Origin of the sequence: uncultured Bradyrhizobium sp. (assembly GCF_936928535.1) — a bacterium.
Taxonomy (GTDB): Bacteria; Pseudomonadota; Alphaproteobacteria; order Rhizobiales; family Xanthobacteraceae; genus Bradyrhizobium.
In genome coordinates this window covers 1-46,613 of sequence record NZ_CAKZHY010000145.1, presented here as the reverse complement: position 1 = coordinate 46,613, position 46,613 = coordinate 1, and the positions used below count along the sequence as shown (strand labels likewise).

Genomic DNA, 46,613 nt, shown 5'->3' with positions numbered 1-46,613 from the left:
ACCCTCTCCCCGTAAGAACGGGGAGAGGGAGAGGAAACCGTCACAGCCGCGTCGCGCGCAGCCGCAGGGCGTTGCCGACCACGCTCACCGAGGACAGCGCCATCGCGGCGGCTGCGATGATCGGCGACAGCAGAACGCCGAAGGTCGGATAGAGGATGCCGGCCGCAATCGGGATACCTGCGGCATTGTAGATGAAGGCGAAGAACAGGTTCTGCCTGATATTGCTCATCGTCGCCTGCGACAGTTTTCGCGCCCGGACGATGCCTGTGAGGTCGCCTTTGAGCAGGGTGACGCCGGCACTTTCCATCGCCACATCTGTGCCGGTGCCCATGGCGATGCCAACCTCGGCTGCGGCAAGGGCCGGCGCGTCGTTGACGCCGTCGCCGGCCATCGCAACGCTGCGCCCGGCCTTTTGCAGCTTCGTCACCACTGCGCTCTTCTGGTCCGGCAGCACTTCGGCTTCGACGTCGGCGATGCCGAGCCGGCGCGCCACGGCTTCCGCCGTCGTGCGGTTGTCGCCGGTCAGCATGATGACCTTGATGCCTTCGGCCGCGAGTGCCTTCAGCGCTTCCGGCGTCGAGGCCTTGACCGGATCGGCGATCGCGAACAGGCCGGCGATCGCACCATCGACAGCCATGTTGATGACCGTGGCGCCGTCGCCGCGCAGGCGTTCGGCCTCGCCATCAAGCGATTTGGTGTCGATACCGATCGACGAGAGATATTTTGCATTGCCGAGCACGATGGTCTTGCCGTCGACCTCGCCGGTCGCGCCCTTGCCGGTCGGCGAGTCGAACGCTTCGACCGAACCGAGAGCGATCTGCTGCTCCTTTGCCGCACGTACGATCGCGTCAGCCAACGGATGCTCGCTGGCGCGCTCGACACTGGCCGCAAGCCGCAGGATGTCATCCTCGGCAAAGCCTGACGTCGGCACGATCGCAACCACCTTGGGCTTGCCCTCGGTCAGCGTTCCCGTTTTATCGACCACCAGCGTGTCGATTTTCTCCATCCGTTCCAGCGCCTCGGCGTTCTTGATCAGCACGCCTCCTTGCGCGCCGCGGCCGACGCCGACCATGATCGACATCGGGGTCGCCAGGCCCAGCGCACAGGGGCAGGCGATGATTAGCACGCTCACGGCAGCAACCAGGCCGAAGGCCAGCCGTGGCTCCGGCCCAAACCAGGCCCACGCGGCAAACGCAATGATGGCGACGAGAATCACCGTCGGCACGAACCAGCCCGCGACCTGATCGGCCAACCGCTGGATCGGCGCGCGCGAGCGCTGCGCGTCCGCGACCATCTGCACGATCTGCGACAGCAGCGTCTCGCGCCCGACCTTGTCGGCGCGCATGATGAAGCTGCCCGATTGATTGAGCGTGCCTGATATCACCTTGGCGCCAGCCTCCTTGGTCACAGGCATGGATTCGCCGGTGACGAGCGATTCATCGAGCGACGAGCGTCCTTCCAGGATGACGCCGTCGACCGGCACTTTCTCGCCGGGACGAACGCGCAGGCGGTCGCCCGCGTGGAGCGTATCAATCTCGACCTCGTGCTCGCTGCCGTCAGCATCGATGCGCCGCGCAGTCTTTGGCGCAAGCTGCAACAGCGCCTTGATCGCGCCTGAGGTCGCATCGCGGGCGCGCAGCTCCAGAACCTGGCCGAGCAGGACCAGGACGGTGATGACGGCAGCGGCTTCGAAATAGACGGCGACCGCGCCCCCATGGCCGCGGAAGGCTTCAGGGAAAACCTGCGGCGCAAGGGTGCCGATCAGGCTGTAGACATAGGCAACGCCGGTGCCCATCGCGATCAGCGTGAACATGTTCAGGTTGCGGGTCAGCAGCGACTGCCAGCCGCGCACCAGGAACGGCCAGCCGGCCCACAACACCACGGGCGTCGCGAAGACAAGCTGGATCCAGTTCGACAGCGTCGGATCGATCCAGTTGTGCGGCCCCGCGAGATGGCCGCCCATCTCCAGCACGACAGGCGGCAGTGCCAGCGCGCCGCCAATCCAGAACCGCCGCGTCATGTCGGCGAGCTCAGGATTGGGACCTGACTCCAGGCTCACCACATCAGGCTCCAGCGCCATGCCGCAGATCGGGCAGCTACCGGGTCCGATCTGGCGAATCTCCGGATGCATCGGACAGGTGTAGATGGTGCCTTCAGGCAGCTTCGGCTCGCCCGCCTTCTCATTCGCAAGATACTTGGCGGGATCGGCGACAAACTTGGTGCGGCAGCCGGCCGAGCAGAAATGGAAGGTCTCGCCGTGATGCTCGAAGCGATGTTTTGACGTCGCAGGATCGACGCTCATGCCGCAGACGGGATCGAGGACCTTTGCGACAGCGCCGTGGTCGTGCGCGTCGCCGGCATGATCGCCGTGCCCGCCGCAGCAGGACGAGGTGGCAGGTTTGGGCGCCGATGCCGCGGCTTTGGCGGAACAGCCGCAGCCGGACTGCGTGTCCTTGTGATGATGATGGCTGTGATCCGCGTCGCTCATTCCTGCACTCCGGCCTTGTAACCTATACCCGGTAGGGGTATATAGGCCGCATGCGCAAAGACATCAAGGCATCCGTCGGAAAACGTCTCGGCCGGATCGAGGGCCAGGTTCGCGGTCTCCAGAAAATGGTCGACGAGGACCGCTACTGCATCGACATCGTCACGCAGATCTCGGCGGTGCGCGCCGCGCTGCGCCGGGTCGAGGAAGAAGTGTTGAAGGACCACGTCGCGCACTGCGTCGAGCACGCAATCGCCACCGGCGACAAGGCGGACCAGCGGGAAAAGATCGCGGAGCTGATGGCAGTGATCGGGCGGGCGGAGCGGTAGGCCCGGCTCCCTCCTCAGCGTCGTTCCGGCGAAAGCCGGGAGCTATAACCACAGGGAGTGGTTTGGCGAAGACTCGTCGTTCGGTACTTTTACCGCCCGCGCTCGATAGGTCACGCGGTATGGGTTCCGGCTTTCGCCTGGACGACGGCTGCTATGCCGCCCGCTCTCTCGTCCGCCCCCGGCGCCGCGGGCGATACATCGCGAGCCTCTTCAGCAGCGGGACATGCTCGGAGTCGGTGGCGTGGTCGACTGTTGCCGCGTCTACTTGCTCAGCCTCAACCTGCGTTTCTTCGTCAATCGCTTCAGGAACGAGCGGCGGCGCACGGAGCGCTTCTGGAAACACACCGAATGAGCCCGCTACCTCCTCGAGCGGCTTTTGCTTGTCGGCCCAGTGCAAGGCTGTGTAGTCGAAGCCGTGCACGATGGTGGGTTTGACGACTTCGAAATAGGGCGAGATGTCGAAGTCGCGCGGCATATAGAGCGAGGAATCGCGGATGTGCAGGATCTCGCGGCGAGCGGCGCGGCTGCCGGCCTTGGTGATCTTCGGCAGGATCGGATAGCGCACGGCATCGAAGGCCTGCGCGATCAGCGCCGAGCAGATGATCTTGGTCGGATCGCCCGAACCCAGTGCGATCATGCGCCGCCGCCAGCGCTGCGGCACCGGCAGCGGGAACAGGAAGCGCATCAGGTCCAGGATGTTCTTGGTGTCGTAGCCGAAGCCGATGCGGTTGATCGCATAGCGGCAGACCGTGTTGCGATCCTCGTAGGACAGCCCGACCGGACGGCAGAGGCGGGTATGATAGGGGAAGTATTTCGACAGCGGCGCGGAGGTGACGCCCTCGCCGATATTGGCCTCGATCAGCACGTGCGGCTCGCCGTCGGGCTCGACCGCGCCCTCGACCGGGCCGACATAGAGCGCGGCGTGCGACCAGGTCGATTGCGTCAGATATTTGATGATGCCGGAGATGCGGTTGTTGCCCTCGACCAGCATGACGTCGCCGGGCTGGATCACGCCGCGCAGATGCTCGGGGTCGCTGGGTGTGAACGGTTCATAGCCCGGCACCTCTTTCGAGAGGTAGGCGGCTATCACCTTTCCGACTGAATCTAGGACCGTCCCCATGAACTCCCCCGGTGGCCTTTCTGGCCGTCTTTTTTTCCATCTGTATCATGGTCGAAACCTGTTGCAATTCGGTTCATGGCTCTGTGAGTTCAAGCACGATTGATTCACCATGATGGTTGCTGCGCAACATCAGATGCGGCAAGGTTCGCGGGCTGTTCCCGTTCGCCGCAAGTCTCCGGAAACCATGACATGACAATCACGCGCCGCAGCTTCCTATCGGCGTCGGCGGCCTTTATGTCCGCGCCGGTCCTGCGCGCTGCGGCCGCGCCCTTGCCGCGTGAGGCTGACATTGTCGTGATCGGCGCCGGCGCGGCCGGCATCGCTGCGGCGCGGCGCGTCATGGCGGCCAATCGCAAGGTCGTGGTGGTGGAGGCGGCCTCGCAGCTCGGTGGGCGGTGCATCACGGATGTCTCCACCTTCGACGTGCCGTTCGATCGCGGCGCACGCTGGATGCACAATCCGGACACCAACCCGATGATCCGGCTCGCGCGCAGCGCCGGGCTCGATGTCTCCCCGGCACCGTCGGGCCAGAAGATGCGCATCGGCCGCCGCAATGCGCGCGCGGGCGAGACCGAGGAGTTTCTGGCGGCGCTGGTGCGCGCCAACAGGGCCATCGACGAGGCCGCGCGCGGCAAGCTCGACACATCATGCGCATCGGTGCTGCCGAAGGATCTCGGCGACTGGGCGGGCGCGGCGGAGTTCCTGCTCGGCGCGAGCTTTGCCGGCAAGGATTTGAAGGAGCTGTCCGCGATCGACAAGGCACGCGCGCAGGACCGCAATGCCCCGATCGCCTGTCGCCAGGGTCTGGGCACTCTGATCGCCAAGCTCGGCGAGCAGGTGCCGACTGTGCTGTCGACGCCCGCCAGCCGGATCGTCTGGAGCAATCGCGATGTCAGCGTGGAGACGCAAGCCGGCAAGATCGCCGCGCGTGCCGCCATCATCACGGTGTCGACCAATGTGCTCATGTCAGGTGCGATCAAGTTCGCGCCTGATATTCCCAAGCGCACGCTGGATGCGGTGTCGAAGCTCACGCTCGGCAGCTACGATCACATCGTGGTGCAGTTACCGGGAAATCCGCTCGGGCTGTCGCGTGACGACATCCTGATCGAACAAAGCAACTCGACGCGGACCGCACTGATGTATGCCAACATCGGCGGATCCTCGCTGTGCTCGATCGATGTCGGCGGCTCGTTCGGCCGCGATCTCTCGGAGCAGGGCGAGGGCGCGATGACGGCCTTCGCGAAGGAGTGGGTCACAAAGCTGTTCGGCAGCGAGGCCGCTGCCGCCGTGAAGAAAACCGCGGTGACGCGCTGGAACGCTTCGCCCTATGTCATGGGCGCGATGTCGGCGTCGTCGCCTGGCGGCCAGCTCTCGCGAAAGGTCTTGACCGAGCCGATCGGCAATCTCTTCCTCGCCGGCGAAGCCACGCATGAGACACTGTGGGGTACCGTCGACGGCGCCTGGGACAGCGGCGAGCGCGCCGCAGACGCCGCCCTGCGCAAGATCGGCGCGATCAGGGACGAGCCGGCCGAGGTGCCGACGCAGTCGACGAAGCGGCGGCGCACTCCGCGGCCGCGCTAAATTTCCGCGTCGTCCTGGACAAGCGCAGCTCTCGGCAACGCGCAGCGTTGTCGAGAGCGGAGCGCAGATCCAGGACCCATTGCCCCGTAGGGTCGTTTGGCGAAGACCCGTGGTGACCTGTTCGCGATAGCGCTGAGCGGGGCAATGGGTCCTGGCTTTCGCCAGGACGACCTGCTGAAAGAATTATCGCCTCACGCCCGCAACGTGCCGCCGGTCTTCTTCGTGACCTCGGCCACGATCTTGGCGGCGACTGCCTCGATCTCCTGATCGGTCAGCGTCTTCTCGCGCGGCTGGATCGTCACGGCGATGCCGACCGACTTCTTGCCGTCGTCGATGCCCTTGCCCTCATAAACATCGAACACAATGAGGCCGGTAATCAGCTTCTTGTCGACACCTTGCGCCGCCCGGACGATCTCGCCGGCCTTCACGCTGCGGTCGACGATGAAGGCGAAGTCGCGCGACACAGGTTGGAAGGCCGAAAGCTCGATCAGCGGCTTGGCGCGGGTCGGCTTCTTCTTGGCTTCCGGAATACGGTCGAGGATCACCTCGAACACGATGACCGGACCGTCGGCGCCGAGGGTTTCAAGCGCACGCGGATGCATCTCGCCGAAATAGCCGAGCACGTTCTGCGGCCCGATCTGGATCGTGCCGGAGCGACCGGGATGCAGCCAGGCGGGACCACCGGCGACGATTTGAAGCGCCTGCATCGGCGCGCCGGCCGCAGCCAGCACGGCGAGCGCATCGGCCTTGGCGTCGAACACATCAGCCTGATCAGAGCCCGACCAGTGCCGGCCCAGTCCTTCCGACGAGGCAAGGCCACGGCGCACACCGCTCGCCACCATGAACTGATCCTGCGGGCGATCGCCCCTGAAGACCTGGCCGACCTCGAACAACGCGACGTCGCCATAGCCGCGATCGGTATTGGCCTGCGCGGCTGCGACCAGTCCCGGCAACAGGCTCGGCCGCATGTCGGAGAGGTCAGCGGCGATCGGGTTCGCCACTTCCAGCTCGCGCTGGCCGCCGCCGAATAGTTTCGCGGCCGTGTTGGTGATGAAGGACCACGTCACGGCCTCGGTCATGCCGCGGCTCGCCAGCGCGCGCCGGGCACGGCGGGTGCGAAGCTGAAGCGGCGTCAGCACCGGTTTGCGCGCGTCCTCGCCGCGCTCGAACGGTGTCATCGGCACCTTGTCGACGCCATAGATGCGAACGACTTCCTCGACGATGTCGGCCTTGCCGTGCACGTCGGTGCGCCACGACGGCACCGCAACTTTCACGACCGGGCCCGGCCCTGCCATCATGAAGCCGAGATGCGTGAGGATGCGCTTCATCTCCGGCATCGGCACCTCGATCCCGGAGAGCCGCTTCACCTCGGTGACGGGGAAATCGATGATGCGGTCATCGCCGAAGCTCTTGCCGACCACGACGTTTTCCGACGGCGTGCCGCCGCACAGTTCCATCACCAACCTGGTGGCGAGCTCGAGCCCCGGCACCATGAAGGCCGGATCGACGCCACGCTCGAAGCGATAGCGCGCGTCCGAGGTGATGCCGAGCTTGCGGCCGGTATGGGCGATGTTGATCTCGTTCCACAGCGCGGACTCGATCAGGACGTCAGTGGTGTTCTCATCGCAGCCCGAGGCTTCGCCGCCCATGATGCCGGCGAGCGATTCGACGCCGTGCTCATCCGCGATCACGCAGATCGAGGGATCGAGATTGTAGGTGCGGCCGTCGAGCGCGAGCAGCGTCTCGCCGTCGCGGGCGTGGCGCACGACGAGATTGCCCTTCACTTTCTTGGCGTCGAACACGTGCAGCGGGCGCGCGCGGTCGTAGGTCATGAAGTTGGTGATATCCACCAGCGCGTTGATCGGGCGCAGCCCGATCGCGGTCAGCCGTTTCTGCAGCCATTCCGGCGACGGACCGTTCTTGACGCCGCGCACGAGGCGGAGCGCAAAACCCGGGCACAGATTGGCGTCCTCGACCGTGACCTTCGCGGGACACGGGAATTCACCCTTGATCGGCTTGATGCCGGGATCCTTGAACTTGCCCATATCGGCGGCGGCGAGGTCGCGCGCGATGCCATGCACGCCGGTGCAGTCCTGCCGGTTCGGCGTCAGATTGATCTCGATCACGGGATCGCCGAGCGCGGCCCATTCGGCGTAACCGGCGCCGATCGGCGCATCCGCCGGCAATTCCATGATGCCGTCATGGTCGTTGGAGATCTGCAGCTCGGCCGCCGAGCACAGCATGCCGCGGCTCTCGACCCCGCGGATGGTGCCGACGCCGAGCGTGATGTCCTTGCCGGGAATGTAGGTGCCGGGCGGTGAGAACACGCTGACGAGCCCGGCGCGCGCATTCGGCGCGCCGCACACCACCTGCACGGGCGCACCACCGTCGCCGGTGTCGACCATGCAGACGCGCAGGCGATCGGCGTTGGGATGCTGCTCGGCCGAGATCACCTTCGCAATGGTGAAGGGCTTCAGCGCCTTCGCCTTGTCCTCGATGTTCTCGACCTCGAGCCCGATCATGGTGAGCTTGTCGGCGAGCTTTTCCAGCGGCTCGTCAGTATCTAGATGATCCTTCAGCCAGGAGAGGGTGAATTTCACGAGCTCAGCCCTCCGGCAAGTGTCGGCACTTCGAGTGGTTTGAAGCCGTAATGGCTTAGCCAGCGGACGTCGCTGTCGAACAGCTGGCGCAGGTCGGCGATGCCGTATTTGAGCATGGCGATGCGGTCGATGCCCATGCCCCAGGCGAAGCCCTGGTACTCGTCGGGATCGATGCCGCAGGCGCGCAGCACATTTGGATGCACCATGCCGCAGCCGAGAATCTCGAGCCAGTCGTCGCCCTCGCCGAAGCGGATCTCGCCCTTGTCGCGGCGGCACTGGATGTCGACTTCCAGCGACGGCTCCGTGAACGGGAAGAACGAGGGACGGAAACGCATGTTGATGTGGTCGACCTCGAAGAATGCCTTGCAGAACTCGTGCAGGATCCATTTGAGGTGGCCGAGATGCGAATGCTTGTCGATGACGAGGCCTTCGACCTGGTGGAATTGCGGCGTGTGGGTCGCGTCCGAGTCGATGCGGTAGGTGCGGCCCGGGCAGATCACGCGGATCGGCGGCTTCTGACTCAGCATGGTGCGCACCTGCACCGGCGAGGTGTGGGTGCGCAGCAGCATGCGCGAGCCGTCTTCCTTCGGATGGAAGAAGAACGTGTCGTGCATCTCGCGCGCCGGATGGCCTTCCGGGAAATTCAGCTTGGTGAAGTTGTAATCGTCGGTCTCGATGTCGGGGCCTTCGGCGACCGAGAAGCCCATGTCGGCGAAGATCGTGGTCAGCTCGTCCCAGACCTGGCTCAGAGGATGGATGCGGCCGGCCTCGGCTTGCGCATCGCGCAAGGGCAGCGTGACGTCGACCGTCTCGGATGCGAGCCGCGCATTGAGCGCTGCGGACTTCAACACGTCGCGCCGTGCGGCGAGCGCCTCGGTGACCTTGTCCTTGGCCTGGTTGATCGCGGCGCCCTGGGTCCTGCGCTCGTCGGGCGACATCTTGCCGAGCGTGGCCAGCAGCGCCGAGATCGAGCCCTTCTTGCCGAGGGCTGAGACGCGCACCGCTTCGAGCGCGGCTTCATCGCCGGCGGCGGCGATCTGATCGAGGATGGATGTTTCGAGCGTTGCGAGGTCGGACACGGTCAAATCCTTGGCTCTAAATTCGGCTGGGTTGTCGCCGCCCGAAGGGCGTAACGTCAAGCAAAAAGCCGGTCATTTTGGGCTCTGAGCGGCTGAGTTGAACCTCGCGCGGGGACCCGGCACCAAGACAGGATACGAGGAGACCTTCGCGATGCTTTCGAAATGCTGTCTTGCAGCCTGTCTTGCCGTTCTGGCCATCGTCCTGCCGGCCGTCACGACGCCGGCGCGCGCCATGGTCTGCATGGAGAAATCGATGACGCTGGACGAGGTCGTCGACACCATCAGCAGCCAGAAGGGCTGCGAAAGCGCGATGAAGGTCTTCAAGGATTGCGAGCTGACCGCGAGCGGCGACGTCCAGCTCGGCGCGGCCGTCGAAAAGAAATGCGAGGCGGACTTCAAGCCCGGCCTCAATGCGGCGCAGAACCAGGCCTACAAGCGCGAGATGCACGCGTGCGACATCAAGTACCGGAACAAGTCCGGCACCATGTACATCTCGTTCACGGCATTCTGCCGGGCGGAGGTCGCCCAGCGGTACTCGCAGCGCGCGCTGAAGGCTGCGGGCACGAAGGCCCGCTAGCGCAAGCCTCAGGCGGCGAGGGCGGCCTTGGCCTTCTCGGCGATCGCTTGGAACGCAGCGGGCTCGCTGATCGCGAGATCCGACAGCACCTTGCGGTCCACGGTGATGCCCGACTTTGCCATACCGTCGATAAATCGGCTGTAGGTCAGGCCGAACGGACGCACGGCGGCGTTGATGCGCTGGATCCAGAGCGCGCGGAAGGTGCGCTTCTTCCGCTTGCGGTCGCGGAAGGCGTATTGCTGGGCCTTTTCCACGGCCGGCTTGGCGGCGCGGATGGTGTTCTTGCGGCGGCCATAGAAACCCTTGGCGGCCTTGTAGACTTTCTTGTGCTTGGCGTGGGCGGTCACACCGCGTTTGACGCGTGCCATGACGAATATCCTTCAGAAGTGACTTGTTTTACGGATCGCCGCGCAAAACGCGGCGGAGCTGGCAATGATCTTCGACGTCCTTGGACGCGATCAGGCGTTCGGCAAGAAGTACTTCTTGACGTTGTCGCCGTCGGTCTTGAACAGCACAGCGGTGCCGCGGAGCTGACGGATTTGCTTCTTCGTCCGCTTGATCATGCCGTGACGCTTGCTGCGATGAGCGAACATCACTTTGCCGGTGGCAGTCACCTTGAAGCGCTTTTTAGCGCCCGATTTGGTCTTCAGCTTGGGCATTTGGCTCTCCTAATGGCCAACGAAATCCGCCCGCGAAAGGCGGCGTGGCCGTCAAAAATGCTCGTTAGAGCGTTGATTGTGCTCAGGTTTTTGCGAACAAGCGCGAAACCCGCACGAAACACCGCCACGGCAGCCCTTAATCAGCCGGGCGATGAAGGTCGGGCTTATGGCAGAGAACGGGCGAATTGGCAACGACGATGAACCGGCGAAACCTGCTCGCCGACTATTGGGTGTTGCCACCCCATCGTTCACGCCGTCCCGTCCGGAGCAGGACCAAAATGGCCCATTTTTCCCAATCGATTTTGTCTAACGTTACCCGTCCGCGCCACCTGGCGCTGCTCGCCGTGCTGGCTGCGGCCGCTGTCCCCTCGAGCGCCGATGCCCGCATCGGCGGTTATGACGGCGTCTGGAACGTCACCTTCGCCACCACCCGCGGCGCCTGCAGCTCGGGCTACAGCGTTCCCTTCACGGTTACGGGCAGCCGGGTTTCGTCCGCCGGCGGCGGCCGGGTCTCCGGTACCGTCAATCGTGGCGGGGCCGTCGCGGTCCAGGTATCGGTCGGCGCCTCCCACGCCAGCGGCGGCGGCCGTCTCGGCGGCGCAGCGGGGGCCGGCTCCTGGAAAGGTGTCATCTCAGGTGACCAGTGCAGCGGCACCTGGCAGGCGTCGCGGACCTGAAAACACAAACGGCCCGCCGGACATCCCGGACGGGCCGTTAAAACTTCGACTTCAGCCAATCGGCGTCAGCGCGGCGCCAGCACCATGACGACCTGACGGCCTTCGAACCGGGCGTCCTGCTCGACCTTGGCGAGCTCGGCGACGTCGGTCTTGATCTTGTCCAAGAGCTTGGTGCCGATCTCCTGGTGCGCCATTTCGCGGCCGCGATAGCGCAGGGTGATCTTGACCTTGTCGCCCTCTTCAAAGAACCGCAGCATCGCGCGCATCTTCACGTCATAATCGTGATCGTCGATCATCGGCCGGAGCTTGATCTCCTTGATCTCGACTGTCTTCTGGCGCTTGCGGGCTTCGGCGGCTTTCTTCTGCGCGGAATACTTATATTTCCCGTAGTCCATGATCTTGCAGACGGGAGGGCTGACATTTGGCGAAATCTCGACCAGATCCATGCCGGCTTCCTGGGCCATCTTGATGGCAAGCATCGTCTCGACCGTGCCTTTGTTGTCACCGGTCTGATCGATCAGCTGGATCTGCGCATTGCGAATATCATCATTGATGCGCGGCCCGTCTTTGGCGGCTGGGGCCGGGGCTCTATTGGGACGGCGAATGGGTGGTTCTCCAAAGTTGTGAAAGGAAGCGGCTATTTTGCAGGAAGATGCTGATGCCGGCAAGCAAGTCGCTGTTGCGAGCAGCGAAAACCCTCAAATGCGAGGCATTTCGGCCACGCTTTTCGGCACGGTGCACGACATAGACACCTTGCCCCTGTTCCGCAAGCGTCCCAAAGGGACAATGCCAATATAGGGTTGCGTTAAGGAACGCGGCCGAACACCTCAAACCGCACAGCCAGAGTAAACGTTCCCATGACCTCAGCAATTCCCGATGCCGTGCTCGACTTCATCGAATTGGGCGAGGGCCCGTCCGCGCGCAGGATCGCGGTGCGCCACCGCGCCGGACAAGGCCCCGGCGTCGTCTGGCTCGGTGGCTTCAAGTCGGACATGCTGGGCGGCAAGGCGGTGGCGCTCGACGCCTGGGCTGGAGAGCATGGCCGGGCCGCCGTGAGGTTCGACTATTCCGGCCATGGTGAATCCAGCGGCGATTTCGCCGATGGAACCATCGGCAGCTGGCTCGAGGACAGCGTCGCCGTGTTCGAACGCTTCTGCACCGGTCCGCAAATCCTGATCGGCTCCTCCATGGGCGGCTGGATGGCGCTGCTGCTTGCCCGCGAGATCAGGAAGCGAGCGGGAAAGGCGTCGCTGGCAGGCCTGGTGTTGATCGCGCCGGCGCCCGATTTCACGGAAGAGCTGATGTGGAAGAATTTCTCGCCCGAGGTGAAGAAGGAGATCGAGACCAAGGGTTTCTGGCTCAGGCCTTCCGAATATGGCGACGGCACGCCCTATCCGATCACGCGCAAGCTGATCGAGGAGGGACGCAACCACCTTGTGCTCGGCGGCGCCATCGATCTCGGCTGTCCCGTGCGCATCCTGCAAGGCGCTCGGGATCCCGATGTGCCGTGGCAGCACGCCTTCGCGCTGACGCATCGCCTGCCGGCCGACGACGTCGTGCTCACCCTGATCCAGGACGGCGACCATCGCCTCTCCCGCCCGCAAGACATCGCGCGCATTCTTGCCGCGGTGGCGGAGATCGGGTGAAGTAACGCAGAACTCGGTGTCATCGCCCGCGAAGGCGGGCGATCCAGTACGCCGCGGCCGTCGTGATTGAACTGAGAAGCCGCAGCGTACTGGATGCCCCGCCTTCGCGGGGCATGACGGAGAATGGGAAGGGAGAAGCGCCAATGACCACCGCCATGCTGCGCGCCTTCTGCGACGCGGTCGAGCAGCGCAACGGCCGTGCCTTTGCTGATCTCTTCACCGAGGACGGGATCTATCACGACGTGTTCTATGGCGCGTTCGAAGGCCGCGAAAAAATCGCAGGGATGATCGACGACTGGTTCTATCGCACGGCGACGGATTTCCGCTGGGACATGCACGATCCCGTCAGCAACGGCACCACGCTCTATGCGCACTACACCTTCAGCTACGCCTCAACCCTGCCGGAAGCTGCCGGCGCGCGGGCGATGTTCGAGGGCGTCGCGATCATGACCCTGCGCGACGGCAAGATCGCTGGATATCACGAGGTCGCCAACACCGCGCCCGCGTTTGTCGATCTGAAGTTCGCGCCGGAAAGGATCGCGAAGATCGCCGCCAAGCAGGGCGCCGAGTTGAAGGCGCGGCCGGAGATGAAGCGGCATCTGGCGTAGCTATCTCCCGCCGTCATTCCGGGGCGCGCCACTTGGCGCGAACCCGGAATCCATCGGGCGGCAAGGTTGGTGGAGGAATGGATTCCGGGTTCGTGCTGCGCACGCCCCGGAATGACGTAGACCGACGACTACGGCGGCGGCACCTTCGCCATCGGCTTGCGCTGCGCCAGCGCGGCGACCGTCGCGGTGCCGATCGGGCCCTGCTCGTCATAGAGCCAGCATTCGCCGATCGCCACGCCGTCGGTCGCCTGATGGTTCACCACCTCGAAGCCGATCCAGTTCGTCGCCGGCAGGCGGTGCAGATAAATCGTCACGTCGCTGTTGATGTAACCGAGCCCCTTGTCGCCGGCATTGGCAAACGGGCTCGCAAAGTCGGCGCCAACAGCGACATGGACGAATGGCGTCATCGGCACGCCGGCAACGAGCTCGCGCACCTCGCTCATCCACAGCCGGCGCGGGCCGAGCGAGCCCATGTGGCCGACGATCGGGCGCGTCGTCCATTTGCCGTGCATGCCGAGCCTGGGATCGGTCGGCTTTGGAATGTCGGAGGGCTTGGGCACATCCCAGTTCGGCGGCGACCAGACATTGCCGTCAGGATTTTGCGTCCGCCGCAGCAGCTGGCACGAGGCGCGCGCCATGCTGACGCCACCCGACACGAACTCCGCCTCCACCACGCGAATGCGCATTCCATCGCGCACCAGCCGCGTGGTCACTTCGATGGGCTTGTCGATGGTCGGCAGCCGAAACATGTCGACGGTGAGCCGCGCCGGCACGAATTCAGGGCCCGAATGGCGCTCTTCGATGGCAAAGCCGAGCAGGCCCACGATGACGCGTCCGTGCAGCGACTTCGGATCCCACGGCCCGTTGGCCACTTCCGTCGGATGGAATGTATCGCCGTCGCGAGTGAAGAAAGGCATGTTTGTTGTCATGACGCGTGAGATTGAAGGATGCTGCGAGGAAATCAAGCCCACCATTCCTCGCGCACGCTCTCATCGTGCTCGTTGCCCAAGGCAGCGCTCTTCATCGCCTCAAATTCATCTCGCGTGATCAACTGCCCCAGCGCCCACACGGCGGCGCCGCGCACCAGCGGGCTCGCATCGTCAAGCAATCGCCGCGCTTCATCCGCCAGCGTCACCTCACCCGAGTTGCCGATCGCAATCAGCACGTTCCGCAAGAAGCGATCACGACCAATCCGCTTCACCGGCGACTTCGTGAACAGCGCGCGGAACGCGGCATCATCCAGCTGAGCGAGTTCGGCAAGACCAGCTGCGCGCAATTCATCGCGCGCGGCAAGTTTCGCCTCGCGCCCTTCCTGCGCAAACTTGTTCCAGGGGCACGCCGCAAGGCAATCGTCACAGCCATAGATGCGGTTGCCGATGGCCTTGCGAAACTCCTGCGGGATCGGCCCCTTGTTCTCGATGGTCAGATACGAGATGCAGCGCCGCGCATCGAGCTGGTACGGCGCGGGAAACGCCGCGGTCGGGCAGATGTCGAGACAGGCCCGGCACGAGCCGCAATGATCGATTTCCGCGCCATCGCGCGGCAGCTCGAGCGTGGTGTAGATCGCGCCGAGGAACAGCCATGAGCCGAATTCGCGCGAAACCAGATTGGTGTGCTTGCCCTGCCAGCCGAGATGCGCGGCCTGCGCAAGCGGCTTCTCCATCACCGCGGCGGTGTCGACGAACACCTTCACTTCGCTCGGCGCGGTCGCGACCAGCCAGCGCGCCAGCGCCTTCAGCCGTTTCTTGATGAGGTCGTGATAGTCGTCGCCCTGCGCATAGACGGAGATCGCCGCGCGCGTGCGCTCTTTCAGGATCGCGAGCGGATCGGAGTCGGGACCATAATTGACACCGAGCATGATGACGCTGCGCACGTCGGCCCACAGCCCGCGCGGATCGACGCGCCGCTCCGGCTGGTTCGCGAGCCAGTCCATGTCGCCATGGCCGCCGGAAGCGATGAATGCGAGGAAATGCGCGCCGGCCTTTTCGATCGTGCCGGGCGCTGTGATGCCGATGCAGTCGAAGCCGAGCGCGCGCGCCTCGCGCGTCAGCGCCGCCTTGAGTTCAGTCGGATCGGCGGTCAGAAATCCAGGTCCACATAGGTCCGCGACGCCGGCACGCCGGCCAGCCATTCGCTCAGCAACGGGCGGAACGACGGGCGGGATTTCACCCGCGCGTACCACGCCTTTGCCGCGTCGTCCTCGCTCCATGGCACGTCGCCGAGATAGTCGATCGCCGAGAGATGCGCCGCGGCGGCGAGATCCGCGTAAGTGAGCCGGTCGCCGGCGAGGAAGTTACGCGTCTGCGCCAGCCAGCCGATATAGGCCAGATGATAGCGCACATTGGCCTTGGCGGCGCGCATCACGTCGGCGGAGGGCGCACCCCCGCCATTGTCCTCGCTCATGAAGCGCTTGTAGATGCGCTCGGTGACGAGCGGGTGCGAGACTTCCTCGAAGAACTTTTCGTTGAACCAGGCCATCAGCCGACGCACCTCGACGCGCTCGGCGATCGTCTCCGGCATCAGGCGCTTGGGTCCCATCTCGACGCCATAGGCCTCGTCGAGATACTCCGCGATGATGGCCGCGCCGGGGATCGGCGGCTGCTCGTCGTCCACCATCACAGGCGTCGTGCCGGCCGCATTGAGCAGCAGAAATGCCTCGCGCCGTTCCCAGCTGCGCTCCTCGGCGAGCTTCAGTTCGAGCCCGTATTCGCCCGCGATCAGGCGGATGAATCGCGAATGCGGGCAGAACGGATGATGAAACAGCGTAAACATGAAGCCTTTGACTATTTGATGGTGCTTAAGATTCCATCAATGTTTGTGCGGCGCCACACTAGTCCTTCAAATCAGCGAGGCAAAGGCGCGATAGCGCATTTTGCGATTGCGAGCGAGGGGCGAATAGGCGAGAAGAGCCCCGCTTTTCCAGCGGAAATGGACCGTAAATATGTCAGATACCATACGGGCAGTGATCCTTGGCATCATCGAGGGTGTGACCGAGTTCCTTCCCGTGTCCTCGACCGGCCACCTCCTGCTGGCCGAGCGCTTCTTCGGCCTCGGCGAGGGTGCGTTCTGGGATTCGTTTACGGTTCTGATCCAGCTCGGTGCGATCCTCGCGATCGTCGGGCTCTACTTCAAGAAGCTGTGGGACGTCGTGATCGGCTTCTTCTCGGGCGACTCCTATTCCCGCCGCTTCGTGATCGGCGTGCTGGTGGCGTTCCTGCCGGCGGTCGTGGTCGGTCTCATCGCCGGCAAATACATCAAGAGCGTGCTGTTCAATCCCTGGGTCGTGTGCTTCACGCTGATCGTCGGCGGCGCCATCCTGCTCTGGGTCGACAGGCTCGATCTCAAACCGCGCGAGCATGACGCCACCAAGTTTCCGCTGCTGATGTACCTCTATATCGGCATCGCGCAGTGCATCGCGATGATCCCGGGCGTGTCGCGCTCCGGCGCCAGCATCGTCGCCGCGATGCTTCTGGGCGCCGACAAGCGGGCGGCGGCGGAGTTCTCGTTCTTCCTCGCCATCCCCACCATGATCGGTGCGTTCGCCTACGATTTCTATAAGAGCCGCGCCGAGATGACGATGGACCACATGGGCATCGTCGCGATCGGTTTCGTCGTGTCGTTCATCACCGCGATCATCGTGGTGAAGAGCTTCCTGGAATACGTCACCCGCCACGGCTTCGTGGTGTTCGCCTGGTGGCGTGTCATCGTCGGTACGCTCGGCCTGATCGCGCTGGCGCTGGGCCATTAACTTTTAAAGTCGCTGACGAACCTCAACCCAATATCAGCTTTTGGCCGCTAGGCAGTCTCCGGAGCGGGGTGGCCCGCAGGCGGAGCTGAACGATGACCCTCGTCAGCGGCTGGGGACGCTTCCCGGTCGTCGATACCGAAATGCTGCGGCCGCGGTCGTTCGGGGCCGTCGGTGAGGCCGTCGCTGTGACCGGCACGATTGCGAGGGGCAATGGCCGCGCCTATGGCGACGCCGCGATCGGCGCTGCCAGAACCATCGCCATGACCGCGTTAGACCGCGTCAGGTCGTTCGATCCGGCGACCGGTCGCATCCGCCTGGAAGCCGGCGTGCTGCTGTCCGATCTGATCGACACCTTTGGCCCGCGCGGGTTCTTTCCCTTCGTGGTGCCGGGCACGCGCTTCGTCTCGGTCGGCGGCGCGATTGCGGCCGATGTGCATGGCAAGAACCATCATGGCGAGGGTGGCTTTGGCCGCTACGTCGACAGCATCCTGCTGCGCACCGGGGCCGGCGAGACCATCGAGGCCTCGCGCGAGCAGAACTCCGATGCATTCTTCGCGACAGTCGGCGGCATGGGCCTCACCGGCGTGATCCTGGAGGCGACGATGCGGCTGCGTCCGGTCGTATCTGGCTGGATCCGCGAGCGGGTGATCTCCGCGTCCGATCTCGATGCCGCCATGCGCGCGCTCGAGGCGAGCGATCCCGCGACCTATTCGGTGGCGTGGATCGATTGCGTGGCGCGCGGGCGTAACCTTGGCCGCTCGTTGATCTATCTCGGAGAGCACGCCGGCAGGGACGAGCTCGCCGAGGGGGCCGACATGTTTCCCGTCGGCAAGGCTCCCGGGCTCGGCGTGCCCCTCGACCTGCCGTCGATCACGCTCAATCGCTACAGCATCGGCACCTTCAACGAGCTCTATTATCGCATGGGGGCGCGGCGCACCGGTATAGATCATGTGGTCTCGCTCTATCCGTATTTCTTCCCGCTCGACAGTCTCAGCGACTGGAATCGCATCTACGGGCGGCGCGGCTTCCTCCAGCATCAATGCGTGATTCCAGAAGCTGGCGCGCGCGAGGTGCTGGGCGACATTCTCGATCGCGTCGCAAGGCGCGGCGATGCCTCGTTCCTCGCGGTGCTGAAGAAGCTCGGTCATGGCGACGGGCTGCTGTCGTTTCCGCTGCCCGGCTATACGCTGGCGCTGGATTTCCCTGTCAGGGGCGACATCCTGAATTTTCTCGACGAGATCGACCGCCTGGTCGTCGCCGGCGGCGGCAGGCTTTATCTGGCGAAGGACGCGCGCCAGTCGCGCGCGACGTTCGAGGCCGGCTATCCGGCGCTGGCGCGCTTCAAGGCGATCCGCAAATCGCTCGATCCGGCCCAAAACATCCGCTCAAAGCTTTCACAACGCCTGTTCGATGAGGGTTAAGCCGTGACGTCACGCATGTCAGTATTGGTGCTCGGTGGCTCCTCCGATATCGGCCGCGCCGCCGCGCGCGCCTTTGCCAAGGCCGGTTACGACGTCTCTCTCGCAGGCCGCGATGCTGCCGCGCTCGAGCCTGACGCCGCCGATCTGCGCGCGCGCTATAATATCGAAGCGAGCACGCGGAGCTTCGACGTGCTCGACACCGCGTCTTTCGACGGCTTCGTCGCCGGCCTTCCTGCTTTGCCTGACGTCGTGATCTCGATCGTCGGCCTCTTGGGTGTGCAGCAAGATGCCGAGAGCGATCTCGCCCATGCCACCACGATCATGCGTTCGAACTACGAGGGGCCGTCGCTGATCCTCGGCCTGTTCGCCGAAAAATTCTTGGCGCGTGGAAGCGGTACGCTTGTCGGCGTCTCCTCGGTCGCCGGCGATCGCGGTCGCGCCTCGAACTATATCTACGGCTCGGCGAAAGCCGGCTTCTCCGCCTTCCTCTCAGGCCTGCGCGCCCGCTGCAGCCGCAGCGCGGTGCATGTCGTCACGGTGAAGCCCGGCTTCGTCCGGACGAAGATGACTGAAGGCATGAAGCTGATCGGACCGCTCACGGTCGACGCGCCTGTTGTCGGCGACGCGATTCTCGCGGCTGTCGAGAAGAAGTCGGATGTCGTCTACGTCAGCGGAAAATGGCGCCTCGTGATGCTGATCATCAAGACGCTGCCGGAGGCGGTGTTCAAGAAGCTGAAATTTTGAGGCTTGCTGCAAGCCGCGACGGCGGTGCGCCCCCTCGCCCGCTTGCGGGAGAGGGCTGGGGAGAGGGTGTCTCCGCAGAGAGACTCCCCAAGGGGAGAAAGCCCTCACCCGCCGCTACGCGGCGACCTCTCCCGCAGGCGGGAGAGGTGAAACAACTCACACGCCCATGCGCTGGAACTGACCCTGCGGGCGGAAACGCCAGAGATATTGCGGGGCGATCGCTTCCAGCGAATCGGGCGTGATGCCGAGCCCTTCCAGCGTCAGCCCAGCCGCCTTCGCCGCATCAGACACGACATTGTCGCGCTCGAGCAGCGTCACCTGGTCCGGCGTCAGCTTGAACGCGCCGGGCGCGAATTGCAGGAAGGTAGCCTTGAGGCGGGCGAGGCCGAACGACAGCGGCACCAGCGCGCGCTCGCGATCGGTGATCTCGAGAATTGCCTCGATGATCTCGCGCATGGTCAGCACCTCGGGCCCGCCGAGCTCGTAGGTCGCACCCGCCTTGGCCTTGCCGTCGACGGCGTCCGCAATCGCGGTGGCGACATCGCCGACATAAACCGGCTGCATCTTCGTCGCGCCGCCGATCAGCGGCAGCACCGGCGACATCCGCGCCAGCGCGGCAAAGCGGTTGGTGAACTGGTCCTCGGGGCCGAACATCACGGAGGGGCGGAAGATCGTTGCCGATGGCACCGCCGCGGACACCGCGGCCTCGCCGGCTGCCTTGGCCTTGGCATAGTACGAGGGCGAATCAGCGTCGGCACCGATCGCGGAGACATGGATCAGGCTGGCGCCTGCGGCAGCCGCCGCCTTGGCGACGGTCTCGGCGCCCTTGGCCTGGACGGCGTCGAAGGTCTGAGCGCCGCCTTCCGTGAGGATGCCGACCAGGTTGATCACGACATGCGAATCACGTGCCGCCGCCTCGACCGATCCTGGGTAGCGCAGATTGGCCTGGATGGTGTGGACCTGCCCGACCTTGCCCGAGGGCTGGAGGTATCCGGCGAGCTCCGGCCGCCGCACCGCGACGCGGACCCGGTAGTCCCGCCGGCACAGCGCGCGGACGACATTTCGGCCCAAAAACCCCGATCCGCCGAAAACCGTGACGAGAGTTTCCAGATTCGATGCCATGGAGGTCCATTCCTGCGGAAGAGTGCGAGATATCAGGCTTGTATCGGGGTGGTGTGCGATGCGCAATCGGCATCCAGAACCATGAATTGACAACGGCGTCACCGAACCGTAGTAACCGCCTCCGTGCCCCAAACGGCATGCCCAGGTGGTGGAATTGGTAGACGCGCTGGCTTCAGGTGCCAGTGGCTTAACGGCCGTGAAGGTTCGAGTCCTTTCCTGGGCACCATCTTTCCCTTTGGATGCCCCTCGGGGGCGCAATCCCAAGGTTGGCGGACGGCCACCAGTCGCAGTGACCTGGTGCCTGATACGCAATAATGTTGCGGAATCGATCCAGGAAGCGATTCCCGCATCGTCAGATGCCCCTCTTTCCATTGGCCGCGGCGACAACGATATTGGCCTCGACGGATCCGTGAGGATTGTGATTTCGCTGGCGAAAGAGCCAAAGGGATTCAGGACGATGGCAACGCTGGACATCAGTCGCTTGACGCCGAAGGAACGGCTCGACCTCATCGGTGAGCTCTGGGACAGCCTCTCTGCGACCGACGTGCAGTTGACCCCGGCGCAGGAGGCCGAGCTCGACCGTCGGCTGGCGACTTTTGATGCGGACCGCCGCGAAGCGATTCCGTGGGAAGATATTGAGGCCGAGATTGATCGCCGGTCACGATAAGTGGCCAAGATCTTTTTTACGCGGGCGGCACGAGCCGACCTCGTTGATGCCTTCCGCTGGTACGACGCTCATGCACCGCACGTTGTGCCGCAATTTCGGGACGCCTTGCGTGCAGCAATGGTTCGAGTCGCCGAGAATCCCAAGCAGTTTCCGCCAGCATCCAAGAACGTGCGCCGCGCCTTGCTTCGACGTTTCCCGTACACTCTGGTGTTCCGTGAAACGCACGATGCCATCTATGTCGTTGCAGTGTTTCACACGAGCCGTGATCCCTTGATTTGGCTGCACCGCTCATAGCACGACACACTGCTAGCCGATGTCGCGCAATGTACGCGAGGTCAGACCGTAGAATTTCAGATGAACCCGATTCATCTGCTCGATTGACCCGAAACCGCATCTCGCCGCAACCGCCTTGAGCGGCAAGGTCGAGGTCCGAAGATGGTGACGTGCCGTATCGGCACGAAACCGTTTGACCGTCTCGGCGGGGGGCACGCCGATCAGCGTTCGATATTTGCGTGCGAATGTTCGCTCGCTCATGCCCGCCCGAGCCGCAAGCTCAGGGACGCGTAGGTCGCGGCTAAGATTGGCCAGGATCCAATGGTGAAGCTCCGCAAAGGCTCCCGCCCTGTCGTGGTCAATGGTCTCGATGAATTCGCTGAATTGCGACTGGCTGCCAGGTCGCTTGACGTAGAGCACCATCCACTTGGCCGTGACTGCGGCGGCTGCTTCGCCGTGGTCGTCAGCGACGAGCGCGAGGGCGAGGTCGATGCCGGCGCTTACGCCTGCGGAACTCCAGATTTTGCCGTCACGCACATAGATGGCATCGCGGTCGACCGTGACGTCGCGGAAGTTCCGTTGGAGCTTGTCGCAATCGACCCAATGCGTTGTCGCTCGCTTGCCCGCAAGCAACCCGGCCCGCGCAAGCACGAGTGCACCGTTGCACACGGAGCAGATCCGCTCTGCCTCGTCCCTGTGGCTCCGCAACCAGCCGATCAGGAGCGGATCGCGCGACGCCGCTTCGACGCCCTTTCCTCCAACCACCATCACCGTCGTTCCGGGCATCAGCGCGGACGGCAAAGGCGCGGCATCGATCGCCAGTGACAAGGAGCCCTGTACCCGATCGGGACCGGACGACACGACCGAGACCCGGTAATCGATCGGCAGCCCTGTTGCGGAATCCCGCGCATGTTCGCTCGCCGAAAGGAACACCTGCATCGGGCCGGCGAGATCGAGCACCTGGAAGCCCTCAAAGGCCAGAAAGACAATATGCCGAGGGGTTGCCGAGGGCGGTGGGAGCATTGGCAGAAAATACGACAAGTTTGGCAAATATGCCAATCGCAACCGGCGTAACTCGGGCTCGGCTTAAACCAAGCGAGGACGACAGATGATCTACGAGTTGCGCACCTACCGCACCCTGCCGGGCCGGATGCCTGCACTGCTGAAGCGCTTTGAGACGCGGACCCTGAAGATTTGGGAGCGATTGGGCATTCGCCAACTTGGCTTCTGGCGGACCACGGTCGGACCGTCACACCTGGAGCTCGTTTACATCCTTGCCTGGGACTCGCTCGCGGAGCGGGAGCGTCTTTGGGGTGCCTTCGTAGCGGACCCCGAATGGCTGGAGGTAGCCGCGGCCTCGGAGGTCGACGGGCAAATCCTCGCGAATATCTCGAACACGTTCATGAGCCCAACAAGCTTCTCGGCCCTGCAATAAGCGAGGGCTTGGCGGGCCAGGGACGTCGTCGAGGAACGTGCACGCCAGATAGAGCGCAACGCTGTGGGCTTTGTCAGCCCTCAGACCACGCTCCTCCCGGCCCGCTCCGCGACCGATTTCTGCACAAAATACATCGCCACCAGCGTGATGATGGTCGTCGTGACGACGACGTAGCCGATCCGCTCGAAATGCAGCAGCGAACCATCAGGTTGCTGCGAGATGATCGCGGCCGCCAGCACCGAGCCGAGGCCGCCGGAGAGTTGCTGCAGCGAGGCGCTGACCGCGCTGAACGAGCCGCGCTGGCTCGGATCGGGGATCGCCGACATCAGCGCCTGCGACGGGATCATGCGCGAGAATATGCCGACGAACAGCAGCACGTTGACGGTGATCGCTGTTACCAGCGAGACGTGGCCGAGATGGGTGTAGATCAGCACCATGATGATGGTCATCGCGCAACCGAACACGAAAGTCGGATATTTGCCGAAGGTGTCGGCCGCGCGGCCGACCAGCGGGCCCGTGACGATGCTGAACAGGCCGGAGACCAGATAGATCGTCGGCAGGTTTACGATGTCGATGCCGACATTGTTCACGGTGAAGGCGCTGGAATAGGGCATCAGCATGTAGCCGCCCGTCGCCAGCAAGGTCGTGACCGCGAAGGCCAGCGTGTAGCGCGGCTCGCTGACCGTCGCGACCAGATGGTGGAACGGGTTTCGGTCCTGCTTCAGCTTCAGATGCGCATCGACCGGCTCCATGGCGAAGGCGATGACGGCGATCGACAGGATCGACAGGCCGACGATGGCAAAGAAGCAGACATGCCAGTCCCAGTGATTGGCCAGAAACAGGCCGGCGGGAACGCCGAGCACCTGGCTCGCGGCAAAGGCGGTCTGGACGAAACCCATCACGCGGCCGCGCAAATGCAGCGCGAACAGATCGGTGACGATGGCGAGCACGATCGAGCCGATCACGCCGCCGAACAGGCCGGTCACGACGCGGCCGAGCAGCAGCACATGGTAATCCTGCGCCAGCGCGCACAGCAGCGTCCCGAGCGTGAAGCCGGCATAGAAGAACAGCAGCAGGCGCTTGCGGTCGAAGCGATCGGCAAAGCCGGCGGCCAGGATGCCCGAAAATCCGGCGCTGAACGCGTAGGCCGACACCGCGACGCCGAATTGCGCGGCCGTGATGTTGAGCGAGGGCATCATGATGGCGCCGAGCGGCGACATGATGATGAAGTCGAGAATGATCGTGAACTGTGCGAACGCGAGCAGCGCCACGAGAAGCGACTGGTAGCGCGAAAAGCCGCGCTGGCGTTCCTGCTGATCGTCGATCGGCGCGGCGAGCGTCTGGTCTGTCATGGCACCTGAGGGTGTGGTGGGGGGCTGGGCTCAGATGGGGTGCGCGCCGCCGATTACCACCGCCGCGGGTCCCAGGTTCCGCTGGTATATCGAGCGCGCGCCGGATTGTGGGATCCGTGCAACAGCAGGCCTCGGGACCTCTGCCCTTTCAGGATTAAGCCGCCCTTAGCGAATGCGCCCTAGGCTCGCGACCGTCCATTTTCCTTGCTCCCCGGCCTCCTCCCAGCCCCTGGGTCGGCCGTGCTGCGGTCAGTCAAAGCGTATTCGGATGGAGCAGCCAGCCTGGCAGTACGATCGGAGTGAGGCCGCCCCGGATTCCGTCCCGGCGCCGGCTTGCACGCTCGTGATCGATCTCGAAGGCGCCCTGCTGCGCTCCGAACTGCTGATGGAGGCGCTGTTCTCTGCGCCCGCCCGCATGCTGGCTCGTTTTGGCGCGCGCGGACGTCCGGGCATGGCGGCCCTCACCGACGTTCTGGCACGGGCCAGGCTCGACTACGCCCACCTTCCCTATGACGTCGATGTGCTGAACCGGGCGCTGGCCGCGCGGGCGCGGGGCGCAAAGATCTTCCTGGTCGCAGGCCGCTTTGCCGATCAGGCGTCCGGCATCTCGGCGCATCTCGGCTTCGACGGCGTCGTGACCCCAGCCGATCTTGCAGGTAGCGATAATCTGCCGTTCGATCGCACCGCGATCGAGCGCATCGACCAGGTCAATCGCGATCGCGCCGGTCTTCGAACCTGGGCGAAGGCGCTGCGGCTCTATCAATACGCCAAGAACACGCTGGTGTTCGTGCCCGTTCTCACCGCGCATCAGGTGAACATCGCAACGCTCGGCGCCGCGCTGCTGGCGTTCCTGGCGTTCTCGGCCTGCGCGTCGGGCGCCTATCTGATGAACGATCTGCTCGATCTCGCGGCCGATCGCCAGCATCCGACCAAGCGCCACCGCGCGCTGGCCGCGGGCACCTTGCCGATCTCGTCGGCGTTGCTTGCGATCCCGGCGCTGTGGACGTTCGCGCTCGTCGCCAGCCTCTGCATTTCCGTCGCCTTCCTCGGCGTGCTGGTCGCCTATCTCGTCACCACTATCGCCTATTCGCTGGTGCTCAAGCGCAAGATGCTGGTCGACGTCGTCACGCTCGCGGGCCTCTATTGCCTGCGTATCGTCGCCGGGTCGGTCGCCGCCGGCGTCGTGCTGTCGGAATGGCTGATGGTGTTCTCGCTGTTCGTGTTCACCTCGCTCGCGCTGATCAAGCGCTTCAGCGAGCTCAGCATGCGCCAGGGCGAGGGCCTTGCCGATCCCTCCAACCGCGACTACCGCATCAGCGACCTCAACATCATCGCCGCGATGGCGGCCGCGAGCGCCATGAACGCCGTGACGGTGTTCGCGCTCTACGTCTCGTCCTCGGCGGTGACGCCGCTCTACAGCCGCCCCTGGATGCTGTGGCTGCTCGCGCCGCTGCTGCTCTACTGGTTCGGCCGGGCCTTGATGATCGCACATCGCCGCGAGATGCCTGACGACCCTATCATCTACGCCTTCCGCGACGGCGCCAGCCGCACCACCGTGGCGGCGATGGTCTGCATCATGCTGGCGGCGATCTGAGCCATCGCTGCTTGCGCAGGCCTCCCCCAGGGGCTAAATCGCGGACCATCCGATGAGCTTGTGATATCGACGCGACCGATTCGATTGAGGGATTGAAACGCCATGACCGTACGCCTGCATCGCGGCGACCTGCCGGACCTCTCCCGCTACACCGGCGCGGTGGCGATCGACACCGAGACCATGGGCCTCAACCCGCATCGCGACCGGCTCTGCGTGGTGCAGCTCTCGCCGGGCGACGGCAGCGCCGACGTGGTGCAGATCCCCAAGGGGCACACCGATGCGCCGAACCTGAAGGCCCTGCTCGCCAATCCCGCGATCACCAAGATCTTCCATTTCGCCCGGTTCGACGTCGCGGTGCTCTACCAGACCTTCGGCGTCATGACCGGGCCGATCTACTGCACCAAGATCGCCTCCCGCCTGACTCGCACCTATACCGATCGCCATGGTCTCAAGGACCTGGTGCGCGAGGTGCTCAATGTCGACCTCTCCAAGCAGCAGCAATCCAGCGACTGGGGTTCCGACAGCCTGACCGAGCCGCAGCTCGCCTATGCCGCCTCCGACGTGCTGCACCTGCACGCCTTGCGCGAGCGGCTCGACGCCATGCTGGTCCGGGAAGGCCGCAGCGCGCTGGCAAAAGCCTGTTTCGAGTTCCTGCCGACCCGCGCTTTGCTGGACCTGCAGGGCTGGGAGGAAGAGGACATTTTCGCGCATTCCTGAGCGGTTTCGATGTCATTCCGGGGCGGCTCGAAGAGCCGAACCCGGAATCTCGAGATTCTCAGGTGCGCAATTGCGCACCATAGGTCGATGCTTTGCATCGTCCGGAATGACGGCACATGGGCGGACGGGCACCACCGTCGCCCCGTTTCGGACACTTTCCTGCGGCCTGTCCAAGACTAATATGCCAAGGCTGCATATTCAGGCGGCGCCGGGTACAATGGCCGCTCACGAACCGCACAAGGCGAGCGACACCCTGGAGCTCAGGTGAATTCGGCCCAGTTTTCCACCTACGACGCCGCGCTTGCGGCGAAGTTTGCCCAGGCGGCGCGCCACAGCCGACTCGTGCGGATTCTGCGCGTCGCGGTGCCTGTGACCGTGGTTCTGGCCATGGCCTCGATCGTCGCGGTCTCGACCTTCCTGAACCCCTTCTCCATGATCCCCATCAAGGTGGATTCCGGAAACCTCGTAGTGACCGGCACCAAGATCACGATGGAATCGCCGCACATGTCCGGCTTCACGCCGGATCAGCGGCCCTACGAGCTCTGGTCCAAGACTGCGACGCAGGACATCACCGATCCTGATCACGTGGATCTCGCCGACCTCAAGTCGAAAGTGTTGATGGAAGACGGGTCGACCGTGTTCCTCGACGCCCGCACCGGCCGCTTCGACAACAAGCAGCAGCAGCTCGACCTGCACAAGGACGTGTTCGTGCGCACCTCGACCGGCTATGAGGCGCGGCTGAACTCGGCCTTTGTCGACATGAACAAGGGCACGGTGTCCTCGGACGAGCATGTCGACGTCAAACTGACCAACGGCACGCTGACGGCCGACAAGCTGCGCATCACCGAAGGCGGCGATGTCATCCGTTTCGAAGGCAATGTGGTGATGCATCTGGACAAGATCAGCACGGAGGAGGCGCCCGTCGAACAGCCGCCGCCACCACCGCCGCCGACCAGGTCGAAGAACAGATCCGCGAACTCAAAGTGATTTTCATGACCGATTTTTTCCCGCGCAACGACCGCAGCCGTCGCGTCATCGCCGCAGCTTCTGCGCTCGCCGGCATCGCGCTGCTCGCGACAGGCGCGAGCCTCGCGCAGAGCACGATGCAAGGCGTGCCCAACGCGATGCAGGGCTTTTCGCAGAATCGCGACCAGCCGATCCAGATCGAGGCCGCCGCGCTCGAAATGCGTGACAAGAAGAAGGAGGCGACCTTCTCCGGCAATGTGAAGGTCGTGCAGGGCGACACCACCATGACCTCGAAGACGCTGGTAGTGTTCTACGAATCCAACAGCGACAAGCAGCCTGCGCCGCAGGCCGCGCCCGCCAAGGGCGCGAAGGCGGCGCCGCCGATGCAGGCCGCGTCGCCGGGGCCCGGCGGCGCGTCCTCGATCAAGCGGCTGGAAGCGCGCGGCAATGTCGTCGTCACCCAGAAGGACCAGGTGGTGACAGGTGAGACCGCGGTGTTCGACACCAAGACCAACCTCATCACCATGCTGGGTGGGTCCGGAGGCCAGGTGGTGCTGACCCAGTGCCAGAACGTGCTGCGCGGCGACCGCCTCAAGGTCGACATGACCACCGGCGTGTCCCGGGTGGAATCCGACAGCGGCAAGGTGCAGGGCCTGTTCATCCAGTCCCAGGGCGGCTCAGACGGCAAATGCGGAACGCCCGTGGCTCCTGGCGCGGGCTCGCCTCTGCAACTGCCGGGCGGAACTAAACAGAAGTAAATTCAATCACTTGTCTCTGATGCGCACGATCCGAGGTTGAAGCTTGCGCGGTGAGGCTGTATCTAGCGCGCAGGGCTTTCGAAGCGGGGTTCGCCGCTTTTCGGGCGTGTTTCACTGGGCATGAGACATCCCTTCACTCATGCTGTGCTGGCGAATCACTGGGCCGGTGCAGCGGATCGCGAAATCACGCACGATCGTCGTGCAAGATTGTCGTGAAAGGCTAGAAGGCGGGGATGGTCGATCTCTTCAGCATGTTCCGACGGCGCCCCGCCAAGCGCGGCCGGCCAGGATTTGCCCGTCAGGACATCACGGCGCTCGATGGCAGCATGGGGGGGCTCGTGCCGAGCCCTGTCAGGGATGCGCCGCCGATCGCCCGTGATCAGCCCGTGCAGAGCTCGGATCCCTACGGCGTCGAGGCCCCGCCGCGGCAAAGGCCGGCGGCGACCCAGCCTCCCCAGGCCAGATCCGGTGCCAAGTCCAATGGCAGGGCGGGCGGGCCGCAATTGTTGCGGCGGCCGGGTTTTCTGGCTGTGCATAGCGTGGAAAAGAGTTTCGGCAGCCGCCAGGTCGTGCGCGGCGTCAGCATCTATGTGCGCCGCGGCGAAGCGGTCGGCCTGCTCGGTCCGAACGGCGCCGGCAAGACCACCGTGTTCTACATGATCACCGGCCTGATCAAGGCCGATCGCGGTGCGATCGAGCTCGACGGCCACGACGTCACCAAGCTGCCGATGTATCAGCGCGCGCGGCTCGGCATCGGCTATCTGCCGCAGGAAGCCTCGATCTTCCGCGGCCTCACGGTCGAGCAGAACATCCGCGCGGTGCTCGAAGTCGTCGAGCCCTCGCGCAAGAAGCGCGAGCAGCAGCTCGACTCGCTGCTCGACGAATTCAACATCACGCGCTTAAGGAAATCGCCCTCGATCGCGCTGTCGGGCGGTGAGCGCCGCCGCGTCGAGATCGCGCGCGCACTGGCAACGCGCCCGAACTACATGCTGCTCGACGAGCCGTTCGCGGGCATCGATCCGATCGCGGTGGGCGACATTCAGGACCTCGTCCGCCACCTCACCAATCGCGGCATCGGCGTCTTGATCACCGACCACAATGTCCGCGAGACGCTCGGCCTGACCGATCGCGCCTATATCGTCTATGCCGGTGAAATCTTGACGGAGGGAAGCCCGGACGAGATCGTCGCGGACCCGGATGTCCGCCGCCTTTACCTTGGCGAGGAATTCCGCCTCTAGCCCTTTTTTCCATTGAGTCAAGGCGTGTACATCGGGCTGGGACTAAGATAAGCAAGAATCGGACCAATTTTCGGGAACGGTTCTTGTTAGATGGCGCTGACGCAGAGATTAGAGTTCCGGCAATCCCAGTCGCTGGTCATGACGCCGCAGCTGATGCAGGCGATCAAGCTGCTGCAGCTGTCGAATCTCGATCTCACGACCTTCGTGGAAGAGGAACTCGAGCGTAACCCCCTGCTGGAGCGGGCCAATGACGAGGCCCCCGGCGAGGCGCCGGCCGAGGCCGGCCAGTTCAGCGATCACGATGGCGAAGATTCAGGCAATCAGGGCGTCGATGACGGCTTTGGCGGCAGCGGCGACGCCTTCGAGCCCGGCCAGGAAGAATGGATGAGCAAGGATCTCGGCTCCCGCGCCGAGATCGAGCAGACCCTCGATACGGGCCTCGACAACGTCTTCTCCGAGGAACCGGCAGAGGCTGCCGCGCGCAACGCCCAGGACGCCGCGCCGACCACCTACACCGAATGGGGCGGCGGCGCCTCCGGTGACGAGGACTACAATCTCGAAGCCTTCGTCGCCGCGGAGATGACGCTCTCCGACCATCTCGCCGAGCAGCTGTCGGTGGCCTTCACCGGCGCGGCGCAGCGCATGATCGGGCAGTATCTGATCGACCTCGTCGACGAGGCCGGCTATCTGCCGCCCGATCTCGGCGGGGCAGCCGAGCGGCTTGGCGCGACGCAAGAGGACGTCGAGGACGTTCTTGCCGTGCTGCAAAAGTTCGATCCGCCCGGCGTCTGCGCGCGATCTCTCAGCGAGTGCCTGGCGATCCAGCTCCGCGAGCTCGACCGCTACGATCCGGCGATGCAGGCCCTCGTCGAGCATCTCGATCTCCTCGCCAAGCGCGACATCGTGTCCCTGCGCAAGCTCTGCGGCGTCGACGACGAGGACATCGCCGACATGATCGGCGAGATCAGGCGGCTCAATCCCAAGCCGGGCATGAAGTTCGGCTCGGCGCGGCTTCAGACCATGGTGCCCGACGTCTATGTCCGCCCGGGTCCCGATGGCGGCTGGCATGTCGAGCTCAACAGCGACACCCTGCCGCGCGTGCTGGTCAACCAGACCTATTACTCCGAGCTGTCGAAGAAGATCGGCAAGGACGGCGACAAGTCGTATTTCACCGATGCGCTGCAGAACGCGACGTGGCTGGTGCGCGCGCTCGACCAGCGCGCCCGCACCATCCTGAAGGTCGCGACCGAGATCGTGCGGCAGCAGGACGGCTTCTTCACCCATGGTGTCGCGCATCTGCGGCCGCTGAATCTGAAGGCCGTTGCCGACGCCATCCAGATGCATGAATCCACGGTGTCGCGCGTCACCGCCAACAAATATATGGCGACAAATCGCGGCACATTCGAGTTGAAATATTTCTTCACGGCCTCGATCGCCTCCGCCGACGGCGGCGAGGCGCATTCGGCCGAAGCCGTGCGTCACCACATCAAGCAGTTGATCGATTCGGAAGCGCCTGCTGCGATCCTGTCGGATGATACCATCGTGGAACGCTTGCGCGCTTCGGGCATTGATATTGCCCGTCGCACGGTCGCGAAGTACCGCGAAGCCATGCGCATTCCGTCCTCGGTGCAACGCCGTCGCGACAAGCAGAGCGCTCTTGGTAACGTCCTTTCCACCGCAATGCCCGATCGCTCCCGCAACACTGAACCGGCGTGATTGCGCTGGCGCGAAATCGCGCTACTCTCCTCCCCCCATCGCGACCGATCCAAGCTAGGCCAATTGAACCAAGCGAGGCATCACATGACTCTTCGGATCTCGGGCAAGAGCGTTAGCGTCGGTGAGGCCCTTCGCGGCCGCGTGACCGACCGGACCGAAGAGGTCCTGCGTAAATATTTCGACGGCAATTATTCCGGCCACATCACGCTCAGCAAGGACGGCCTCGGCTTCCGTACCGACTGCGCGCTGCATCTGGATTCCGGGATTACGCTGGAAGCCGATTCGAATGCGCAGGATGCCTATGCCAGTGCCGACCAGGCCCTGATCATGATCGAGAAGCGCCTCAAGCGCTACAAGAGCCGGCTCAAGGACCGTTCGGCCCGCAAGGCCCATGTCGCCTCCGCGGCGCTGGCCGCGCTCGACGCCACCGCCTACGTGCTCGAGGCCCCTGGCGAGGGCGACGACGAGGACGAGGTCACCGGCTACAGCCCTGTGATCATTGCCGAGGCCACGACCTCGCTGCGGCAGCTGTCGGTCAGCGAGGCCGTCATGGAACTCGACCTCAGCGGGGCGCCCTGCCTGGTATTCCAGCATGGTTCCTCCGGCCGGGTGAACATCATCTACCGCCGGGCCGACGGGAATGTCGGCTGGATCGACCCGCCGGGCGCCAAATCGGTGTGATTAGGGCTTGTCCGGGGTGACCCCGTATCAACCACAGGTCTTAACAATGACCGTGGCAAAGCCGCACGCAGGAGTTGGCACCGGGATTGCGTTGGAGTAGAAGCGCCCCACATCAGGACCGGGGCTAAGTCCCCCTCCTGCTTGACCTTCTTGACGCCGGTCGGGCTCGCGTCTAGCGAGACGGCCAATTCGGAACCTGACGGTTTAATTCACCTCGGAACACTTCCATGCCGATTACCGATCTGGTCGCCCCCGAGGCGATTCTCCCGGCATTGAAGGTCAACAGCAAGAAGCAGGCGCTCCAGGAGCTCGCGGCCAAGGCCGCCGAACTCACCGGCCAGAACGAGCGCTCCGTGTTCGAGGTGCTGCTCCAGCGCGAGAAGCTCGGCACCACCGCGGTCGGCTATGGCGTCGCCATCCCTCACGGCAAGCTGCCCAAGCTCGAGAAGATCTTCGGTCTGTTCGCCCGCCTGGATCGCCCGATCGATTTCGAGGCGATGGACGGTCAGCCGGTCGATCTCGTCTTCCTGCTGCTCGCGCCCGAAGGCGCCGGCGCCGATCATCTGAAGGCGCTCGCCCGCATCGCGCGCCTGCTCCGCGACCAGGACATCGCCAAGAAGCTCCGCGCCTCGCGCGATGCCCAGGCGATCTATTCGGTGCTCGCCCTGCCGCCGGCAACCGCGGCGTAACTCTTCCCGTTCGAACCCACGCCGCACCGTCTGCGACTTATTGGCAGCCGGGCGCTGGCATATTTCGCCATCATGGTCACCTGCGACCGGCACGATTTCGGCGCGGGGATTTTACGACATGAATTGCGGTTCGATCGGCCGGGTCTTCGGCCTGCTTGGCTCGGTCACCATCGCCGCCACGGCAATGGCCCATGCTGACGACGCGTCGAACGACCGGGTCATCGCCGAGAAGACCGAGATCATTGCGGCCGACCCGACCAATGCGGCGGCCTACGAGCTGCGCGGCGAGGCCTATTACCTGAAGCACGACAAGGATCGTGCCTTCGACGATTGCAACGCCGCGATCCGGATCGATCCCAATTTCGGGCGGGCCTACAATTGCCGTGGGCGCGCCTATTCCGCGAAAGGCGATCGCGATCACGCGATGGCTGATTACAACGAGGCCATACGCCTCGATCCCGGCTATGGACCTTCGTACAACTCGCGCGCCGAGGAATATTTCAACAGCCGCGATTTCGACCGTGCGATGGTGGGTTTCACCGAGGTCATCGAGCGCAGCCCCAAGCAGGCTTACCGTGCGTTCGTCATGCGCGGGCAGGTCTATGCGGCGAAGGGCGACACCGATCGCGCCGTGGACGATTACAGCGAGGCGATGCAGCGTAATCCGGCGGCAGCCTGGCCCTACGAGCTGCGCAGCACCATTCGTCTCAACAAGGGCGAGATCGATGCAGCTCTTGATGACTGCAACAGCGCCGTCCGTCTCGAGCCCGGAAGTGCCGGCGGCCACTATTGCAGGGCCATGGTGTTCCTGAAAAAGGACGATGCCGACAACACCATCCGGGAGCTGGATGACGTCACCAGGATCATGCCGTCTTTCGAAAGAGCCTATCTCGTTCGCGCCGTCGTCCTGCACAGGAAGGGCGATGACAAACGTGCTCTTGCCGATTTCGACCAAGCGATTCGGTTACAGCCGGGGAATCTGGAGGTCTACAAGGATCGCGCCGGTGTGTTTCGGGACATGGGACAGCACGACCGCGCACTCGCCGACTACAACGAGGCGCTTCGACTCGATCCCAAAAACCAGGATGTTCTGGCCAACAGGGGTCTGCTCTACATGATGATGTCCGACGCCAAGCATGCGCGCGCGGATTTCAACAGCGTGCTCGCGCTGCCACCTTCGGACAAATGGGCCATGGACACAGCCCGCGAAGGGCTTGGCTTTCTGAAGTGACGCGGGGAGCGTTGCATGGCTGCGGCCCTGCCTGGAGGCGCCGCTCGCGCGTCAGCAGACCGTCGGCAGCAGGCGCCGGACTTCGTCGAGCAATTCGGGAACCGCCGTCCTGTCGTCAGCGAGGTGCTTGAGCAGCGCACTCTGGAACAGGCCATCAAACAGCGCATAGAGCGCGGCCGGTGACGATGCCGGCCGCTTGTTGCCGAGCTCGGCATAGCGCGAGGCTATGCGCCAGATCATGGCCTCCAGGCTCTTGTCGATCTCGAGGACGTCCTTGCGAAACGCCGCCTCGAACATCGCCTGCGAGCGCAAATCGTACCAGAGACGGTGCATGCGGGCTTCGCTTTGCAGTGTCGCTGCGAGCTTGGCGAGGAAGCCCTCCGTCAATTCGTCGCGGCTCGTTGCGGTCGCGACCACCTCGTCATATCGCGTGACGCACTTCGCCTTGTAGTGCCGGACGCAGCAGCAGATCAGGTCGAGCTTGTCGCTGAAATAGTAGTGGAACACGCCGTGCGTGAAGGCCGAGTTCTGCGCGATCTCGCGCAGGCTGGTGCGCGCGAAGCCAAGCTCGCCCAGGGTTTCGAGCGCGGCTTCCGCAAGCTCGATGCGCCGGGCGTTGAACTTGTCGTCCCGCACGACCTCCACCACGGCCTCACGCTTCACAGCTCCTGTCGCCCGCCGCGCCATTGTCGCGCTGTCTCCCGTCTCTTGGTCATGACGATCACGTCGTCCGTCGTAGAGCATGATCCGGAAAAAGGTGAAGCGGTTTTCCGAAAAGATGATGCTCAAACAATACAGACCATTCTCTTTGACAACTGTCAAATTTTTATCTTGACAACTGTCAAGCTCCGGGCGGAGTGTGCGCCTTAAGAATTTGGACAGTCGTCAAGACGTCCCACACATGGAGGAAATGCACCCACCGGCGCCGCGCCGCCGGAACGGACTCGCATGCCGCTTGCGCCACTGCACCGGCACCGTGCTGCGAAGCGCAGCACGCACCGATCATCAGCGAAAAACCAGTCCAAGGGATCTCAAGAGATCAGCAAAGGGAGGACGTGCGATGAGTGAGAAGAGTCTTGATGGCCGCAAAGCCCTGGTCACCGGCGGAGCCCGCGGGATAGGCGCTGCTATTGCACAGGCGCTGGCGCGCTCCGGCGCGTCGGTCATGATCGGCGACATCCTCGATGACGTTGGCAAGGACAGCGCCGGCCAGATCGCCAGGCTCGGTGTGAAGACCGGCTTCGTGCATATCGACGTCACCGACGATGCGCAGTGGGAGAAAGCGGCCGCTGCGACGGTCGCCACCCTCGGCGGCTACGACATCCTCATCAACAATGCCGGCATCGAGATCACGTCGCTGATCTCGGAGGTGAAGGCCGAGGACGCGCGGCGGATGTGCGAGGTCAACATCGTCGGCACCGTGCTCGGCATGAAGCATGCGTTCCGCGCGATGCGTCCGGGCGGGCCCGCCGGCAAGGGTGGCGCCGTCGTCAACATCGCTTCGGTTGCGGCCACCATCGCGTTCCCGAGCATCGCAGTCTATTCCGGCACCAAATCCGCGGTCGATCGCATGACGCGGGTTGGCGCGATGGAAGCCGGCAAGCTCGGCTATGGCGTGCGCGTCAACTGCATCTACCCCGGCCTGATCCCGACCGACATGGGTATGCAGCTGGCCAACGACATCGTGAAGATCGGGCTCGCGCCCGACGTCAACGCCGCGGTCGGCTCGGTGGTGGAGCAGACGCCGCTCGGCAAGCTCGCGGAGGTCGGCGACATCGCCGACGCCGCGGTGTTCCTGTGCTCGAACGAGGCGCGCTTCATCACCGGCATCGGACTGCCGGTTGATGGCGGCATGGGCATGTGAGCGCGGGCAACCAACAACAACCTGTCAGGAGGATCGCAATGAGCAAGAAGCCCGTCATCGTCTACGGCGCGTCCGGCTACACCGGTCGGCTGGTCTGCGAATACTTACGCGAATACAACATCCCCTTCATCGCCGCCGGGCGCAGCGAAGAGAAGCTCAAGGCCGCAATGAAGTCGAACGTGGCCGGCATCGAGACCGCCGATTACGAGGTAGTGACGGTGCCGCATACGGTGGCGGCGCTGACTGAATTGTTCAGGGGCGCCTCGGTGGTGCTCAACACCGTGGGCCCCTTCGCCAAGTTCGGCACGGAGGTGGTGCAGGCGTGCCTTGCCGCCAAATGCCATTACACCGACACCACCGGCGAGCAGGACTGGCTGATTACGCTCGATCAGGAGTTCGGCAAAGGCTTCGCGAACGCCGGCCTGCTGCTCGCGCCGGGCATCGCGCAGATGTACACCACCGGCGAGATCGCAGCCCAACTGTGCCTGGAGACCCCAGGCCTCGACACGCTCGATATCGCCGTGTTCTGGGGCGGCAGCCCGACCATCGCCTCGACGCAGACCATCCTGGTCAACGCCGCGATGGCCAAGGCCTACTATCTCGAGCAGAACAAATACGTCGAGCATCAGGCGGATGCCGGCCTCTACAACCTCGCCATCCCCGGTCAGCACGAGCTGGCGCTGGCGCTGCCCTGGGGCGGCACCTCGCACCCGGTGTGGTTCAAGCGCGATCCGCGCGTGGCCAACGTGAAGGTGCTGGGCGGCGTGTTCAACCGCGCGCTGATGCTGGGCGTGCCGCAGATCGTCGCCGGCGCGCTGGAGGCGACCAAGAACATGAACCCCGACGACCGTTACGCCGCGTTGGCGCAGACCGCGGCCAGCGTGATGAACACGATGCCGCCGCGCGAGAACCCGCGCGTCAACAAGTCGCTGGATTCGGTGCATGCCTCCGGCCCGCTCGGGCGCGCGCACTGCGTCATCAACGGCAACAGCAACTACAAGCAGACCGGCATGTTGCAGGCCTATGCCGCGGCGCATCTGCTGCAGCAGCCGCCCAAGCGCGTCGGCTTCGCTTCCGGCTGCCAGGCGTTCGGCCATCACGAGCTGCTCGGGCAATTGCGCAGTTTTGGTCTGGTCAGCAAGCCTGTTCTGACGGTCCACGACTAAACTTGATCGCGGGTGGCGCCGGTACGCGCCACCCGCCTCATCGCGAGATCGACCATGCGGTTCATCGACTATCTCGACAAGGGCGCCTCGCTCGGCGCCGATGCGCCGTGCCTGACCATGGACGGGCGCGATCTCAGCTATGGCGCGGTCCAGCAGCTGAGCTATCGCGTCGCGCGCGGGCTCGACCGATCAGGCATCGCGCCCGGCGAGAAGGTTGCGATTCTGTCCGGCAACGATCCCGTCGCGTTTGCCTGCGTGTTCGGCATTTCCCGCGCGGGCGCGGTCTGGTGCCCGATCAATCCGCGCAACGAGGCGGCCGAAAACCGGATCATCCTCGACCAATTCGACTGCAGCCTGCTGCTGTTTCATTCGAGCTTCGCACCGATGGTCGAAGCGGTGCGTGCGGAGCTACCGAAGCTCCGCGCCCTCGTCTGCCTCGATGCCGAATTGCCTTTCGCGCCCTCGTTCGACGGCTGGCTCGCCGGCCTCGCCGACGGTCCCTACCAGCGCGAGACGATCGACGATCTCGCGATGATTCCCGGCACCGGCGGCACCACCGGCAAACCCAAGGGGGTCATGCTGTCGGGCCGCAATATCGAGGCGATGACGGCGCTCACGCTGATGGGCTATCCCTTCAAGGGCCGTCCGGTCTATCTCGCGCTGGCGCCGCTCACCCACGCGGCCGGCGTGCTGTGTTTCCCGATCATGGCGCTCAGTGGTCGCATCGTGATCATGCATCACCCAGACATCGCCGAATTCCTCGATCTGATCGAGCGCTACGAGGTCACGCACACCTTCCTGCCGCCGACCGTGATCTACATGTTGCTTGATCATCCCAAGCTCGACACAGCGAAGCTCGGGTCGCTGCAATGCTTCTGGTACGGCGCGGCACCGATCTCCGCGACGCGGCTTGCGGAGGCGCTGCGACGCATCGGACCGATGGCGCAGTTGTTCGGCCAGACCGAGGCGCCGATGATGATCTCGATGATGGCGCCCGACGAGCACTACAATGCCGACGGCACCATCGCGATGGAGCGCCTCGCCTCGGCCGGGCGCATCAGCCCGCTGGTGCAGGCCGGCATCATGGATGGCGACGGCAATTTGCTGCCATCAGGCGCGCGCGGCGAGATCGTGGTGCGCGGCTCGCTGGTGATGGACGGCTATTACAAGAATCCGCAGGCCACCGCCGAAGCATCGGCACATGGCTGGCACCACACCGGCGACATCGGCTACATCGACGCCACAGGTTATCTCTACATCGTCGACCGCGCCAAGGACATGATCATCACCGGCGGCTTCAACGTCTATTCGATCGAGGTCGAGAACGCGCTGCGGGCCCATGAGGCCGTGCAGGATTGCGCCGTCATCGGCCTTCCGGACGAGAAGTGGGGTGAGCGGATCGTTGCCGTAGTGCAGCCCCGCGCCGGCCAAAGCGTCGATGCGGTGGCGCTTGCCGCCTTCGTCAAGGCACAGATCGGTAGCGTCAAGGCGCCGAAGCAGATCGAGATCTGGGATGACCTGCCGCGTTCCAAGGTCGGCAAGGTGCTGAAGCCGGATATCCGCGCGCGGCTCGCGGGTCGCTCTGGCGGCTAGCCTAATCCGAAAGCCGCTCCAGCACGTCGCGCACCAGCCCTTGCAGAAGATCGAGCTTGTAGGCCGTCATCGGCAATGGTTTGGCGCCCGAGGTCGCTGCTTTCGCCGCTTCTGCGATCGATGCCGAATTCGCAGCCTTGCCACTGAGCGCGACTTCCGTGGCCGTGAGGCGAAGCGGCACGGGCGCGACACCGCCGGCAGCGAGACGCACGAGCTGGAACCTGCCGTCGGCGATCACGACGCGGGCGCAGAGCTCCACCAGCGGCCATTCCGCATAGGTCCGGCTGATCGCGCGCTTGTAGGAAGCGCGCTCGCCCGCGAGCGGAGCAGGAAGCGCAATGCTCTCGATCATCTCGCCTGCTGCGAGTGTATGATCGGCGTGCGAGACCGATCCATCGCCGAGCAGGCCGGCAATCGTCAACGCGCTGCGCCGGTCGGTGGTGACGGTTGCATCATAAGCGAGTAGAGCCGCCGCCATGGTCGAGGGATGCGGCGCGACGCAAGGCCCGAGATCGAACGCAACGCCGTAGAGATGATTGCCAGACCGGGCAGGGCAGGTGCTGCCGCTTTTCTTCAAACAATCGATGTCGGCGCGGCGGAAATACCAGCAGCGCGAACGCTGCGCGAGATTGCCGCCGAGCGTTGCAACCTGGCGCACCTGTGGCGTGGCGAGGCCTTGCGCGCTCGCCGCAATCCCGGGATAGGCAGCGGCGATGCGCGCGTCCGTCGCGATCGTGGCGATGGTGGCAAGCGCGCCGATCAGGGCTGCGCCGTCGGCGTCCCAGGTGATCGCCTTGGAGCCCGCGGCCGAAATATCGATCGGCGCTCCCTGCGACACGCCGCTGCGGCGGCGTTCGCTGAAGTCGGTGCCTCCGGCGCGGAATTCGGGCGCGGGCTTTGCAGTGGGTTTGGCGGTCGTGACGGCGACACTCATGCTGCATCCCTCCCTTTCAGGGCGGCCACCAGACGATCGGGCCGGAACGGAATTTCGGTCAGTCTCACGCCGATCGCATCGCGGATGGCATTGGCGATCGCGGACGAGGTCGGCACGGTGGCGACTTCGCCGATGCCGACGCTGCCGCCCGGCACATGCTCGAAACCGGCCTCGTCGAAATGCACTTCCAGTTTCGGCATGTCGGCAATCCCGGGGATACGATAATCCTCCATGCTGCCGCTCAGGATGTGGCCACTTGAGGGATCGGTCTCCCGCGTTTCATAGAGCGCGTAGCCGATGCCCTGGATGACCGCGCCTGCGGCCTGGCTTCGCGCCAGCATCGGCGCGGCGAGCTTGCCGATGGCCAGACCCGTATAAGCGTTGAGCACGCGCACATGGCCGAGCCAGGTGTCGACTTCCACCTCCATCACCTGCACCGAGCTCGGTACGCCGGCGCCGACCACCATGTGGTTCATCAGGCGCAGCACCCAACCGAACACCCGGCCCATGATGCCTGCCTCGTGCAGCGCGGGCCTGACGCCGGGCGGCGGCTCGCCGTCCTCCTGGCGTTTCGCCGACACGGCGATATCAGGAGAAGCGGCGATCATTTCGCGCCACGGCGCGTTCGAGCCCGGAGCAGGTGCGCGAGACGCGGTGCGCTTGATTTCCGCTTTCAGCTTGTCGATGGCGAGCAGGGTCGGCGGCACCACCGAAGCGGTGACGCGGCTGCCGCCGGAGCCCGGTCCGGGCGGCAGGTTGGAGCGGCCGATGCGAACTTCCACGTCCTGCGGCTCGAGGTCGAACGCCTTCGCGACGGTGTTCGCGATCACGCTGCGCGTGCCCGTGCCGATATCCTGCACCGCGCAGCTTGCGACGATGCGGCCGCCCTTGATCGCGAGCTCGACCGAGGAGCCGGTCTGCCAGAGATAGAGCCAGTAGCCGGTGGCGACACCGACGCCGCGCCGGTAGCGTCCGGTCTGCGAGCCGGCCGGCTTGCGGTTCTTCCAGACATCGAGGCCGGCGGCCCAGTCATAAAGTCGTTGGCGGTTTGGATCCGTGTCCCACTGTTTGCGCAGGTGAATCGGATCGACCTTCATGCGCAGCGCCGCTTCGTCGACCGCCTGCTCCAGCGCAAACGACATCGGCGGACCGCCGGGGCCGCGGAACGGCGCGCCGGGCGGCAAATTGCTGAGCACGTCGAAGTCGACGAGCTCCTTTGCTTCGGCCGGATAGATCAGCCGCGCCAGGCCCGCGATCAGCGAGTTCACGGCAGCGCCCGTGTCGGCATGCGCGGTGAGCGACAGTGCCTTGAGGCGGCCTTCCGTCGAAGGCAGCAAGGACAGCTTCAGCTCGGCGGCCGGACGATAGCCGGCGACGGAAAGCTCCTCCTCGCGGTCGAAGGCGACACGAACCGGCGCCTTGGCGGCGCGCGCAAGCTCGATCGCGGCGATGGTCTCCAGCCCAACGCTGCCCTTGGAGCCGAACCCGCCGCCGACATGATCGGCGATCACACGCACCTTGTCGTGCGGAAGGCCGTAACGCTTGGCGATCTTCTCCATGCTCTCGTGAATGGCCTGGGTCGAGATGTGCACAATGAGCTGATCGCCATCGAATTTGGCCACGGCGGCATGCGGTTCGAGGCTTGCGTGCTGTTGCGTCGAGACGCGGAAGGTTTCCTCGACCAGTAGCGGATTGCCTTGCTGGCGCGCCTCGGCGAGCCAGCTCTTGGCCTGCTTGGCCTTTTGCGAGAACGGCGCCGACGGCCCGCGCACATTGCCCTTCCACGATACCGGCGCGCCGCCGGCGCCCTCGGACACGTTGCCGGCACGCTTGCGATCCTTCTTTTCGAACACGACGGGCGCATCGTCGCGTCGCGCTGCATCGAGCCCGATCACCGCGGGTAAAGGCTCGGGCTTGAAGGTGATTGCGGCGATCGCCTTTAGTGCGGTGTGTCGGTCTTTCGCGGCGACGGCGGCAATCGGCGCGCCGACGAAGCGGATCATGTTGTCGTCGTCCAGCAGCGGAACGACCGCGGCGACGCCGGGAATGGCGCGCGCGGGCGCCAGATCAAGGCCGGTGATCTTCGCATGCGCGACGTGTGCGCGCAGGATCACGCCTTCGAGCTGGCCGTCATGCTGGATGTCGACGGTGTAGCGCGCCAGTCCCGTCACCTTGTCGCGGGCTTCCAGACGTGGCGCGATGGGATCGCTGCCGTCGAAGCGGCCTGAGCATGCTTCGGCGACGGCGCGATAGATGCCTTCATAGGCGCCGCAGCGGCAGAGATGTCCCGATAGCGCCGCGGCGATCTCCTCGCGCGAGGGCGTCGCCGTGCCCTTGGTCGCGCGCCAGCCGTCATGGAAGGCGGTGGCTTCGATGATAAAGCCGGGCGTGCAGAAGCCGCATTGCAGGGCATCGTGCGCCATGAACGCCTTCTGCACCGGATGCAATCCGGTGCTACCTATGCCCTCGATGGTCGTCAGCGATTTGCCGGCGGCCGCCTGCGCCGGCAACAGGCAGCTCACGATTGGCGTGCCGTCGAGCAGCACCGTGCAGGCGCCGCAGACGCCGGAGCCGCAGACGAGTTTGGTGCCGGTGAGGCCGCCATCGCGGATCACGTCGATCAACAGCGCATCCGGATCGTCGGGGAGCGCCGTAGGCTTTCCATTGACGGTCGTGGTGGTCATTTTCGAACTCCCGTTTTGCGTGGGGACTTCTTCGCAGGAGGCGCCATCGCGCCGGCGATCAGCATGCGCAGCATGGTTTCGAGCTGTTTCAGGAACGCGTCGACCGGCTGCATGGAAGGGAAAGCGGATTTGGTGCCGTGGATCGCCATCTCGACGCAGCGCGCGAGCTCGCGCACGCTGACGCCGCTTTCGAGCGTGAGCTTTCGCTTGCGGCACACCCGCGCGATCGTCGCTGCGATCTCGTCGGCGAAACGGTTGGAATAGCTCTGGTAGAGGTCGCGCGCCTGCGCGAGGTGCTCGGAAAACAGCTCCTCGGTATGGGGCGAGTCCTCGAGCGAAGCGAGCAGCGACCGCATCCGCGCGCCGATCTCGGCGACCAGGATGTCGGCAAGCTCGAGGCCGGCTTCTTCCGCTGCCTTCGCCGCCGCGATTTCGGCAGCGAGCCCCTGCTCGTAGAGCCGCTCGAGCACGGCGCGAAACAGCGCCTCCTTGGAGGCGAAGTGATGATAGAGCGCCTGCCGCGTCAGTCCGGCTTCCTCCGCCGCCTGCTCGATCGAGGAGCGGCGGAAGCCGTGGCGCCGGAACACCCGCATGGCGGCGTCGAGGATGCGGTCCTGGGGAGGGGCCTTGGCCTGCATTTTGTCAGATTTGACAAAAGTGAATGAAATGTCAAATCACGGATCGATGACGGTTCCGTGCGCGCATGCCAGGCGGGGCCCTCGGCAGAGGGTGTGAAGCCTCACCTCTCAAATGAAAACGGGCATGCCTTCTTGCGAAGGCATGCCCGCTCAAAACTCTCTTCGTGACGCTTGTCGCGCTCAGTGCACGCTGACGGCTTGCAGCTCGTTGCTCCAGGCGTTGGCGACCGCGGCTTCGCGGCTGTCGGTCAGCATGATCGGCGTGCCGTCGGCGGCGTGGAGCGCGAACAGCTTGAGGCCGGGCGCAATCTTCGGGGCTTCGGGGAACAGGCCGGGCACATCCTCGGAGCGGATCTGCTTCACATAGGCGATATGGCCTTCGCCGAGGTTTGCCAGCGTCTCGGGCGAGACATTCTTGGCTTCGTATTCGAACGCAACGTGACCTTCACTCATGGTCTCGACTCCTCTGGGAAACTAAGCGGTCGAGTCCGCTACTCGTTCCATTATTCGTGCTCATTGATAGCGATTGTCTTAACGATCCTCTCCGGTTCAGGCCGGGCAAGATCGATCGACAACAGCCCGTTCTTCAGATCCGCACCCAGCACCAGCATCCCCTCCGCCAGCACGAAGGTGCGCTGGAAGTGGCGCGCGGCGATGCCGCGATGGATGTATTGCCGGGACTTGTCGTCCTGCTGCCGCCCGCGGATCACGAGCTGGTTTTCCTCAATGGTTACATCGAGTTGGTCGCGGGTGAAACCGGCGACCGCCAGCGTGATGCGCAAGCGCTCGGGCTGGCCGTCCGATCCGCCACACCTCTCGATATTGTAGGGAGGGTAGCCGTCGGCGCCTTTGACGACGCGATCAAGCACGCGCTCGATTTCGTCGAAGCCCAAAAGGAACGGACTGGAAAGCGTTGGAACACGAGACATAGTTTACAAAGTCCTCTCGAAGCGACTTTGGCATTTCAGGGCCCTTTGCGGCACCCCTTGGTCAGCAATATGGGCATATCCCCGTATGGGTTCAAGCACGTAGCAGGAGGCTTTGGATTCACTGCTTCCGCGGGGACGAGTTCCGCGGGCGATTCTCCCAATGAAAACAGAACCCCTTCTACTGTGCATGGGGTTGTTTTCGCGATTGGGATTGGAACCGGTCAGGCCTCGATCCGCGTCCGTCCGTCGTTGCTGAACAAATGCAGCTTGTTGCGGGTGGCGGCGACACGAATTTTCGCGCCGATCGCGGGGGCCTCGGTTCCGGGGATGCGAACGATGATCTCGCCCGGCGGCAACTCGCCCGGCGTGGCAGAGACGCGCTGCTCATCCGGTGCGCGCGAGCCGTAGACGAAGGTCTCGGCGCCGACGCGCTCGATCGCTTCCACCGTCAGCGATAGCGCAACGCCGCCTGACGGCGTCTGGTCGGTGATGACGAGATCCTCCGGGCGGATGCCGAGGATGCCGGCCTCGCCCGCGCTGCCGCCGAGCTGCGACTTGATCTCGTCCTGGCGCGTCGACATCAAATTCATCGGTGGCGCGCCGATGAAGGAGGCGACGAAGGTGGTCGCCGGCTTCTCGTAGATCGCGAGCGGATTGCCGACCTGCTCGACCTGACCGCCGTTCATCACGACGAGGATGTCGGCAAGTGTCATCGCCTCGAGCTGGTCGTGGGTGACGTAGATCGAGGTGACGTTGAGCCGGCGCTGCAATTTGCGGATCTCGACGCGCATCGAGATGCGCAGCTTGGCGTCGAGGTTCGACAGCGGCTCGTCGAAAAGAAATACTTTCGGCTGGCGCACGATGGCGCGGCCCATGGCGACGCGCTGGCGCTGGCCGCCGGAGAGCTGTCCCGGCTTGCGGGTGAGCATCGTGCCGAGCTCGAGAATGCGCGCGGCCTCCTCGACGCGGGTCTTGATCTCGGCTTCCTTCATGCCGCGATTGCGCAGGCCGTAAGCCATGTTGTTGAACACGCTCATATGCGGATAGAGAGCGTAGTTCTGGAACACCATCGCGATGTCGCGGTCGGCCGGCTCGACCTGGTTCACGACCTTGCCGCCGATGTTGATCTCGCCGGAGGTGATGGTCTCGAGCCCCGCGACCATCCGGAGCAGCGTCGACTTGCCGCAACCCGACGGGCCGACCAGCACGCAGAACTGCCCGTCGGCCACATCGACGTCGACGCCCTTGATGGCCTCGAAGCCGTTGGGATAGGCCTTTTTGACGTCGCGCAGCGTAACATTGGCCATGGGCCTATTTCTCCGTTTCGATCAGGCCCTTGACGAACAGGCGTTGCAGCAGCACGACGACCGCCACCGGCGGCAGCATCGCGAGCACCGCGGTGGCCATCGCGACCGACCATTCGGTGAGTGCGTCCTTCACATCGATAATCTTCTTGATGCCGATCACGATGGTCTGCATGTCGTCGCGCGTCGTGATCAGGAGCGGCCAGAGATATTGATTCCAGCCGTAGATAAAGAGGATCACGAACAGCGCGGCGATGTTGGTCACCGAGAGCGGCAGCAGCGTATCGAAGAAGAAGCGGATCGGGCCGGCCCCGTCCATCTTCGAGGCCTCGACCAGCTCCTTCGGCACCGTCATGAAGAATTGCCGGAACAGCAGCGTCGCGGTCGCCGATGCGATCAGAGGCAGGATCAGGCCGGAATAGGAATCCAGCATGTGCAGGTCGGACGTGATCTTGTAGGTCGGGAAAATACGCACCTCGACCGGCAGCATCAGCGTGATGAAGATGGTCCAGAATGTCGCCATCCTGAACGGGAAGTTGAAGAATACGATGGCGTAGGCCGAGATGATCGAGATCGCGATCTTTCCAAGCGCAATACCGACCGCCATGATGAAGCTCGACACCAGCATGCTGCCAACCGGCTCGCGCGTGGTCCGACCGGTGCCGGACATGATGGTGTTCCAATAGGTCTCCAGCCCATGGCTGCCCGGATAGAGCGGCATCTGGCCGTTGGCGATCACGGAGTTGTCGTGGGTGGAGGCGATGATCGCGAGATAGACCGGGAAGGCGACCACGATCACGCCGGCGATCAGCACCAGGTGCGGCAACAGATTTCCAAATCGTCGATGCTCGACCATTGTCAGTAATGGACCTTCTTTTCGACGTAGCGGAACTGGATCGCGGTCAGCGCGATGACGATGATCATCAGGATCACGGATTGCGCGGCCGAGCCGCCGAGGTCCGAGCCGGCCTTGCCGTCCATGAAAACCTTGTAGACGAGCGTGGAGGTGGAGCCGTTCGGGCCGCCTTCGGTTGCGGTATCGATGATGCCGAGCGTGTTGAAGAAGGCGTAGGTGATGTTGACGACGATCAGGAAGAACGTCGTCGGTGACAGCAGCGGGAATACGATGGTCCAGAACCGCCGCATCGGCCGCGCGCCGTCGATCGCGGCGGCCTCGATCACGCTCTTGGGGATCGACTGCAAGCCGGCGAGAAAGAACAGGAAATTGTAGCTGATCTGGTTCCAGACGGCGACGATGACGATGAGGATCATCGCATGCGTGCCGTTGAGCACCGGATTCCAGTCGATGCCGTTACGCTGCAACGCGCGCGCGATCATGCCGAGCCCGGGCTGGAACATGAAGATGAACAGCACGCTCGCGACTGCAGGCGCGACTGCGTAGGGAATGATGAGAAAGGTGCGATAGATCTGCACGCCCGCAATGTTGCGGTTCGCCATCACGGCGAGCAGGAGGCCGATCGCAAGAGAGAAGAACACGACCAGCAGCGAGAACACGAACGTGGTGCCGACCGCGTGATAGTATTCGGGCGTCTTCAGCAGGTTGACGTAGTTCTCGAACCAGACGAACTCGGTCGAGAGCCCGAAGGCATCCTGCACCAGGAAGGATTGCCAGAGGGCCTGCGCAGCCGGCCAGTAGAAGAAGATCAGGGAGACCGCAAGCTGTGGGAACACCAGGAGACAGGCGAGTAGCCTGCCTGAAAATATCGCCCGGTTCTCCATGAAGCCCCCGCCTCACTCTATGAAAGTCGTGGCTGCGGACCGTCCGCA

46 protein-coding genes and 1 tRNA gene are annotated in these 46,613 nt (G+C 64.3%); 25 read left to right on the top strand and 22 right to left on the bottom strand.

Annotation, left to right across the window (positions count from 1 at the left end; all coding sequences use genetic code 11):
• Positions 1 to 40: 40 nt before the first annotated feature.
• Positions 41 to 2,488: a heavy metal translocating P-type ATPase gene (locus Q0687_RS28660; protein ID WP_298884662.1), complete on the bottom strand. Its 2,448-nt coding sequence runs from the start codon at positions 2,486 to 2,488 to the stop codon at positions 41 to 43.
• A gap of 50 nt (positions 2,489 to 2,538) precedes the next feature.
• Here Q0687_RS28660 and Q0687_RS28655 point away from each other — a divergent pair, with 50 nt between their 5' ends.
• A complete protein-coding gene (locus Q0687_RS28655; RefSeq protein WP_298884659.1) occupies positions 2,539 to 2,814 on the top strand; it encodes a metal-sensitive transcriptional regulator in 276 nt (91 codons plus the stop codon).
• 151 nt (positions 2,815 to 2,965) lie between these two features.
• Here Q0687_RS28655 and Q0687_RS28650 read toward each other — a convergent pair whose 3' ends face one another.
• Positions 2,966 to 3,934: a YiiX/YebB-like N1pC/P60 family cysteine hydrolase gene (locus tag Q0687_RS28650; RefSeq protein WP_298884658.1), complete on the bottom strand. Its 969-nt coding sequence runs from the start codon at positions 3,932 to 3,934 to the stop codon at positions 2,966 to 2,968.
• A gap of 189 nt (positions 3,935 to 4,123) precedes the next feature.
• Between Q0687_RS28650 and Q0687_RS28645 the strand changes: the two genes are divergently transcribed.
• The gene (locus tag Q0687_RS28645; RefSeq protein ID WP_298884656.1) at positions 4,124 to 5,515 is read left to right on the top strand and encodes an FAD-dependent oxidoreductase; all 1,392 of its coding nucleotides are present in this window, start codon (positions 4,124 to 4,126) and stop codon (positions 5,513 to 5,515) included.
• 191 nt (positions 5,516 to 5,706) lie between these two features.
• Here the strand turns inward: Q0687_RS28645 and pheT are convergent, their stop codons facing one another.
• Both pheT and pheS read right to left on the bottom strand, forming a co-directional pair.
• Positions 5,707 to 8,115: a phenylalanine--tRNA ligase subunit beta gene (pheT, locus tag Q0687_RS28640; RefSeq protein ID WP_298884654.1), complete on the bottom strand. Its 2,409-nt coding sequence runs from the start codon at positions 8,113 to 8,115 to the stop codon at positions 5,707 to 5,709.
• Entirely contained in the window at positions 8,112 to 9,194 is a 1,083-nt protein-coding gene (gene pheS, locus Q0687_RS28635; protein WP_298884652.1) for a phenylalanine--tRNA ligase subunit alpha, read from the bottom strand. Before pheS ends, pheT begins: the two co-directional genes overlap by 4 nt.
• Positions 9,195 to 9,345: 151 nt before the next feature.
• Here pheS and Q0687_RS28630 point away from each other — a divergent pair, with 151 nt between their 5' ends.
• Positions 9,346 to 9,771 carry a hypothetical protein gene (locus Q0687_RS28630; RefSeq protein WP_298884650.1) on the top strand — a complete coding sequence of 142 codons (426 nt, stop codon included), beginning with the start codon at positions 9,346 to 9,348 and terminating at the stop codon, positions 9,769 to 9,771.
• Between the two features lie 8 nt (positions 9,772 to 9,779).
• Here Q0687_RS28630 and rplT read toward each other — a convergent pair whose 3' ends face one another.
• Both rplT and rpmI read right to left on the bottom strand, forming a co-directional pair.
• Positions 9,780 to 10,139, bottom strand: a complete 360-nt coding sequence (gene rplT, locus Q0687_RS28625) for a 50S ribosomal protein L20 (protein WP_220012688.1) — start codon at positions 10,137 to 10,139, stop codon at positions 9,780 to 9,782.
• A gap of 90 nt (positions 10,140 to 10,229) precedes the next feature.
• Positions 10,230 to 10,430, bottom strand: coding sequence for a 50S ribosomal protein L35 (gene rpmI, locus Q0687_RS28620; RefSeq protein ID WP_007598540.1), 201 nt, complete (start codon positions 10,428 to 10,430; stop codon positions 10,230 to 10,232).
• Positions 10,431 to 10,708: 278 nt separating this feature from the next.
• Here rpmI and Q0687_RS28615 point away from each other — a divergent pair, with 278 nt between their 5' ends.
• Complete coding sequence (locus tag Q0687_RS28615; RefSeq protein WP_298884645.1) at positions 10,709 to 11,107, top strand: hypothetical protein; 399 nt, start codon at positions 10,709 to 10,711, stop codon at positions 11,105 to 11,107.
• Between the two features lie 65 nt (positions 11,108 to 11,172).
• Here the strand turns inward: Q0687_RS28615 and infC are convergent, their stop codons facing one another.
• The gene (gene infC / locus Q0687_RS28610; protein WP_148778009.1) at positions 11,173 to 11,712 is read right to left on the bottom strand and encodes a translation initiation factor IF-3; all 540 of its coding nucleotides are present in this window, start codon (positions 11,710 to 11,712) and stop codon (positions 11,173 to 11,175) included.
• 252 nt (positions 11,713 to 11,964) lie between these two features.
• Between infC and Q0687_RS28605 the strand changes: the two genes are divergently transcribed.
• Positions 11,965 to 12,753, top strand: a complete 789-nt coding sequence (locus Q0687_RS28605) for an alpha/beta hydrolase (protein WP_298884642.1) — start codon at positions 11,965 to 11,967, stop codon at positions 12,751 to 12,753.
• Between the two features lie 143 nt (positions 12,754 to 12,896).
• Positions 12,897 to 13,361 (top strand): nuclear transport factor 2 family protein, encoded by a 465-nt coding sequence (locus Q0687_RS28600; protein ID WP_298884639.1) that lies wholly within the window; start codon positions 12,897 to 12,899, stop codon positions 13,359 to 13,361.
• A gap of 128 nt (positions 13,362 to 13,489) precedes the next feature.
• On the opposite strand, the gene Q0687_RS28595 is transcribed toward Q0687_RS28600, so the two are convergent.
• The 3 genes from Q0687_RS28595 to Q0687_RS28585 are packed head-to-tail and all read right to left on the bottom strand — an operon-like array spanning position 13,490 to position 16,133.
• Positions 13,490 to 14,278, bottom strand: a complete 789-nt coding sequence (locus Q0687_RS28595; protein ID WP_298884636.1) for an acyl-CoA thioesterase domain-containing protein — start codon at positions 14,276 to 14,278, stop codon at positions 13,490 to 13,492.
• 44 nt (positions 14,279 to 14,322) lie between these two features.
• On the bottom strand, positions 14,323 to 15,492 hold the full coding sequence (gene queG, locus Q0687_RS28590) for a tRNA epoxyqueuosine(34) reductase QueG (RefSeq protein WP_298884635.1): 1,170 nt from the start codon (positions 15,490 to 15,492) through the stop codon (positions 14,323 to 14,325).
• The gene (locus tag Q0687_RS28585; RefSeq protein ID WP_298884634.1) at positions 15,441 to 16,133 is read right to left on the bottom strand and encodes a glutathione S-transferase family protein; all 693 of its coding nucleotides are present in this window, start codon (positions 16,131 to 16,133) and stop codon (positions 15,441 to 15,443) included. Before Q0687_RS28585 ends, queG begins: the two co-directional genes overlap by 52 nt.
• Positions 16,134 to 16,302: 169 nt before the next feature.
• Here Q0687_RS28585 and Q0687_RS28580 point away from each other — a divergent pair, with 169 nt between their 5' ends.
• From Q0687_RS28580 to Q0687_RS28570, 3 genes are all read left to right on the top strand, one after another.
• Positions 16,303 to 17,109, top strand: coding sequence for an undecaprenyl-diphosphate phosphatase (locus Q0687_RS28580; RefSeq protein WP_298884633.1), 807 nt, complete (start codon positions 16,303 to 16,305; stop codon positions 17,107 to 17,109).
• A gap of 92 nt (positions 17,110 to 17,201) precedes the next feature.
• Positions 17,202 to 18,530: an FAD-binding oxidoreductase gene (locus tag Q0687_RS28575; protein WP_298884630.1), complete on the top strand. Its 1,329-nt coding sequence runs from the start codon at positions 17,202 to 17,204 to the stop codon at positions 18,528 to 18,530.
• 3 nt (positions 18,531 to 18,533) lie between these two features.
• Positions 18,534 to 19,274 carry an SDR family oxidoreductase gene (locus Q0687_RS28570; RefSeq protein WP_298884627.1) on the top strand — a complete coding sequence of 247 codons (741 nt, stop codon included), beginning with the start codon at positions 18,534 to 18,536 and terminating at the stop codon, positions 19,272 to 19,274.
• A 156-nt stretch (positions 19,275 to 19,430) separates the two neighbouring features.
• On the opposite strand, the gene Q0687_RS28565 is transcribed toward Q0687_RS28570, so the two are convergent.
• Positions 19,431 to 20,396: a complex I NDUFA9 subunit family protein gene (locus tag Q0687_RS28565; RefSeq protein ID WP_298884625.1), complete on the bottom strand. Its 966-nt coding sequence runs from the start codon at positions 20,394 to 20,396 to the stop codon at positions 19,431 to 19,433.
• 139 nt (positions 20,397 to 20,535) lie between these two features.
• On the opposite strand from Q0687_RS28565, the gene Q0687_RS28560 reads away from it, so the two are divergent.
• From Q0687_RS28560 to Q0687_RS28550, 3 genes are all read left to right on the top strand, one after another.
• Positions 20,536 to 20,622: transfer RNA gene (locus Q0687_RS28560), tRNA-Leu, on the top strand.
• A 63-nt stretch (positions 20,623 to 20,685) separates the two neighbouring features.
• A complete protein-coding gene (locus Q0687_RS28555) occupies positions 20,686 to 21,063 on the top strand; it encodes an addiction module protein (protein WP_298884621.1) in 378 nt (125 codons plus the stop codon).
• The gene (locus Q0687_RS28550) at positions 21,064 to 21,357 is read left to right on the top strand and encodes a type II toxin-antitoxin system RelE/ParE family toxin (RefSeq protein WP_298884620.1); all 294 of its coding nucleotides are present in this window, start codon (positions 21,064 to 21,066) and stop codon (positions 21,355 to 21,357) included. It begins immediately after the preceding gene.
• Between the two features lie 12 nt (positions 21,358 to 21,369).
• Here the strand turns inward: Q0687_RS28550 and Q0687_RS28545 are convergent, their stop codons facing one another.
• Positions 21,370 to 22,359, bottom strand: coding sequence for a DJ-1/PfpI family protein (locus tag Q0687_RS28545; RefSeq protein WP_298884618.1), 990 nt, complete (start codon positions 22,357 to 22,359; stop codon positions 21,370 to 21,372).
• 85 nt (positions 22,360 to 22,444) lie between these two features.
• Here Q0687_RS28545 and Q0687_RS28540 point away from each other — a divergent pair, with 85 nt between their 5' ends.
• Entirely contained in the window at positions 22,445 to 22,771 is a 327-nt protein-coding gene (locus tag Q0687_RS28540; RefSeq protein WP_298884617.1) for an NIPSNAP family protein, read from the top strand.
• 80 nt (positions 22,772 to 22,851) lie between these two features.
• On the opposite strand, the gene Q0687_RS28535 is transcribed toward Q0687_RS28540, so the two are convergent.
• On the bottom strand, positions 22,852 to 24,123 hold the full coding sequence (locus Q0687_RS28535) for an MFS transporter (RefSeq protein ID WP_298884616.1): 1,272 nt from the start codon (positions 24,121 to 24,123) through the stop codon (positions 22,852 to 22,854).
• Between the two features lie 268 nt (positions 24,124 to 24,391).
• Here Q0687_RS28535 and Q0687_RS28530 point away from each other — a divergent pair, with 268 nt between their 5' ends.
• The 9 genes from Q0687_RS28530 to Q0687_RS28490 all read left to right on the top strand — a co-directional run bounded on the left by Q0687_RS28530 (position 24,392) and on the right by Q0687_RS28490 (position 33,713).
• The gene (locus tag Q0687_RS28530; protein ID WP_298884613.1) at positions 24,392 to 25,717 is read left to right on the top strand and encodes a UbiA family prenyltransferase; all 1,326 of its coding nucleotides are present in this window, start codon (positions 24,392 to 24,394) and stop codon (positions 25,715 to 25,717) included.
• A gap of 102 nt (positions 25,718 to 25,819) precedes the next feature.
• A complete protein-coding gene (locus Q0687_RS28525) occupies positions 25,820 to 26,434 on the top strand; it encodes a ribonuclease D (RefSeq protein WP_298884610.1) in 615 nt (204 codons plus the stop codon).
• 264 nt (positions 26,435 to 26,698) lie between these two features.
• Complete coding sequence (gene lptC / locus Q0687_RS28520; RefSeq protein WP_298884608.1) at positions 26,699 to 27,421, top strand: LPS export ABC transporter periplasmic protein LptC; 723 nt, start codon at positions 26,699 to 26,701, stop codon at positions 27,419 to 27,421.
• 5 nt (positions 27,422 to 27,426) lie between these two features.
• On the top strand, positions 27,427 to 28,158 hold the full coding sequence (locus Q0687_RS28515; protein WP_298884605.1) for an LptA/OstA family protein: 732 nt from the start codon (positions 27,427 to 27,429) through the stop codon (positions 28,156 to 28,158).
• Positions 28,159 to 28,391: 233 nt separating this feature from the next.
• Entirely contained in the window at positions 28,392 to 29,396 is a 1,005-nt protein-coding gene (gene lptB, locus Q0687_RS28510) for an LPS export ABC transporter ATP-binding protein (RefSeq protein ID WP_298884602.1), read from the top strand.
• 90 nt (positions 29,397 to 29,486) lie between these two features.
• On the top strand, positions 29,487 to 31,112 hold the full coding sequence (rpoN, locus tag Q0687_RS28505; RefSeq protein WP_298884600.1) for an RNA polymerase factor sigma-54: 1,626 nt from the start codon (positions 29,487 to 29,489) through the stop codon (positions 31,110 to 31,112).
• 84 nt (positions 31,113 to 31,196) lie between these two features.
• Complete coding sequence (raiA, locus tag Q0687_RS28500; RefSeq protein ID WP_298884597.1) at positions 31,197 to 31,793, top strand: ribosome-associated translation inhibitor RaiA; 597 nt, start codon at positions 31,197 to 31,199, stop codon at positions 31,791 to 31,793.
• A 227-nt stretch (positions 31,794 to 32,020) separates the two neighbouring features.
• Entirely contained in the window at positions 32,021 to 32,482 is a 462-nt protein-coding gene (gene ptsN / locus Q0687_RS28495; protein WP_008141251.1) for a PTS IIA-like nitrogen regulatory protein PtsN, read from the top strand.
• Positions 32,483 to 32,600: 118 nt separating this feature from the next.
• The gene (locus Q0687_RS28490; protein WP_298884595.1) at positions 32,601 to 33,713 is read left to right on the top strand and encodes a tetratricopeptide repeat protein; all 1,113 of its coding nucleotides are present in this window, start codon (positions 32,601 to 32,603) and stop codon (positions 33,711 to 33,713) included.
• 51 nt (positions 33,714 to 33,764) lie between these two features.
• Here Q0687_RS28490 and Q0687_RS28485 read toward each other — a convergent pair whose 3' ends face one another.
• Positions 33,765 to 34,400 (bottom strand): TetR/AcrR family transcriptional regulator, encoded by a 636-nt coding sequence (locus Q0687_RS28485; RefSeq protein WP_298884594.1) that lies wholly within the window; start codon positions 34,398 to 34,400, stop codon positions 33,765 to 33,767.
• Positions 34,401 to 34,773: 373 nt separating this feature from the next.
• Between Q0687_RS28485 and Q0687_RS28480 the strand changes: the two genes are divergently transcribed.
• The 3 genes from Q0687_RS28480 to Q0687_RS28470 are packed head-to-tail and all read left to right on the top strand — an operon-like array spanning position 34,774 to position 38,336.
• A complete protein-coding gene (locus Q0687_RS28480) occupies positions 34,774 to 35,577 on the top strand; it encodes an SDR family oxidoreductase (protein WP_298884591.1) in 804 nt (267 codons plus the stop codon).
• A gap of 38 nt (positions 35,578 to 35,615) precedes the next feature.
• Positions 35,616 to 36,743, top strand: a complete 1,128-nt coding sequence (locus Q0687_RS28475) for a DUF5938 domain-containing protein (protein WP_298884588.1) — start codon at positions 35,616 to 35,618, stop codon at positions 36,741 to 36,743.
• A 54-nt stretch (positions 36,744 to 36,797) separates the two neighbouring features.
• Positions 36,798 to 38,336: an AMP-binding protein gene (locus tag Q0687_RS28470; RefSeq protein ID WP_298884585.1), complete on the top strand. Its 1,539-nt coding sequence runs from the start codon at positions 36,798 to 36,800 to the stop codon at positions 38,334 to 38,336.
• Position 38,337: 1 nt separating this feature from the next.
• Here Q0687_RS28470 and Q0687_RS28465 read toward each other — a convergent pair whose 3' ends face one another.
• The 8 genes from Q0687_RS28465 to ugpA all read right to left on the bottom strand — a co-directional run bounded on the left by Q0687_RS28465 (position 38,338) and on the right by ugpA (position 46,565).
• Complete coding sequence (locus Q0687_RS28465) at positions 38,338 to 39,270, bottom strand: FAD binding domain-containing protein (protein WP_298884582.1); 933 nt, start codon at positions 39,268 to 39,270, stop codon at positions 38,338 to 38,340.
• Positions 39,267 to 41,954 carry a molybdopterin-dependent oxidoreductase gene (locus Q0687_RS28460; RefSeq protein WP_298884580.1) on the bottom strand — a complete coding sequence of 896 codons (2,688 nt, stop codon included), beginning with the start codon at positions 41,952 to 41,954 and terminating at the stop codon, positions 39,267 to 39,269. Before Q0687_RS28460 ends, Q0687_RS28465 begins: the two co-directional genes overlap by 4 nt.
• Positions 41,951 to 42,592, bottom strand: a complete 642-nt coding sequence (locus tag Q0687_RS28455; RefSeq protein ID WP_298884579.1) for a TetR/AcrR family transcriptional regulator — start codon at positions 42,590 to 42,592, stop codon at positions 41,951 to 41,953. Before Q0687_RS28455 ends, Q0687_RS28460 begins: the two co-directional genes overlap by 4 nt.
• Before the next feature lie 180 nt (positions 42,593 to 42,772).
• Complete coding sequence (locus Q0687_RS28450; protein ID WP_128948788.1) at positions 42,773 to 43,045, bottom strand: DUF1150 domain-containing protein; 273 nt, start codon at positions 43,043 to 43,045, stop codon at positions 42,773 to 42,775.
• 50 nt (positions 43,046 to 43,095) lie between these two features.
• Entirely contained in the window at positions 43,096 to 43,521 is a 426-nt protein-coding gene (locus Q0687_RS28445) for an Hsp20 family protein (protein ID WP_028180126.1), read from the bottom strand.
• 221 nt (positions 43,522 to 43,742) lie between these two features.
• The gene (locus Q0687_RS28440) at positions 43,743 to 44,828 is read right to left on the bottom strand and encodes a sn-glycerol-3-phosphate import ATP-binding protein UgpC (protein WP_298884558.1); all 1,086 of its coding nucleotides are present in this window, start codon (positions 44,826 to 44,828) and stop codon (positions 43,743 to 43,745) included.
• 4 nt (positions 44,829 to 44,832) lie between these two features.
• A complete protein-coding gene (ugpE, locus tag Q0687_RS28435) occupies positions 44,833 to 45,681 on the bottom strand; it encodes a sn-glycerol-3-phosphate ABC transporter permease UgpE (RefSeq protein WP_298884556.1) in 849 nt (282 codons plus the stop codon).
• A gap of 2 nt (positions 45,682 to 45,683) precedes the next feature.
• Positions 45,684 to 46,565, bottom strand: coding sequence for a sn-glycerol-3-phosphate ABC transporter permease UgpA (gene ugpA, locus Q0687_RS28430; protein WP_298884554.1), 882 nt, complete (start codon positions 46,563 to 46,565; stop codon positions 45,684 to 45,686).
• Between the last annotated feature and the right edge of the window lie 48 nt (positions 46,566 to 46,613).

Bases quoted from the DNA above. Each gene is read 5' to 3' on its own strand.
- Q0687_RS28525 (WP_298884610.1), top strand. From the start codon at position 25,820: ATGACCGTACGCCTGCATCGCGGCGACCTGCCGGACCTCTCCCGCTAC.
- Q0687_RS28530 (WP_298884613.1), top strand. From the start codon at position 24,392: ATGGAGCAGCCAGCCTGGCAGTACGATCGGAGTGAGGCCGCCCCGGAT.
- Q0687_RS28485 (WP_298884594.1), bottom strand. From the start codon at position 34,400: ATGGCGCGGCGGGCGACAGGAGCTGTGAAGCGTGAGGCCGTGGTGGAG.
- rpoN (WP_298884600.1), top strand. From the start codon at position 29,487: ATGGCGCTGACGCAGAGATTAGAGTTCCGGCAATCCCAGTCGCTGGTC.
- Q0687_RS28655 (WP_298884659.1), top strand. From the start codon at position 2,539: ATGCGCAAAGACATCAAGGCATCCGTCGGAAAACGTCTCGGCCGGATC.
- Q0687_RS28535 (WP_298884616.1), bottom strand. From the start codon at position 24,123: ATGACAGACCAGACGCTCGCCGCGCCGATCGACGATCAGCAGGAACGC.
- ptsN (WP_008141251.1), top strand. From the start codon at position 32,021: ATGCCGATTACCGATCTGGTCGCCCCCGAGGCGATTCTCCCGGCATTG.
- Q0687_RS28540 (WP_298884617.1), top strand. From the start codon at position 22,445: ATGATCTACGAGTTGCGCACCTACCGCACCCTGCCGGGCCGGATGCCT.
- queG (WP_298884635.1), bottom strand. From the start codon at position 15,492: ATGGCTGGCCGGCGTGCCGGCGTCGCGGACCTATGTGGACCTGGATTT.
- ugpA (WP_298884554.1), bottom strand. From the start codon at position 46,565: ATGGAGAACCGGGCGATATTTTCAGGCAGGCTACTCGCCTGTCTCCTG.
- Q0687_RS28545 (WP_298884618.1), bottom strand. From the start codon at position 22,359: ATGCTCCCACCGCCCTCGGCAACCCCTCGGCATATTGTCTTTCTGGCC.
- Q0687_RS28515 (WP_298884605.1), top strand. From the start codon at position 27,427: ATGACCGATTTTTTCCCGCGCAACGACCGCAGCCGTCGCGTCATCGCC.
- Q0687_RS28585 (WP_298884634.1), bottom strand. From the start codon at position 16,133: ATGTTTACGCTGTTTCATCATCCGTTCTGCCCGCATTCGCGATTCATC.
- Q0687_RS28630 (WP_298884650.1), top strand. From the start codon at position 9,346: ATGCTTTCGAAATGCTGTCTTGCAGCCTGTCTTGCCGTTCTGGCCATC.
- Q0687_RS28480 (WP_298884591.1), top strand. From the start codon at position 34,774: ATGAGTGAGAAGAGTCTTGATGGCCGCAAAGCCCTGGTCACCGGCGGA.
- Q0687_RS28490 (WP_298884595.1), top strand. From the start codon at position 32,601: ATGAATTGCGGTTCGATCGGCCGGGTCTTCGGCCTGCTTGGCTCGGTC.
- Q0687_RS28565 (WP_298884625.1), bottom strand. From the start codon at position 20,396: ATGGCATCGAATCTGGAAACTCTCGTCACGGTTTTCGGCGGATCGGGG.
- Q0687_RS28650 (WP_298884658.1), bottom strand. From the start codon at position 3,934: ATGGGGACGGTCCTAGATTCAGTCGGAAAGGTGATAGCCGCCTACCTC.
- rpmI (WP_007598540.1), bottom strand. From the start codon at position 10,430: ATGCCCAAGCTGAAGACCAAATCGGGCGCTAAAAAGCGCTTCAAGGTG.
- Q0687_RS28575 (WP_298884630.1), top strand. From the start codon at position 17,202: ATGACCCTCGTCAGCGGCTGGGGACGCTTCCCGGTCGTCGATACCGAA.
- lptB (WP_298884602.1), top strand. From the start codon at position 28,392: ATGGTCGATCTCTTCAGCATGTTCCGACGGCGCCCCGCCAAGCGCGGC.
- Q0687_RS28465 (WP_298884582.1), bottom strand. From the start codon at position 39,270: ATGAGTGTCGCCGTCACGACCGCCAAACCCACTGCAAAGCCCGCGCCC.
- Q0687_RS28450 (WP_128948788.1), bottom strand. From the start codon at position 43,045: ATGAGTGAAGGTCACGTTGCGTTCGAATACGAAGCCAAGAATGTCTCG.
- Q0687_RS28605 (WP_298884642.1), top strand. From the start codon at position 11,965: ATGACCTCAGCAATTCCCGATGCCGTGCTCGACTTCATCGAATTGGGC.
- Q0687_RS28600 (WP_298884639.1), top strand. From the start codon at position 12,897: ATGACCACCGCCATGCTGCGCGCCTTCTGCGACGCGGTCGAGCAGCGC.
- raiA (WP_298884597.1), top strand. From the start codon at position 31,197: ATGACTCTTCGGATCTCGGGCAAGAGCGTTAGCGTCGGTGAGGCCCTT.
- Q0687_RS28645 (WP_298884656.1), top strand. From the start codon at position 4,124: ATGACAATCACGCGCCGCAGCTTCCTATCGGCGTCGGCGGCCTTTATG.
- Q0687_RS28445 (WP_028180126.1), bottom strand. From the start codon at position 43,521: ATGTCTCGTGTTCCAACGCTTTCCAGTCCGTTCCTTTTGGGCTTCGAC.
- Q0687_RS28615 (WP_298884645.1), top strand. From the start codon at position 10,709: ATGGCCCATTTTTCCCAATCGATTTTGTCTAACGTTACCCGTCCGCGC.
- ugpE (WP_298884556.1), bottom strand. From the start codon at position 45,681: ATGGTCGAGCATCGACGATTTGGAAATCTGTTGCCGCACCTGGTGCTG.
- Q0687_RS28455 (WP_298884579.1), bottom strand. From the start codon at position 42,592: ATGCAGGCCAAGGCCCCTCCCCAGGACCGCATCCTCGACGCCGCCATG.
- Q0687_RS28440 (WP_298884558.1), bottom strand. From the start codon at position 44,828: ATGGCCAATGTTACGCTGCGCGACGTCAAAAAGGCCTATCCCAACGGC.
- Q0687_RS28595 (WP_298884636.1), bottom strand. From the start codon at position 14,278: ATGCCTTTCTTCACTCGCGACGGCGATACATTCCATCCGACGGAAGTG.
- Q0687_RS28460 (WP_298884580.1), bottom strand. From the start codon at position 41,954: ATGACCACCACGACCGTCAATGGAAAGCCTACGGCGCTCCCCGACGAT.
- Q0687_RS28475 (WP_298884588.1), top strand. From the start codon at position 35,616: ATGAGCAAGAAGCCCGTCATCGTCTACGGCGCGTCCGGCTACACCGGT.
- rplT (WP_220012688.1), bottom strand. From the start codon at position 10,139: ATGGCACGCGTCAAACGCGGTGTGACCGCCCACGCCAAGCACAAGAAA.
- Q0687_RS28660 (WP_298884662.1), bottom strand. From the start codon at position 2,488: ATGAGCGACGCGGATCACAGCCATCATCATCACAAGGACACGCAGTCC.
- Q0687_RS28470 (WP_298884585.1), top strand. From the start codon at position 36,798: ATGCGGTTCATCGACTATCTCGACAAGGGCGCCTCGCTCGGCGCCGAT.
- Q0687_RS28580 (WP_298884633.1), top strand. From the start codon at position 16,303: ATGTCAGATACCATACGGGCAGTGATCCTTGGCATCATCGAGGGTGTG.